The organism is Streptococcus sp. SC1, assembly GCF_030272855.1.
In the GTDB taxonomy this organism is placed as follows: Bacteria; Bacillota; Bacilli; order Lactobacillales; family Streptococcaceae; genus Streptococcus.
The window spans coordinates 1-57,671 of record NZ_JAQCMU010000005.1; the positions used below are offsets into that span (position 1 = coordinate 1).

General features: G+C 45.7%; 48 protein-coding genes, 1 tRNA gene and 1 rRNA gene (1 of these 50 running past the window's edge). 46 read left to right on the top strand and 4 right to left on the bottom strand.

Going from position 1 to position 57,671, the window contains the following annotated elements; genetic code table 11:
• Positions 1–11 precede the first annotated feature (11 nt).
• The 11 genes from rrf (at position 12) to PAN94_RS07725 (ending at position 8,868) form a co-directional block, all read left to right on the top strand.
• Positions 12–127 (top strand): 5S ribosomal RNA (gene rrf / locus PAN94_RS07675).
• A gap of 5 nt (positions 128–132) precedes the next feature.
• Positions 133–206, top strand: a tRNA-Asn gene (locus PAN94_RS07680).
• A 168-nt stretch (positions 207–374) separates the two neighbouring features.
• A complete protein-coding gene (locus tag PAN94_RS07685) occupies positions 375–818 on the top strand; it encodes a zinc-dependent MarR family transcriptional regulator (protein ID WP_285875364.1) in 444 nt (147 codons plus the stop codon).
• Positions 815–1,525: a metal ABC transporter ATP-binding protein gene (locus PAN94_RS07690; RefSeq protein ID WP_285875366.1), complete on the top strand. Its 711-nt coding sequence runs from the start codon at positions 815–817 to the stop codon at positions 1,523–1,525. The genes PAN94_RS07685 and PAN94_RS07690 overlap by 4 nt, the downstream gene beginning before the upstream one ends.
• On the top strand, positions 1,518–2,324 hold the full coding sequence (locus PAN94_RS07695; RefSeq protein WP_061423435.1) for a metal ABC transporter permease: 807 nt from the start codon (positions 1,518–1,520) through the stop codon (positions 2,322–2,324). Before PAN94_RS07690 ends, PAN94_RS07695 begins: the two co-directional genes overlap by 8 nt.
• A gap of 9 nt (positions 2,325–2,333) precedes the next feature.
• Positions 2,334–3,836 (top strand): zinc ABC transporter substrate-binding protein AdcA, encoded by a 1,503-nt coding sequence (locus PAN94_RS07700; RefSeq protein ID WP_285875368.1) that lies wholly within the window; start codon positions 2,334–2,336, stop codon positions 3,834–3,836.
• A 146-nt stretch (positions 3,837–3,982) separates the two neighbouring features.
• On the top strand, positions 3,983–4,426 hold the full coding sequence (locus PAN94_RS07705; RefSeq protein WP_125371281.1) for a CopY/TcrY family copper transport repressor: 444 nt from the start codon (positions 3,983–3,985) through the stop codon (positions 4,424–4,426).
• Positions 4,426–6,687, top strand: coding sequence for a heavy metal translocating P-type ATPase (locus PAN94_RS07710; protein ID WP_285875370.1), 2,262 nt, complete (start codon positions 4,426–4,428; stop codon positions 6,685–6,687). The genes PAN94_RS07705 and PAN94_RS07710 overlap by 1 nt, the downstream gene beginning before the upstream one ends.
• A gap of 4 nt (positions 6,688–6,691) precedes the next feature.
• Positions 6,692–6,907 (top strand): heavy-metal-associated domain-containing protein, encoded by a 216-nt coding sequence (locus tag PAN94_RS07715; RefSeq protein WP_048791676.1) that lies wholly within the window; start codon positions 6,692–6,694, stop codon positions 6,905–6,907.
• A gap of 68 nt (positions 6,908–6,975) precedes the next feature.
• Positions 6,976–7,539 (top strand): DUF6287 domain-containing protein, encoded by a 564-nt coding sequence (locus PAN94_RS07720; protein ID WP_193389927.1) that lies wholly within the window; start codon positions 6,976–6,978, stop codon positions 7,537–7,539.
• 198 nt (positions 7,540–7,737) lie between these two features.
• On the top strand, positions 7,738–8,868 hold the full coding sequence (locus PAN94_RS07725; protein ID WP_125380183.1) for an ABC transporter ATP-binding protein: 1,131 nt from the start codon (positions 7,738–7,740) through the stop codon (positions 8,866–8,868).
• Positions 8,869–8,937: 69 nt separating this feature from the next.
• Here the strand turns inward: PAN94_RS07725 and PAN94_RS07730 are convergent, their stop codons facing one another.
• Positions 8,938–9,786 carry a methyltransferase domain-containing protein gene (locus PAN94_RS07730; RefSeq protein ID WP_005591276.1) on the bottom strand — a complete coding sequence of 283 codons (849 nt, stop codon included), beginning with the start codon at positions 9,784–9,786 and terminating at the stop codon, positions 8,938–8,940.
• A 151-nt stretch (positions 9,787–9,937) separates the two neighbouring features.
• On the opposite strand from PAN94_RS07730, the gene PAN94_RS07735 reads away from it, so the two are divergent.
• Complete coding sequence (locus tag PAN94_RS07735) at positions 9,938–10,216, top strand: DUF6110 family protein (RefSeq protein ID WP_285875374.1); 279 nt, start codon at positions 9,938–9,940, stop codon at positions 10,214–10,216.
• A 1-nt stretch (position 10,217) separates the two neighbouring features.
• On the top strand, positions 10,218–12,281 hold the full coding sequence (locus PAN94_RS07740; protein ID WP_285875375.1) for a heavy metal translocating P-type ATPase: 2,064 nt from the start codon (positions 10,218–10,220) through the stop codon (positions 12,279–12,281).
• Between the two features lie 89 nt (positions 12,282–12,370).
• On the opposite strand, the gene tyrS is transcribed toward PAN94_RS07740, so the two are convergent.
• Positions 12,371–13,627 carry a tyrosine--tRNA ligase gene (gene tyrS / locus PAN94_RS07745; protein WP_285875376.1) on the bottom strand — a complete coding sequence of 419 codons (1,257 nt, stop codon included), beginning with the start codon at positions 13,625–13,627 and terminating at the stop codon, positions 12,371–12,373.
• Between the two features lie 196 nt (positions 13,628–13,823).
• Here tyrS and pbp1b point away from each other — a divergent pair, with 196 nt between their 5' ends.
• The 17 genes from pbp1b to PAN94_RS07830 all read left to right on the top strand — a co-directional run bounded on the left by pbp1b (position 13,824) and on the right by PAN94_RS07830 (position 34,676).
• Positions 13,824–16,244: a penicillin-binding protein PBP1B gene (pbp1b, locus tag PAN94_RS07750; RefSeq protein WP_414290394.1), complete on the top strand. Its 2,421-nt coding sequence runs from the start codon at positions 13,824–13,826 to the stop codon at positions 16,242–16,244.
• 414 nt (positions 16,245–16,658) lie between these two features.
• Entirely contained in the window at positions 16,659–20,231 is a 3,573-nt protein-coding gene (gene rpoB, locus PAN94_RS07755; protein ID WP_285875377.1) for a DNA-directed RNA polymerase subunit beta, read from the top strand.
• A 38-nt stretch (positions 20,232–20,269) separates the two neighbouring features.
• Positions 20,270–23,914, top strand: coding sequence for a DNA-directed RNA polymerase subunit beta' (rpoC, locus tag PAN94_RS07760; protein WP_015604273.1), 3,645 nt, complete (start codon positions 20,270–20,272; stop codon positions 23,912–23,914).
• A 255-nt stretch (positions 23,915–24,169) separates the two neighbouring features.
• On the top strand, positions 24,170–24,841 hold the full coding sequence (locus PAN94_RS07765) for a CPBP family intramembrane glutamic endopeptidase (protein WP_285875379.1): 672 nt from the start codon (positions 24,170–24,172) through the stop codon (positions 24,839–24,841).
• A 146-nt stretch (positions 24,842–24,987) separates the two neighbouring features.
• Positions 24,988–25,617, top strand: a complete 630-nt coding sequence (locus PAN94_RS07770) for a hypothetical protein (RefSeq protein ID WP_285875380.1) — start codon at positions 24,988–24,990, stop codon at positions 25,615–25,617.
• Positions 25,618–25,805: 188 nt separating this feature from the next.
• Entirely contained in the window at positions 25,806–26,762 is a 957-nt protein-coding gene (gene folP, locus PAN94_RS07775) for a dihydropteroate synthase (protein WP_285875381.1), read from the top strand.
• Positions 26,763–26,764: 2 nt separating this feature from the next.
• Positions 26,765–28,108 (top strand): bifunctional folylpolyglutamate synthase/dihydrofolate synthase, encoded by a 1,344-nt coding sequence (locus PAN94_RS07780; RefSeq protein WP_285875382.1) that lies wholly within the window; start codon positions 26,765–26,767, stop codon positions 28,106–28,108.
• Positions 28,089–28,643 carry a GTP cyclohydrolase I FolE gene (gene folE / locus PAN94_RS07785; protein ID WP_125383531.1) on the top strand — a complete coding sequence of 185 codons (555 nt, stop codon included), beginning with the start codon at positions 28,089–28,091 and terminating at the stop codon, positions 28,641–28,643. Before PAN94_RS07780 ends, folE begins: the two co-directional genes overlap by 20 nt.
• Positions 28,644–28,729: 86 nt before the next feature.
• Positions 28,730–29,542, top strand: a complete 813-nt coding sequence (gene folK, locus PAN94_RS07790) for a 2-amino-4-hydroxy-6-hydroxymethyldihydropteridine diphosphokinase (RefSeq protein WP_285875383.1) — start codon at positions 28,730–28,732, stop codon at positions 29,540–29,542.
• Positions 29,543–29,636: 94 nt separating this feature from the next.
• The gene (locus PAN94_RS07795; RefSeq protein WP_285875384.1) at positions 29,637–30,344 is read left to right on the top strand and encodes an ABC transporter ATP-binding protein; all 708 of its coding nucleotides are present in this window, start codon (positions 29,637–29,639) and stop codon (positions 30,342–30,344) included.
• A gap of 1 nt (position 30,345) precedes the next feature.
• Complete coding sequence (locus tag PAN94_RS07800; protein ID WP_285875385.1) at positions 30,346–31,134, top strand: lantibiotic ABC transporter permease; 789 nt, start codon at positions 30,346–30,348, stop codon at positions 31,132–31,134.
• On the top strand, positions 31,134–31,856 hold the full coding sequence (locus PAN94_RS07805) for a lantibiotic ABC transporter permease (RefSeq protein ID WP_285875386.1): 723 nt from the start codon (positions 31,134–31,136) through the stop codon (positions 31,854–31,856). Before PAN94_RS07800 ends, PAN94_RS07805 begins: the two co-directional genes overlap by 1 nt.
• A gap of 12 nt (positions 31,857–31,868) precedes the next feature.
• Positions 31,869–32,567 carry a response regulator transcription factor gene (locus PAN94_RS07810; RefSeq protein ID WP_285875387.1) on the top strand — a complete coding sequence of 233 codons (699 nt, stop codon included), beginning with the start codon at positions 31,869–31,871 and terminating at the stop codon, positions 32,565–32,567.
• Positions 32,534–33,571, top strand: coding sequence for a sensor histidine kinase (locus PAN94_RS07815; protein WP_285875388.1), 1,038 nt, complete (start codon positions 32,534–32,536; stop codon positions 33,569–33,571). Before PAN94_RS07810 ends, PAN94_RS07815 begins: the two co-directional genes overlap by 34 nt.
• A 296-nt stretch (positions 33,572–33,867) precedes the next feature.
• Positions 33,868–34,071 (top strand): helix-turn-helix transcriptional regulator, encoded by a 204-nt coding sequence (locus PAN94_RS07820; RefSeq protein WP_002896748.1) that lies wholly within the window; start codon positions 33,868–33,870, stop codon positions 34,069–34,071.
• The gene (locus tag PAN94_RS07825) at positions 34,068–34,232 is read left to right on the top strand and encodes a hypothetical protein (protein WP_285875389.1); all 165 of its coding nucleotides are present in this window, start codon (positions 34,068–34,070) and stop codon (positions 34,230–34,232) included. The genes PAN94_RS07820 and PAN94_RS07825 overlap by 4 nt, the downstream gene beginning before the upstream one ends.
• A gap of 9 nt (positions 34,233–34,241) precedes the next feature.
• Positions 34,242–34,676, top strand: a complete 435-nt coding sequence (locus PAN94_RS07830; RefSeq protein ID WP_285875390.1) for a DUF2178 domain-containing protein — start codon at positions 34,242–34,244, stop codon at positions 34,674–34,676.
• Positions 34,677–34,730: 54 nt separating this feature from the next.
• Here PAN94_RS07830 and PAN94_RS07835 read toward each other — a convergent pair whose 3' ends face one another.
• Together PAN94_RS07835 and pepA are read right to left on the bottom strand one after the other, a co-directional pair.
• Positions 34,731–36,215, bottom strand: coding sequence for a DUF1846 domain-containing protein (locus PAN94_RS07835; RefSeq protein WP_005591255.1), 1,485 nt, complete (start codon positions 36,213–36,215; stop codon positions 34,731–34,733).
• A 119-nt stretch (positions 36,216–36,334) separates the two neighbouring features.
• Positions 36,335–37,399 carry a glutamyl aminopeptidase gene (gene pepA / locus PAN94_RS07840; RefSeq protein ID WP_285875391.1) on the bottom strand — a complete coding sequence of 355 codons (1,065 nt, stop codon included), beginning with the start codon at positions 37,397–37,399 and terminating at the stop codon, positions 36,335–36,337.
• Between the two features lie 126 nt (positions 37,400–37,525).
• Between pepA and PAN94_RS07845 the strand changes: the two genes are divergently transcribed.
• The 16 genes from PAN94_RS07845 to PAN94_RS07920 all read left to right on the top strand — a co-directional run.
• Positions 37,526–37,810, top strand: coding sequence for a DUF4651 domain-containing protein (locus PAN94_RS07845; RefSeq protein WP_125406369.1), 285 nt, complete (start codon positions 37,526–37,528; stop codon positions 37,808–37,810).
• The gene (locus tag PAN94_RS07850; protein ID WP_285875392.1) at positions 37,810–38,124 is read left to right on the top strand and encodes a thioredoxin family protein; all 315 of its coding nucleotides are present in this window, start codon (positions 37,810–37,812) and stop codon (positions 38,122–38,124) included. Before PAN94_RS07845 ends, PAN94_RS07850 begins: the two co-directional genes overlap by 1 nt.
• Positions 38,125–38,154: 30 nt before the next feature.
• A complete protein-coding gene (ytpR, locus tag PAN94_RS07855; protein WP_285875393.1) occupies positions 38,155–38,781 on the top strand; it encodes a YtpR family tRNA-binding protein in 627 nt (208 codons plus the stop codon).
• 41 nt (positions 38,782–38,822) lie between these two features.
• Positions 38,823–39,584, top strand: coding sequence for an SDR family NAD(P)-dependent oxidoreductase (locus tag PAN94_RS07860; protein ID WP_285875394.1), 762 nt, complete (start codon positions 38,823–38,825; stop codon positions 39,582–39,584).
• A 78-nt stretch (positions 39,585–39,662) separates the two neighbouring features.
• A complete protein-coding gene (locus PAN94_RS07865; RefSeq protein ID WP_015604291.1) occupies positions 39,663–40,058 on the top strand; it encodes a single-stranded DNA-binding protein in 396 nt (131 codons plus the stop codon).
• A gap of 296 nt (positions 40,059–40,354) precedes the next feature.
• A complete protein-coding gene (locus tag PAN94_RS07870) occupies positions 40,355–40,495 on the top strand; it encodes a hypothetical protein (protein WP_167320505.1) in 141 nt (46 codons plus the stop codon).
• A gap of 274 nt (positions 40,496–40,769) precedes the next feature.
• Complete coding sequence (locus PAN94_RS07875) at positions 40,770–42,989, top strand: RelA/SpoT family protein (RefSeq protein WP_005592469.1); 2,220 nt, start codon at positions 40,770–40,772, stop codon at positions 42,987–42,989.
• A 47-nt stretch (positions 42,990–43,036) separates the two neighbouring features.
• Entirely contained in the window at positions 43,037–43,480 is a 444-nt protein-coding gene (gene dtd, locus PAN94_RS07880; protein ID WP_285875396.1) for a D-aminoacyl-tRNA deacylase, read from the top strand.
• A gap of 357 nt (positions 43,481–43,837) precedes the next feature.
• Entirely contained in the window at positions 43,838–44,428 is a 591-nt protein-coding gene (locus PAN94_RS07885; protein ID WP_148887319.1) for a CDP-archaeol synthase, read from the top strand.
• 14 nt (positions 44,429–44,442) lie between these two features.
• On the top strand, positions 44,443–46,938 hold the full coding sequence (locus PAN94_RS07890) for a PEP/pyruvate-binding domain-containing protein (protein WP_285875398.1): 2,496 nt from the start codon (positions 44,443–44,445) through the stop codon (positions 46,936–46,938).
• A complete protein-coding gene (locus PAN94_RS07895; RefSeq protein WP_285875399.1) occupies positions 46,925–47,557 on the top strand; it encodes a CDP-alcohol phosphatidyltransferase family protein in 633 nt (210 codons plus the stop codon). Before PAN94_RS07890 ends, PAN94_RS07895 begins: the two co-directional genes overlap by 14 nt.
• Positions 47,550–48,422 (top strand): phosphatidylserine decarboxylase, encoded by an 873-nt coding sequence (locus tag PAN94_RS07900; protein ID WP_125446380.1) that lies wholly within the window; start codon positions 47,550–47,552, stop codon positions 48,420–48,422. The genes PAN94_RS07895 and PAN94_RS07900 overlap by 8 nt, the downstream gene beginning before the upstream one ends.
• Positions 48,407–49,306 (top strand): UbiA family prenyltransferase, encoded by a 900-nt coding sequence (locus PAN94_RS07905; RefSeq protein ID WP_285875400.1) that lies wholly within the window; start codon positions 48,407–48,409, stop codon positions 49,304–49,306. The genes PAN94_RS07900 and PAN94_RS07905 overlap by 16 nt, the downstream gene beginning before the upstream one ends.
• The gene (locus PAN94_RS07910) at positions 49,306–51,789 is read left to right on the top strand and encodes a phosphoenolpyruvate synthase (protein WP_285875401.1); all 2,484 of its coding nucleotides are present in this window, start codon (positions 49,306–49,308) and stop codon (positions 51,787–51,789) included. The genes PAN94_RS07905 and PAN94_RS07910 overlap by 1 nt, the downstream gene beginning before the upstream one ends.
• The gene (locus PAN94_RS07915) at positions 51,776–52,852 is read left to right on the top strand and encodes a hypothetical protein (RefSeq protein ID WP_285875402.1); all 1,077 of its coding nucleotides are present in this window, start codon (positions 51,776–51,778) and stop codon (positions 52,850–52,852) included. Before PAN94_RS07910 ends, PAN94_RS07915 begins: the two co-directional genes overlap by 14 nt.
• Positions 52,853–53,031: 179 nt before the next feature.
• Positions 53,032–57,671 carry the 5' portion of an SIALI-17 repeat-containing surface protein gene (locus PAN94_RS07920; protein WP_285875403.1) on the top strand. 4,075 nt of this gene lie beyond the right edge of the window, so only the first 4,640 of its 8,715 coding nucleotides appear in the window; it begins with the start codon at positions 53,032–53,034; its stop codon lies off the right edge, out of view.

Genomic DNA, 57,671 nt, shown 5'->3' on the forward strand with positions numbered 1-57,671 from the left:
AATTCAGCAAGTTAAGTGACGATAGCCTAGGAGATACACCTGTACCCATGCCGAACACAGAAGTTAAGCCCTAGAACGCCGGAAGTAGTTGGGGGTTGCCCCCTGTGAGATATGGTAGTCGCTTAGCTATTATCCGCCATAGCTCAGTTGGTAGTAGCGCATGACTGTTAATCATGATGTCGTAGGTTCGAGTCCTACTGGCGGAGTAAATGAGCATATGAAAAAAGAGCTCTCAGCTCTTTTTTCTTTCTCTCTATCGATGCTTTTGCATTGTTTTAGAATCAGAGTGTTACTATAGTTGGAGCTTGATTCTTTTCTTTTTTGTGGTATAATTAACCGGTAAAGTTTCAACCGGTTAAGAAAGGAAGCGAAGAATGGGGCATTTAGCAGAAAAAATTAATCATTTTTTGAATGAGGTTATATTGACAGCTGAGAATCAACATGAAATCTTGGTAGGCTCTTGTACGAGCGATGTGCGGCTAACGAACACGCAGGAACATATTTTAATGCTCTTGTCTCTGGAGTCTTTGACGAATTCTGACTTGGCAAAGAGGCTGAATGTTAGCCAGGCTGCTGTAACTAAAGCTGTTAAGGCTTTGGTGGAGCAAAAGATGTTGGAAACATTCAAGGATAAGAAGGATGCTCGTGTGACTTTTTATCGATTGACTGATTTGGCACGACCGATTGCGGAAGAGCATCAACATCATCATGTTCATACTTTGGAGACTTACCAGAGATTGGCAGAGCAATTTTCTTCTGAAGAGCAAGAAGTGATTGTGAAGTTTTTGGATGGTTTGATTGGAGAAATTGGGAAATGAGATATATCACAGTGGAAAATCTGTCCTTTTACTATGACAAGGAACCTGTGTTGGAGTATATTCATTACTTTTTGGATAGTGGCGAGTTTGTAACCTTGACAGGGGAGAATGGGGCTGCTAAGACGACACTTGTCAAGGCTAGTCTGGGGATTCTGCAGCCTAAGCATGGCGAGGTCCAGATTTCCAAGACCAATGAGAGAGGCAAGAAATTGAGAATTGCTTATCTTCCGCAGCAGATTGCTAGTTTTAATGCAGGTTTTCCTAGCACGGTTTACGAGTTTGTTAAGTCTGGCCGCTATCCGCGCAAGGGTTGGTTTCGACGTTTAAATGAACATGATGAGGAACATATCAAGGCCAGTTTGGAGTCGGTTGGAATGTGGGAACATCGGGACAAGCGAATCGGTTCTCTCTCTGGTGGTCAAAAGCAGCGGGCTGTGATTGCTCGTATGTTTGCTTCGGATCCGGATATTTTTGTCCTAGATGAGCCGACAACAGGGATGGATGCAGGCAGCAAGGATGAATTTTACAAGCTCATGCATCATAGTGCTCACAAGCATGGGAAAGCTGTCTTGATGATTACACACGATCCGGAGGAAGTTCGCAAATATGCTGACCGCAACATTCATCTAGTTCGGAATCAGGACTCACCTTGGCGCTGCTTCAATGTGCATGAAAGTGACAGCGGACAGGAGGTGAATCATGCTTAATCTATTTTCCTATGATTTTATGCAGCGAGCCTTTCTGGCAGTTATTGCCATGAGCCTCTTCTCACCGATTCTGGGGACTTTCTTAATTTTGCGTCGGCAGAGCCTCATGAGTGACACGCTTAGTCACGTTTCTCTAGCAGGCGTGGCTTTCGGATTGGTTCTAGGTCTGTCACCGACTTTTACTACTGTAGTAGTGGTTATCATTGCAGCGGTCTTTTTGGAATACTTGCGGACAATCTATAAAAATTTCATGGAAATCGGGACGGCTATTCTTATGTCAACGGGATTAGCAGTTTCCTTGATTGTTATGAGTAAGGGCAAGAGTTCTAGCTCGATGAGTCTGGACCAGTATCTATTTGGCTCCATTGTGACTATCAGCAGGGAGCAGGTGATTTCTCTCTTTGTCATTGCTGCTGTGGTGCTTGTCTTGACCTTCCTCTTCATTCGCCCCATGTACATCTTGACCTTTGATGAGGATACGGCCTTTGTGGATGGGTTGCCGGTGCGGACTATGTCCATTCTCTTTAATATCGTGACGGGTGTTGCGATTGCTCTCATGATTCCAGCTGCGGGAGCCTTGCTGGTTTCGACCATTATGGTCTTGCCGGCCAGTATTGCCCTGCGGATTGGGAAAAATTTCAAGTCGGTTATTCTACTGGCAAACGTCATCGGCTTCTTTGGTATGATTGCCGGACTTTATATTTCTTACTATGCAGAAACGCCAGCAAGCGCCAGCATTACGATTATCTTCGTCAGCTTGTTCTTGCTGGTCAATCTGGTCAAAAAATTTATGAAATAGGAGCATAAAATGAAAAAAATTGGTTTACTATTAGCAGGTTTACTGAGTATTTTCTTGGTAGCTTGTTCCAATCAAAAAAATGCAGATGGCAAGCTCAGTATTGTCACGACTTTTTATCCGGTTTACGAGTTTACTAAGCAGGTTGCTGGAGATGAGGCCAATGTTGAACTTCTAATCGGGGCAGGTACAGAGCCGCATGATTATGAGCCTTCAGCTAAGGCAGTTGCGACGATTCAGGATGCAGATGCCTTTGTCTATGAAAATGAAAACATGGAGACTTGGGTTCCAGATTTGCTAAAAAACTTGAAAAATAAGGAAGAAAAGGTTATCAAGGCGACTGGAAATATGCTCTTGCTGCCTGGTGGTGAAGAGGAAGAAGACCATGACCATGGTGAAGAGGGACATCATCATGCCTATGATCCCCATGTCTGGCTGTCACCGAAGCGGGCTATTAAAATGGTGGAGAACATCCGTGATAGCTTGAGCAAGTCTTATCCTGACAAGAAAGCGGCTTTTGAGAAAAATGCAGCGGCTTATATCAAGAAGCTGGAAGCCTTGGACAAGGAATATGAAGATGGTTTGGCCAATGCCAAGCAAAAGAGCTTTGTTACTCAGCACGCAGCCTTTAACTATCTGGCATTGGACTATGGTTTGAAGCAGGTGCCAATTTCTGGCCTTTCACCAGACAGTGAGCCATCCGCTTCACGCTTGGCTGAATTGACTGAGTATATCAAGAAAAATAAAATCAAGTATATTTACTTTGAAGAGAATGCTTCCCAGGCTTTGGCTTCTACATTAGCTAAGGAAACAGGAGTAGAACTTGATGTCTTGAATCCGCTGGAAAGCTTGACCGAAGAGCAGACCGAGGACGGAGCAGGCTATATTTCGATCATGCAGGCTAATCTAAAGGCTCTCAAGAAAACGACTGACCAAGAGGGAACAGAGATTACGGCTGAGAAAGAAGAGGATACTAAGACAGTTCAAAATGGCTACTTTGAAGACAGTGCCGTCAAGGATCGAACCTTGTCTGACTATGCTGGTGAGTGGCAGTCTGTTTACCCTTATCTGAAAGACGGCACCTTGGATCAAGTCTTTGACTACAAGGCTAAGCTGACCGGAAAAATGACGGCAGCTGAATACAAGGACTACTATGACAAGGGCTACAAGACGGATGTTTCCAATATCAATATCACAGACAAGACCATGGAATTTGTGGTAGATGGAAAATCCAAGAAATATACGTATAAATACGTTGGTAAGCATACTCTGACTTACTCTAAGGGAAATCGTGGAGTACGCTTTATGTTTGAAGCGACAGATGCGGATGCTGGCCAGTACAAGTATGTTCAGTTTAGCGACCACAACATTGCACCGACCAAGGCAGCTCACTTCCATATCTTCTATGGCGGCGAAAGCCAGGAAGCACTCTTTGATGAGCTAGAAAACTGGCCAACCTACTATCCAAGTAAGTTGACAGGTCAAGAAATCGCCCAAGAGATGTTGGCACACTAATAGAATAAAGCAAGAAGACGGGATTTTCCCGCCTTCTTTTTTGTATATCAGGAAATGACGATAAAAACACTTGACAAATTACGATTACAATTGTAAACTAATAAAGAATTGAATTACAAATGTAAATGTTAAGGGAGTGTTAAACAATGGAACAGCAAAATATGAGCCAAGCAGAATGGCAAGTGATGCGTGTGCTATGGGCGTATCCACACAGTCGCAGTACAGAGATTATAGCGCGGTTGGAAGCCGATTTTTCCTGGAAACCGGCAACAATCAAGACTCTTTTGAATCGTCTGAAGACCAAAGAATTTATTGCCATGGAAAAAATAGAAGGTAAATTTTACTACAATGCTCGGATTTTAGAAGCGGACCATCTGGAAAGTACTTGGCAGGCTCTTTTTGACAATATCTGTAATACTAAACACGGAGATCTTTTGATTTCGATGATTGAGAGAAGTCAGTTTAGTCAAAGGGACTTGGAGCGGCTCAGCCAAGTCATTGATAAGAAAAGAGCTTCAGCTCCGCTAGAAATCAAATGCCACTGCCCTCAAGGTCAGTGTCGTTGCGGGCACGGAAAGGAGACACATTGATGAGCGAGAAGAAAGAATACAAGCTCTCAGGCATGACCTGTGCTGCCTGTGCTATGACGGTGGAGATGGCGGTCAAGGACTTAGAAACGGTCGAGGATGTCAGTGTCAATCTGGCGACAGAACGTCTCAGTTTGCTTCCTAAGGCGGGATTTGATAGCCAGCAAGTGCTGGATGCTGTAGCCGAGGCTGGTTATCAGGCAGAAGAAAAAAGAAACGCTAGGCTGTCTGATGTGAGCGAAGAGGCCGCAATGAAAACGCAGGAATTGCGAAGGAAGAAGCAAGAATTATTAATTCTTTTGGTTACGGCTCTGCCCTTGCTTTATATCTCTATGGGCAGTATGGTCGGTCTTCCTCTGCCTAACTTCTTGGACCATATGGCGCATCCCTTGGTCTTCGTTCTGTCACAACTTCTTTTGACTCTGCCTGCTGTGTGGATCGGGCGCGGCTTCTATCAGAGAGGTTTTCGCAATCTTATCAAGCGACATCCCAATATGGATAGTTTGATTGCGGTGGGAACCAGCGCAGCGTTTCTCTACAGCATCTACTCGGTCAGTCAGGTTTTTCTTGGTCATCATGCCTTTGTTCATCAGCTTTATTTTGAGTCTGTTGCAGTGATTATTGCCTTGGTTCTTCTGGGTAAATATCTGGAAAGTTCAGCTAAGGGGAGAACGTCTCAGGCGATTCAGTCTCTGCTTGAGCTAGTGCCTAGTCAGGCGACAGTGATTCGCTATGGCGAGGCTGTGACCATTGATACAGAGGATATCCGAGTTGGAGACATTATCCGTATCAAGCCAGGGGAACGTATGCCAGTAGATGGCCTTGTGACGGAGGGACAGACCTTTGTGGATGAGTCCATGATGACTGGAGAAAGTGTCCCGATTGAAAAAAAAGTCGGCGATACCATTACCAGTGCAACAATCAATCAAAATGGTAGTATTGACTATCAAGCAACTAGGGTTGGTTCGGATACGACCTTAGCTCAGATTGTTAGATTAGTGGAGGAAGCGCAAGGGTCTAAGGCTCCGATAGCGGCTTTGGCCGATAAGATTTCGCTCTATTTTGTCCCAATCGTGCTGAGCTTGGCTACTTTGTCCGCGCTTGGCTGGTATTTTCTGGCTGGTGAGAGTCTTAGCTTTTCTCTGTCAATCTTTATCGCAGTTCTGGTCATTGCCTGCCCTTGTGCGCTGGGGTTAGCTACTCCGACAGCCATCATGGTCGGGACTGGTAAAGGGGCTGAAAATGGAATTCTGATTAAGTCTGGACAAGCTTTGGAAGCAGCTTATCAGCTGGACACCATAGTTCTTGATAAGACTGGGACGATTACGGTTGGTAAGCCCAGTCTGACAGATCTGCTGCCCTTGAGTGATTTTAATCTCTCTGACTTGTTGCAGCTAATAGCCAGTGCTGAGCAGCATTCTGAGCATCCTTTGGCTCAGGCTATCTTAGAAGCTGCTGAAGAGGAGGGGCTTGACCTACTGCCTGTCAGTCATTTTAAGGCCGTAATTGGACGAGGCTTATCAGCTCAGGTTGAGGGCAGACAGCTTCTGGTGGGAAATGAAAGCTTGATGAAAGAAAAGAGCATTGACAGCAGTGCCTTTCAAGAACAGTTGTTGGAGCTTTCCCAAGATGGGAAGACAGCCATGTTTGTCGCAGTAGATGGACAGCTGGCTGGTATTTTAGCGGTAGCAGATGAGATGAAGTCCAGCAGTCTGTTGGCTGTGCAGGAGCTCCAGTCTATGGGGCTGGAAGTTATCATGCTGACAGGAGATCGTGAAGAAACCGCGACAGCTATTGCCCAGAAGGCTGGCATCCAAAAAGTCATCGCAGGTGTATTGCCAGATGGTAAGGCTTCTGCTATCAAGAGCTTACAGGAAGCTGGGAAAAAACTGGCTATGGTCGGAGATGGTATCAATGACGCACCGGCTCTGGTTCAGGCAGATGTGGGAATTGCCATCGGCTCTGGCGCCGATGTGGCTATTGAGTCAGCAGATGTAGTGCTCATGCATAGTGATTTGCAGGATGTAGTCAAGGCTATCAAGCTCAGCCAAGCGACCATCCGCAACATCAAGGAAAATCTTTTCTGGGCCTTTGCCTACAATACACTAGGCATCCCTATTGCTATGGGGCTATTGCATCTTTTCGGCGGTCCCTTGCTCAATCCTATGCTGGCTGGTCTAGCCATGAGCTTGAGCTCAGTGTCGGTTGTCGTCAATGCTCTGCGTCTAGGACGCTTTAAAATGAAGAAATATACGGAGGAATGAATCTATGAAACAAACAATTCAGTTAGAAAATTTATCTTGTCAAAATTGTGTCAAACACGTCACCCAGCACTTCCTATCTATGGAGGGAGTGTCAGATGTGACAGTAGATCTGGACAAGCAGACAGCAGTAGTTATTGCGGATAGATCCTTGAGTGCAGAGGATTACCAGGCGGCTTTGAGCAAAACTATCTATAAGGTCTTAGCGGTGCAGGATAACTGAGCTAACTTGTAAAGTAGACCGAAAAAGTCTATAATATTAGTAATCATTTAATGGATAAGGAGAAAGCCATGAAGCAGAAAATAGTCTATCCTTTGTTATGTTGCTTAGCTCTATCGACTTTGGCAGCCTGCTCTAGTAAGGCAGTTAATTCTACTCAGACAAGTTCGAGTACTACTCAGGAATCTTCTCAAGTAGCTTCTAGCCAGAGTGTTGCAGAATCGTCTTCTTCTGCCACAAGCAGTCAAAGCTCAGCAGAAGTTAGTCCAGAAAAGACGCAAGAGGAGAAAAAAGCAATGGATATTTCGGCCTTGGCCAATGGAGACTACTCTAGTGTAAAAGGAACCTGGCAGAATGCTGCTGGTCACCAGCTGGTGTTCAATGATAAAGGGTTAGTTTCTGATAGCTATGAGCTGTACGGAGCATCGTTAACGGATTATGGAACGGCTTCTGGCGGTGTGTACGGTGGTGAGACCGGCGGTTTCTTGTTAGAGTTCATTCCAAAAGGAGTCAAGCTTGCGAATAAAGAAAATTTCCAAGATAGCTCAGATGCCAGCCAAGATCGTCTGTGGACGGGAGTTGGGATGAATAGCTTCGATGAACAAGGTCAATTTTATTATCGTGTTACTAACTAGTCGTGTAGGATAGAAATTTTCTATCCTATTTTTTGTTTTAAAAGAGTAGTTAGTTGAAATATGATAAAAAATTGTGCAAACGTTTGAATAAATGCTTGAAATAATGATTAAAAAAGGATATAATATTTTTATGAAAGCGCTTTGAAATTTTTAGGGGTTTCAAAGGTAATTATTTTCACATAAAGTAAAGGGGAACTTATGGTTGAGTTAAATCTGAAAAATATTTATAAGAAGTATCCAAATAGTGAGCACTATTCTGTTGAAGACTTTAATTTGGACATTAAGGACAAGGAATTTATCGTTTTCGTTGGTCCGTCAGGATGCGGGAAATCCACAACTCTTCGTATGATTGCGGGTCTGGAGGATATCACAGAAGGAACAGCGTCAATTGATGGCAAAGTAGTTAATGACGTGGCACCGAAAGACCGTGATATCGCTATGGTCTTCCAGAACTATGCCCTCTACCCACACATGACAGTCTATGACAACATGGCTTTCGGGCTCAAACTTCGCAAGTACAGCAAGGAAGATATCGACAAACGGGTGCAAGAAGCAGCTGCCATCCTTGGTTTGAAAGAATTCTTGGATCGCAAGCCAGCGGACTTGTCAGGTGGTCAACGTCAGCGTGTTGCCATGGGTCGTGCCATCGTGCGTGATGCAAAGGTTTTCCTAATGGACGAGCCTTTGTCAAACTTGGATGCGAAGTTGCGTGTGTCCATGCGTGCTGAGATTGCCAAAATCCACCGCCGTATCGGAGCAACAACCATCTACGTTACCCATGACCAGACAGAAGCGATGACGCTGGCTGACCGCATTGTTATCATGTCAGCAACCAAGAACCCTGCTGGAACTGGAACGATTGGTCGAGTAGAGCAGATCGGTAGTCCACAGGAAGTCTACAGAAATCCAGTCAACAAGTTTGTGGCGGGATTCATTGGCAGCCCGGCCATGAACTTTATCACTGTGACACTTGAGGGGAATGAAATCGTTGCCGATGGCTTGCGTTTGACAGTGCCAGAAGGAACGCTGAAAGTTCTGCGTGAGAAGGGTTATGACGGCAAGAAATTGATCTTCGGTATTCGTCCAGAAGACATCAATACAGAACCTGCCTTCTTAGAGACCTTCCCAGATTCTGTGGTTCATGCGACCATCTCTGTCTCTGAGCTTTTGGGTTCTGAGTCTCACCTTTACTGCCAAGTTGGTGATAGCGAGTTTATCGCACGGGTAGATGCTCGTGACTACTCAGAAACAGGTGCAGGTATTGACCTTGGTTTTGACCTGAACAAGGCGCATTTCTTTGATTTCGAAACAGAGAAAACAGTTTATTAAAATATGAGTTATAAAAAAGATAGTCAGCAAGCCAAACGGAATGCATTTGGTCTGCGGACTATCTTTTCTTTATTTTGCTTTTCCGATAAGAATGGTAGCGGCAATAGTTACTTGGGTGAGGTCAGTCCAGTCGATCTGGTCTTGCTCAACGTGAAAGAGGAGTGGTGTCATCGCTAAAAGAGCGGCTCTACTTTCGGCAGTCAAGGAGTGGCTAGACTCAACATTGATTTCAGAGATTATATCGAAGTGCTCTCGGAAATGCTGGATGACTTCTTGGTTAGAGTAATCCTTGTTGCTGAGCTGTCTAGCGGCTTTTTGGCGAATTTCTTGAAGATGGCGCTCGGTGGGGATGACCTTGATGAGGAGGGCATTGTCAGACATGACTCGCCGAAATTCCTGATAATTGGCTGGAGAAAAGATGTCTAAAATGATGTCCATGCTGGCATCTTGTAGCGGTAGCTTGGCCAAATCACCGACGAACCAATTGACTGCGAAACTGCTGTCGCTCTTGGCCGCCAACTGAATGGAATCTTTTGAAATATCGAAAGCATAGAAGGTTTTTTGGGGATGGGTTTCTTGGAGTTTACGAGAGTAGAAGCCCTCACCGCATCCAATATCTAAGACTGTTTTAGCAGATTCTGAGCTTGCAAGCAAGTTTGAGACAGCCTCTAAGATAGCTTGGTAGAATCCTGCTTCTAAGATCAACTGCCGATTTTGAAAACTGGCCTTATCGTAGTCTTTGGGCTGCTTGATTTGAGGTGCTAGATTTACATAGCCAAACTTAGCCAAGTCATAAGAATGCCGATGTTGGCATTTAAGGCTGCTATCCATCAGCTGCAGCTCTTCCTTGCAGATGGGACAGGCAAAAGCGGTCGCTGTGGCAAAACGCTGGAGTTTGGGTTTGAGGTTTGTATTCATAGTTTAAGTGTATCAAAAGAGACAAGTGAAAGCAACTTTAGGAGTAAGTAGATGGGAGATTCAGTAGAAATAAAACTAATTCTCCAATTTATAAAATGAAATTGCTTTTATATCTAAATTTCTATATAATAATGATAAGGAGGAAATAAGTATGTTAAAAGAAGTATTAACCGTTGCAAAAGTTGCGAAAAAATCTTCACTATTTTTGGGTGGTGTCGCATTTGGTACCCTTGGCTTGAAAATCTTAGCAAGTAAGGAAGCTAAAAAAGGTTATTCTAAAGCTTTGGCTAAGGCTTACAAGTTGAAAGACGGGCTAGATGCATCTGTTTCTTTTGTGAAACAACATGGAGACGATGTCTTGCAAGATGCCAAATATTTGTACGAGCAAGAGAAAAAAGAAGAGCAATTAGATAGCCTTATAGGGGAATAATATGTCTTTTAAAGTGCTACATAGAGGATACCAACATATCCGACTATCATCTTCTTTTTCACTCACCTTGGATATTCAAGACTATCTTCGTTCCTTGGCGAGAGATGAAAAGGGGATTGAGTCCATCCAGTTTTACATGGATCAACAGCACTTTACTCTACGTATAAAAGAAGGCTTCTCTGTATTAGACAATGCAGAAGCCTTTTTAAAAAGAATTGATAAAGGGAAAGTTTCTGAGTTGATGACTCTTCCCATTCGTAGAGAAGAGAGTGCTTATTCTATTGTTTCAGGTGCAGCGATTAAGCGTATACTTTTTCGTAGTTTTGTGCCGTATCCTATTCGCTATATATGGACTTGTTATCAGGCTTTTGGCTATATTAGAGAAGCTTATCAAACACTAGCGCGCAAGGAACTAACGATGGAGGTCCTGGACTGTTCGGCGATTTTATTGTCCTTGTTTATGAACCAATCTAAGACGGCTAGCAATATCATGTTTATGCTTGATTTGGGGAATCATTTAGATCAGTGGTCCTTGAAAAAAACTGCAACAGATTTAGAACAAAGCCTTCTTGCAAAAGAGAGCGATGTATTTCTAGTACAGGGGGATACGGTTGTTAGTATCAAGAGTTCCGATGTTCAAATAGGAGATGTCTTGGTCCTATCTCAAGGAAATGAAATTCTGTTTGATGGACAAGTAGTTTCAGGTTTAGGTATGGTCAACGAAAGCTCCTTGACAGGAGAGAGTTTTCCAGTTGAAAAAAGAGAGTCTGATTTGGTTTGTGCAAATACAGTATTAGAAACTGGAGAGTTACGCATTCGTGTAACCGATAATCAGATGAACAGCCGTATTTTACAGCTAATTGAGTTGATGAAGAAATCTGAAGAAAACAAGAAAACGAAACAACGCTATTTCATCAAGATGGCGGATAAGGTCGTCAAATATAATTTCTTGGGTGCTGGTCTGACTTACCTATTAACAGGTTCTTTTTCTAAGGCTATTTCTTTCTTATTGGTCGATTTCTCCTGCGCTTTGAAAATCTCTACTCCTGTAGCTTATTTAACGGCTATCAAGGAGGGTTTGAATCGTGAAATGGTGATTAAGGATGGGGATGTTCTGGAGAAATATCTGGAAGTCGATACCTTCTTATTTGATAAGACGGGGACAATCACAACTAGCTATCCTATAGTTGAAAAGGTGTTACCTTTTGGAGACTATAGTGAGGAAGATATTCTCAGAATCAGTGCCTGTCTTGAGGAGCACATCTATCATCCTATCGCTAATGCCATTGTCAAGCAAGCTGAGATAGAGGGAATTGAACATGAGGAAATGCATGGGAAACTCCAATATATTGCAAGCAAGGGAATTAAGTCCCATATTGATGGTGAATCGGTTGTCATCGGAAATTTTGTCCTGATGCAAGACGAGCAAATCAATATTAGTCCTGAACAAAATGCCCTGATCGAAGAATATAAGAATCACTACAATCTACTGTTCTTGGGCTATCGCAATGATCTTATTGGGATGTTCTGTATCCATACTCCTTTGAGAAAAGAAGCAAAAGTTGCCTTAGAAAAGCTCAAAGCTCAAGGAAAGAAACTGATTTTAGCAACAGGTGATACCTTGGTTAGAACGGAAGAACTTGTAAAAGATTTGCCGTTTGATCAAGTTTATACAGATTTGAAACCTGATGGGAAATTTGAATTGGTGCAGGAGTTACAGCAATCTGGTCATACTGTCTTAATGGTCGGAGATGGCCTGAATGACTCGGCAGCTCTAACCCTTGCGGATATTGGTGTTGTGATGAATGAAAGTGCAGATATTTCTAAGCAAATGAGCGATATATTATTATTAGATAATCGCTTGGATTTTTTTGAAGAATTAGACTCTCTGTCATCGTCTTTGCAAAAACTGATTCAGAAGAATATCCAAGAAACCGTCGTCGTAAATAGTAGTTTGATTGGCTTTGGTTTATTTAACTGGCTTAGTCCTTCCAATCTTTCTATCTTACATAACCTCACAACTTTGCGAATTGTACTTCGTAGTCTTTCTGTTAAGAATAGATAAGTAAGAAGATTTTAATCTACTATGAGCAAAAAGGAGTTATCTCAGAGAAGAGTAACTCCTTTTGTTTGTGTGGATAAATTTTGAATGTTTTAGTATGTAAGGACGAAGTATTTCTTCTTACCACGGCGGATAACGGTGAGTTCGTTTTCGAGCTTGTCTGCGTCACCCAAAACATAGTCCAGGTCTTGGATGCGGTCGCCGTTGACATAGATAGCTCCGTTTTGAACATCTTCGCGAGCTTGGCGTTTTGAGTTGACCACGCCAGCTGATACAAGGGTTTCGACGATGTTGAGGTTTTCGTCTGCTTGTACTTGGTAGTTTGGCACACCGCGAAGTCCTTGTTTGAGTTCTTTAACAGAAAGGTTTTTGATGTTTCCTGCAAAGAGTTGCTCGGTGATGTTAAGAGCTTCCTTGTAAGCTTCTTCTCCGTGAACAAGAGTCACGACTTCACGAGCGAGGATTTTTTGAGCCAAGCGTTCGTGTGGAGCTGCTTCGAATTGTTTGCGGATGTCTTCAATCTCATCCAGTGACAAGAAGGTAAAGATCTTCAAGAAGCGAACAGCGTCAGCGTCCATGACATTCATCCAGAATTGGTACATTTCGTATGGAGAAGTCTTGTCAGCATTGAGCCAAACTGCGTTTCCTTCTGACTTACCAAATTTCTTACCAGTCGCATCCGTGATAAGGGGAACAGTAATAACGTGCCCAGTCTTGTCAGCCTTACGACGAAGCAATTCAGTACCAGCAGTCATATTGCCCCACTGGTCAGAACCACCGATTTGCAGGGTAACATTATAGTCTTGGTTAAGGACAAAGAAGTCGTAACCTTGCATGATCTGGTAGGCAAACTCAGTGTAAGAAATCCCTGTTTCAATCCGTTTTTTCACAGATTCCTTGCTCATCATGTAGTTGACAGTGAAGTATTTGCCGACATCGCGCAAGAAATCAATAAAGCTAATGGAGCCAAACCAGTCGTAGTTGTTGACCATGACAGCCTTGTTTTCGCCATTTTCAAAGTCAAGAAAGCGGGACAGTTGGCCTTGGATAGACTGAACCCAGCCATCAACGGTTTCCTTGGTTTGCAGGCTACGCTCTGCATCTTTAAAGGATGGGTCGCCAATCAAACCTGTTGCACCACCGACGAGGGCATAAGGCTTGTTCCCAGCCAACTGTAAGCGGCGGCTGGTCAAAATAGCCACCAAGTGACCTAAGTGCAGACTGTCTGCTGTTGGATCGTATCCAGTATAATAAGAGACCTGCCCTTCTTCTAAGGCTTTACGCAAAGCTTCTTCATCAGTCGTTTGAAAAATCAAACCACGCTCTTGCAGCTCATCAAAAATGTGCATAGTTGTCTCTCCTTTTCTAAGATAGCAAAGGATTGTGCCCTTGCTCAAGTATTTTTTTGTTTTATCCCTCTATTGTATCACAAACGCGACAAATAGCAATGAGTAGCCAGAAAATAATTCCTGTAAAAGCGCTAGAATTAGCTCTTTCTTGATATAATCTGCTGATGTTTGCTATAATAGTCGATAAGGAGAATCTATGTTGAAACCATTTATAAAAAAGTTAAAACAGTTTGGTAAGGGGGAGCCCTCACCTGTTAAGACGTCTAAGCCAAAAGGAGAGACATGGTCGGTACTTGATATTGTTTCCGTTATTTTTCGGACAGTAAAATTACTCTTAAATGTCGCTTTTGTATTTATCTTTTTTGGAATAGTATTGGGGGCTGGACTCGGATTGGGCTATGCCGCCAGCCTTTTTAGTGATGTCTCCGTGCCGAAGCAGGAGGAGCTGGTAAGTCAGGTCAATAAGATTTCTGGGATTTCGAAGCTGACCTATGCTAACGGAGAGTTGATTTCTGAAATCGATAATGATTTGTTGCGGATCCCAGTTGCCAGCGATGCGATTTCGGATAATGTCAAAAATGCTATCATTGCTACGGAAGATGAGAATTTTGAAACTCACAATGGTGTTGTGCCCAAGGCGGTTCTGCGGGCAACCTTGGGTTCTGTAGTTGGAGTTGGCTCATCCAGCGGGGGCTCGACCTTAACTCAGCAGTTGATTAAGCAGCAGGTCGTGGGAGATGCTCCGACTTTCAAGCGGAAGGCAGTAGAGATTGTTGATGCCTTGGCTTTGGAACGCTATATGTCTAAGGATGACATTCTGACTACTTATTTGAATGTGGCACCTTTTGGCCGGAATAATAAGGGGCAAAATATTGCTGGAGTGGAAGAAGCAGCTCAAGGGATTTTTGGTGTATCAGCCAAGGATTTGAGTATCCCGCAGGCTGCGTTTATTGCTGGATTGCCTCAGAGTCCGATTGTCTATTCGCCTTATGCCTCTGATGGTAGTATGAAGAGTCCAGATGATATGGCTTTAGGTCTAGAGCGGGCTCGGAATGTTTTATATAATATGTACCGTACAGGTCGACTGAGTGAAGCAGACTATCAGCAGTACAAGGACTATGATCTGACGCAGGATTTCAAGCCGACTGAGAGCCTTCAAAAAAGCTCGCATAGTTACCTCTACCATACAGCTTTTTCAGAAGCGCAGACGGCCATGTACCAGTATTTGATTCAGCGGGACAATGTATCCCAGCAAGAATTAAAAAATAATGCAACGGTTGAAGCCTATCAAGAGTTAGCTCAAAAAGAGCTGAGCGAGGGCGGCTATACGGTCACGACCACTATCAATCATTCGATTCATCAGGCGATGCAGAATGCTGTTGCCAACTACGGTGGTCTCTTGGATGATGGGACAGGAATGGTCGAGGTTGGAAATGTTCTTCAGGACAATAAAACAGGAGCCATTATTGGTTTTGTCGGTGGTAGAGACTATAGTTCTAATCAAAACAACCATGCTTTTGATACGGAAAGATCTCCTGGTTCGACTATCAAGCCGATTTTAGCTTATGGGATTGCCATTGACCAAGGGCTGATGGGAAGTGCAAGTGTCCTTTCCAATTATCCGACGAACTTCTCTAGCGGTGAGCCGATTATGCACGTGGATAGTCGCGGGACAGGCATGATGGACCTGCAGGAAGCCCTCAATACTTCTTGGAATATTCCAGCTTATTGGACCTATCGTGCACTTCGCGAGAAGGGTGTGAATGTCCGAGGCTATATGGAAAAAATGGGCTACCATATTGACAACTACGATATTGAAAGTCTACCAATGGGTGGGGGAATCGAGGTTTCGGTTGCCCAGCACACCAACGGTTTCCAGACCTTGGCTAATAACGGTTCTTATCAAGAAAAGTATATGATTGAAAAGATCACAGCTCCTGACGGCAAGGTGGTTTATGAGCATAAGGCAAAACCAGTTCAGGTGTATTCGCCTGCTACTGCAACGATTATGCAAAGTTTGATGCGAGGTGTGCTCAACTCTGGTGCAACTACGACCTTTAAATCAAGGATTAGTCAAGTTAATGGTACCTTGGCAGGCGCAGATTGGATTGGTAAGACAGGTACAACTAACAGCAATGGTGATATGTGGCTCATGCTCTCCACTCCTCGGATGACCCTTGGAGGCTGGATTGGTCATGATGACAATACTTCTATGGCTGCTCTGACAGGCTACAATAATAATGCGGCCTATATGGCCTATCTAGCCAATGCCATTTATGAGGCGGATCCAAGTGCCTGGGGAATCGGAGAGAAGTTCAATCTTGATTCGAGCGTTATCAAGTCTGATGTTCTCAAGTCTACTGGAGAAAGACCAGGAACCGTCACAATCAATGGCCGTTCCATCAATCTAAGCGGTCCGACTGTTCCTAGCTACTGGGCTAAGAATGGCGCTCCAACGACGAGCTATCGCTTTGGTATCGGCGCATCAGATGCGGATTATCAGAGAGCTTGGGGAGCAATTTTGGGTGGTTATACCTTTAATTCTGGTTCTAACTTTAGCTCTAATCCGAATTCCAATAATGGGACGAATTCCAGCAGTAACCGACAGGGAAACTAGGACATCAAGAACGGCTTTTCAACTTTTCAGAAAGCAGAGGAAAGCCTTGCAATTTCTAGATAAATACGGTATAATAGTATCAATAATTTGTCGTGTGCTTTAATTGAAATATTGTCCGATTAAAGCTTGCAGCAGTTAAATCAAACTTTTTATAAGTCAGATTTAGCTGCTCTTTTTGTGTCTATTTTTCAGAATTATAGGATTTGTAACGCAAATTTAAAGATTCTAAAAACTTAGCAAAAGGGACTGATTGTAGCTGTTTTGACGAGAGTCAATGGCGTAGAAGGGGTCTTCCCTTGGTAAGAGTGAAGAAGAGTGTGATATGAGAGGCAGATGGTTATGATTCCAATAATCGGTAAATCTCAATTCTCTCCGATTCCTCCCTCTGTACTTTATAAAAAAGGAGTTAGAAACTTGGCAGGACATGACGTTCAATACGGGAAACATCGGACCCGTCGTAGTTTTTCAAGAATTAAAGAAGTTCTTGATTTACCAAACTTGATTGAAATTCAAACAGACTCGTTTAAAGATTTCTTGGACCATGGTTTGAAAGAAGTCTTCGAGGATGTGCTTCCTATTTCAAACTTTACCGACACCATGGAATTGGAATTTGTCGGCTATGAAATCCGTGAGCCTAAATATACGCTGGAAGAAGCTCGTATCCACGATGCTAGCTACTCAGCGCCAATCTTTGTGACTTTCCGTTTGATTAACAAGGAAACTGGTGAAATCAAGACACAGGAAGTCTTCTTTGGTGACTTCCCAATCATGACTGAAATGGGAACCTTCATCATCAACGGTGGTGAGCGGATTATCGTATCCCAGTTGGTGCGTTCGCCAGGTGTTTACTTCAACGATAAAGTTGATAAAAACGGTAAAGTTGGCTACGGTTCAACGATTATCCCTAACCGCGGAGCTTGGTTGGAGTTAGAAACAGACTCAAAAGATATCGCCTATACTCGTATTGACCGGACGCGTAAAATTCCATTTACTACTTTGGTGCGTGCGCTTGGTTTCTCAGGTGATGATGAGATCTTGGACATCTTTGGTGACAGCGACTTGGTGCGCAACACCATTGAAAAAGATATTCACAAGAACCCAATGGACTCTCGTACGGATGAAGCTCTGAAAGAAATCTATGAGCGCCTTCGTCCAGGCGAGCCTAAGACGGCTGAAAGTTCTCGTTCTCTGCTTGTAGCTCGTTTCTTTGATCCACATCGCTATGACTTGGCAGCCGTTGGTCGTTACAAGATTAACAAGAAGCTCAACATCAAGAATCGTCTGCTCAATCAAACATTGGCAGAACATCTGGTAGATGCTGAAACAGGTGAAATTCTTGTTGAAGCTGGCACGGTTATGACTCGCAGTGTGATTGACAGCATTGCAGAGCAGTTGGACAATGGTTTGAACAAGATCATTTATATTCCAAACGACTCAGCTGTCTTGACAGAGCCTGTAGAATTGCAGAAGTTCAAGGTCGTCGCACCAAGCGATCCAGATCGTGTTGTGACGATCATTGGCAATGCGAACCCATCTGACAAGGTTCGGACTGTAACACCAGCTGATATCTTGGCTGAAATGAGCTATTTCCTTAACTTGGCAGAAGGTATCGGTCGTGTGGATGATATTGACCACTTGGGGAACCGTCGTATTCGTGCAGTTGGTGAGCTTTTGGCTAACCAAGTTCGTCTCGGACTTTCTCGGATGGAGCGTAATGTTCGTGAACGGATGTCTGTTCAGGATAATGAAGTACTGACTCCGCAGCAAATCATCAACATCCGTCCAGTGACTGCAGCCATTAAAGAATTCTTTGGTTCTTCTCAGTTGTCACAGTTCATGGACCAACACAATCCGCTATCCGAGCTTTCTCACAAGCGTCGTCTTTCTGCCTTGGGACCTGGTGGTTTGACACGTGACCGCGCTGGTTATGAAGTGCGGGACGTGCACTATACTCACTATGGTCGTATGTGTCCGATTGAAACGCCTGAAGGACCAAACATCGGTTTGATCAATAACTTGTCTTCTTACGGGCACCTTAACAAATATGGCTTTATTCAAACACCTTACCGTAAGGTAGACCGTGAAGCTGGTGTGGTAACTAACGAAATCGTTTGGCTGACAGCTGATGAGGAAGATGAATTTATCGTAGCGCAGGCAAACTCTAAGCTTAATGAAAAAGGTGGCTTTGCTGAGCCTATCGTTATGGGACGCCACCAAGGTAACAACCAAGAATTTCCTTCAGACCAAGTAGACTACATGGATGTATCACCTAAGCAGGTAGTTGCCGTGGCGACAGCATGTATTCCTTTCTTGGAAAACGACGACTCCAACCGTGCCCTCATGGGTGCCAACATGCAACGTCAGGCTGTGCCATTGATCGATCCAAAAGCGCCTTATGTTGGTACTGGTATGGAATACCAAGCTGCCCACGATTCTGGTGCAGCGGTTATTGCCCAGTATGATGGTAAGGTGACCTATGCGGATGCGGATAAGGTAGAAGTTCGTCGTGAAGATGGTTCGCTAGATGTTTACCATATCCAAAAATTCCGTCGTTCAAACTCAGGAACTGCTTACAATCAACGTACCCTTGTAAAAGTTGGCGATGTCGTTGAAAAAGGTGACTTTATCGCTGACGGACCTTCTATGGAAAATGGAGAAATGGCGCTGGGACAAAACCCAATCGTTGCCTACATGACATGGGAAGGTTACAACTTCGAGGATGCCGTGATCATGAGTGAGCGTCTGGTGAAAGACGATGTCTACACCTCTGTTCACCTCGAAGAATACGAATCAGAAACTCGCGATACAAAGCTTGGGCCTGAAGAAATCACTCGTGAAATTCCGAATGTTGGTGAAGATGCCCTTAAAGACCTTGACGAAATGGGTATTATCCGTATCGGTGCGGAAGTTAAGGAAGGCGACATCCTTGTAGGTAAAGTAACACCTAAGGGTGAGAAAGACCTTTCAGCTGAAGAACGTCTCTTGCACGCTATCTTTGGTGATAAGTCTCGTGAAGTACGTGACACTTCTCTTCGTGTACCACACGGTGCCGATGGTGTTGTTCGTGATGTCAAGATCTTTACCCGTGCTAACGGTGATGAGCTACAATCAGGTGTTAACATGTTGGTGCGTGTCTACATCGCTCAAAAACGTAAGATCAAGGTCGGAGATAAGATGGCCGGACGTCACGGAAACAAAGGGGTTGTATCCCGTATCGTTCCTGTGGAAGACATGCCATACTTGCCAGACGGAACCCCAGTTGATATCATGTTGAACCCACTTGGGGTGCCATCCCGTATGAATATCGGTCAGGTTATGGAACTCCACCTTGGTATGGCAGCTCGTAACTTGGGCATCCACATTGCGACACCGGTCTTTGACGGAGCAAGCTCAGAAGATCTCTGGTCTACAGTTCGTGAAGCTGGTATGGATAGCGATGCTAAGACAATTCTTTATGATGGACGTACTGGTGAGCCATTTGATAACCGCGTTTCTGTCGGTGTCATGTACATGATCAAGCTCCACCACATGGTTGACGATAAGCTCCATGCCCGCTCAGTTGGTCCATACTCAACTGTTACCCAACAGCCACTCGGAGGTAAAGCTCAGTTTGGTGGACAACGTTTCGGGGAAATGGAAGTTTGGGCCCTAGAGGCTTACGGTGCGTCAAATGTACTTCAAGAAATCTTGACTTACAAGTCTGACGATATCAACGGACGTTTGAAAGCTTATGAAGCGATTACTAAAGGGAAACCAATTCCAAAACCAGGTGTGCCAGAATCCTTCCGAGTTCTTGTGAAAGAATTGCAATCTCTTGGTCTTGACATGCGTGTCCTTGACGAAGATGACCAAGAAGTGGAACTTCGTGACTTGGATGAAGACATGGATGAAGATGTGATCCATGTGGACGATCTGGAAAAAGCACGTCAAAAACAGGCTCAAGAAGCTAAAGCAGCTTTTGATGCTGAAGGAAATGAAGAAAAATAATTCGTCGCTGATTAGATAAATAAGAAAGGTAAGAAATAGTGGTTGATGTAAATCGATTTAAAAGTATGCAAATCACCCTAGCTTCTCCAAGTAAGGTCCGTTCATGGTCTTACGGAGAAGTGAAGAAGCCTGAGACAATCAATTACCGGACCTTGAAGCCAGAACGTGAAGGCCTCTTTGACGAGGTGATCTTCGGGCCAACCAAGGATTGGGAGTGTGCCTGCGGTAAATACAAACGGATTCGTTACAAAGGGATTATTTGTGACCGCTGTGGTGTTGAAGTAACACGGACTAAGGTTCGTCGTGAGCGTATGGGGCACATCGAGCTTAAAGCACCGGTTTCTCACATTTGGTATTTCAAGGGAATCCCAAGCCGTATGGGCTTGACTCTGGATATGAGTCCGCGCGCCCTAGAAGAAGTCATTTATTTTGCGGCTTATGTGGTGATTGATCCTAAGGAAACACCACTGGAGCACAAGTCTATCATGACTGAGCGCGAGTATCGTGAGCGCCTCCGTGAATATGGTGCAGGTTCATTCGTTGCCAAGATGGGAGCAGAAGCGATCCAAGACTTGCTGAAACAAGTAGATTTGGAAACAGAAATTGCGGCTCTTAAAGAAGAATTGAAAACAGCTTCTGGTCAAAAACGAATCAAGGCTATTCGTCGTTTGGACGTTTTGGATGCCTTCTACCGCTCTGGCAATAAGCCAGAATGGATGATTCTCAACATCCTGCCGGTCATTCCGCCAGATCTACGTCCAATGCTTCAATTGGATGGTGGCCGCTTTGCCTCATCTGACTTGAACGACCTCTACCGCCGCGTTATCAACCGGAACAACCGTTTAGCTCGTTTGCTTGAGTTGAATGCACCAGGTATCATCGTTCAAAATGAGAAACGGATGTTGCAAGAAGCGGTGGATGCTTTGATTGACAATGGTCGTCGTGGTCGTCCGATCACAGGTCCAGGTAGCCGTCCACTTAAGTCTTTGAGTCACATGCTCAAAGGTAAACAAGGTCGTTTCCGTCAAAACTTGCTGGGTAAACGGGTTGACTTCTCAGGACGTTCCGTTATCGCTGTTGGTCCGACATTGAAGATGTATCAATGTGGTGTGCCACGTGAAATGGCGATCGAGCTCTTCAAACCGTTTGTTATGCGGGAAATTGTTGCCCGTGACTATGCACAGAATGTGAAAGCTGCTAAGCGCATGGTAGAGCGTGGCGATGAGCGCATCTGGGATGTCTTGGAAGATGTTATCAAAGAACACCCAGTGCTCCTTAACCGCGCACCGACCCTTCACCGTTTGGGGATCCAAGCCTTTGAGCCAGTTCTAATCGATGGTAAGGCTCTTCGCTTGCATCCGCTGGTCTGTGAAGCCTACAATGCCGACTTTGACGGTGACCAAATGGCCATCCACGTTCCATTGTCTGAAGAAGCACAGGCTGAAGCTCGTATCCTCATGCTGGCTGCTGAGCACATCTTGAATCCGAAAGACGGAAAACCAGTTGTAACACCGTCTCAGGATATGGTCTTGGGTAACTACTACCTGACTATGGAAGAAGCAGGTCGTGAAGGCGAAGGTATGGTCTTTAAAGACCGTGATGAAGCTGTGATGGCCTTGCGTAATGGCTATGTCCACTTGCACACTCGTGTGGGTATCGCGACAGATAGCCTCAACAAACCTTGGACAGAAGATCAAAAACACAAGATCCTCATGACCACAGTAGGTAAGATTCTCTTCAACGATATCATGCCAGAAGAGCTGCCTTACCTGCAAGAGCCAACGAATGCTAACTTGACAGAAGGTGTTCCAGCTAAATACTTCTTGGAGCCAGGTAAAGATATCAAGTCTGCCATTGAAGCCCTAGAGTTGAATATTCCGTTCAAGAAGAAAAATCTAGGAAATATCATCGCTGAAATCTTCAAACGCTTCCGTACGACAGAAACATCTGCCCTGCTGGACCGCTTGAAAGACTTAGGTTACCACCATTCTACTCTAGCTGGTTTGACAGTGGGTATTGCTGACATTCCAGTCGTAGAAGACAAGGCAGAGATCATTGAAGAATCTCACAAGCGTGTAGAACAAATCACCAAGCAATTCCGTCGTGGTATGATTACTGACGACGAACGCTACAATGCTGTTACAGCTGAATGGCGTGCTGCCCGTGAAAAACTGGAAAAACGCTTGGTTGCTAACCAAGATCCGAAGAACCCAATCGTTATGATGATGGACTCTGGAGCCCGTGGTAACATCTCGAACTTCTCACAGCTTGCCGGTATGCGTGGTCTGATGGCTGCTCCGAACGGACGTATCATGGAATTGCCAATTCTTTCAAACTTCCGCGAAGGTTTGTCTGTATTGGAAATGTTCTTCTCTACTCACGGTGCCCGTAAAGGTATGACCGATACGGCCCTCAAGACAGCCGATTCAGGTTACTTGACTCGTCGTCTAGTTGACGTGGCCCAAGACGTGATTATCCGTGAGGATGACTGTGGTACAGACCGCGGCTTGCTCATCACTTCTATTACAGAAGGCAAGGAAATGATCGAGTCTCTGGAAGAGCGTCTCAATGGTCGTTACACTAAGAAGACGGTTAAACATCCAGAAACTGGCGCAGTTATCATCGGTCCAAATGAATTGATCACCGAAGACAAGGCGCGTGAGATTGTCAATGCTGGTGTGGAAGAAGTGACAATCCGCTCCGTATTTACATGTAACACTCGTCACGGTGTCTGCCGTCACTGTTACGGTATCAACTTGGCGACTGGTGATGCGGTTGAAGTCGGTGAAGCAGTTGGTACAATCGCTGCCCAATCTATCGGGGAACCTGGTACACAGCTTACAATGCGTACCTTCCACACGGGTGGTGTTGCCTCTAATACCGATATCACTCAGGGTCTTCCTCGTGTCCAAGAAATCTTTGAAGCCCGTAATCCGAAAGGGGAAGCGGTCATCACTGAAGTCAAGGGTGAAGTTACTGCTATCGAAGAAGATGCATCTACTCGTACTAAGAAAGTCTTTGTCAAAGGTGCAACTGGCGAAGGCGAATACGTGGTGCCATTCACAGCTCGCATGAAGGTAGAAGTGGGCGACCAAGTTTCTCGTGGTGCTGCCTTGACTGAAGGTTCTATTCAGCCTAAGCACTTGCTGGCTGTCCGCGATGTCTTGTCTGTTGAAACTTACCTGCTTGCTGAGGTACAAAAAGTTTACCGTAGCCAAGGGGTAGAAATCGGCGATAAACACATTGAGGTAATGGTTCGTCAAATGATTCGTAAGGTGCGCGTCATGGACCCAGGTGATACAGATCTCCTCATGGGAACTCTCATGGATATCACTGACTTTACAGATGCTAACCGTGATGTGGTTATCTCAGGCGGAGTGCCTGCGACAGCTCGTCCAGTCCTCATGGGAATCACCAAAGCTTCCCTTGAAACTAACAGCTTCCTGTCTGCAGCTTCCTTCCAGGAAACAACTCGTGTCCTGACCGACGCTGCTATCCGTGGTAAGAAAGACCATCTGCTCGGACTCAAAGAAAATGTTATCATCGGTAAGATTATTCCAGCCGGTACTGGTATGGCTCGATACCGTAACTTGGAACCACAAGCAATCAATGAAGTTGAAATCATTGATGAAGTTGTGGAAACAGCAGAGACTGAAGAAGTTGAAACGAGCGTAGAATCATAAAAACTTGCTTGAGTTTACAATATAAAAGTCTATCAGGAAGAGAATCTTGTATTCTCTTCCTTTTTTGCTAGGTGCACTGCATTGGTGAAGGTATAATAAAAATTGAAATTTTAGCGCTCTATTTTGCTGCCAGATTGAATCAAAAGCTTAGGGAGGGAGCTTCCTAGTGAGCAGATGGCACATTTTTTGATTTTATATGGCTCTTAGCTGTACAGGAAGGGAAAAATTCGATATACTAAGTAAAAGGAGGAAGAAATGAAAATTTTTTTGCAAAAAGTAGAATATAGTTTACTGGCTTTGTTTTTAGCCGTACAGACTCAAGTTCCTTTTGTACTGATCCAGTTTTACAAAGGTCGAGATCAAAGTTTTTCAATGGGATACACCTTGCTTATCCTGATGATTTATTTTGTGATCATTTTTTATGCCCTGCGAATGGCTAAAAAAGAAGGCTTACTGACCCTTGATTTTAGTTTTTTTAATTTAAAATCAGTGATCTGGCTAGTATTATCCTATCTGATAACTTTCGGAGTTAGTATTTTTGCTGCGATTATTATGGTTCTAGAGGGCCAACTTTCAGGAACGACAGCCAATCAAACTGCTTTGCAAAACTTGTTTCAGAGTACGCCCGTTGTTTTGCTTATTGTGGGAGCTGTTTTTTCAGCGCCAATTTTGGAAGAGATTATTTTCCGTGGTTTGATTCCCCAAAAGCTGTTTCCAAAGCATGAGTTGATTGGTCTGATAGTTGGTTCTATCCTTTTTGGTTTTTTCCACGGTCCGACCAACATCGGTAGTTTTGTCCTTTATGCTGGTATGGGGGGTGTTCTAGCTTTGGTGGTTCACCAGACTAAGCGTTTGGAAATGGGAATTTTAGCCCATATGTTACGGAATGCCATTGCTATTTTGGTGATGATCATTTCACAAAGTTAACTAGATATCATTCATGGATGAAGAGGTCAGATTGACCTCTTTTTTGACATTTCAGGGATAAAAAGTGACTTTTGAGGACATGGAGCTAGCAAAGCGAATCTTTTGTTCTATAATGAGAATTGTATCTTAGCTTTAAGGAGTAAAAAATGAGGCTCACATTTCAAAAATCTATCCAAATCTTATTAGTAGCTATGCTAATGCAATCGGTCTTGCTGCTTTTGGTTCATCCGATGACCAATCATTTCGTGTTATCGAGGCCTAACTTGCTTTTTATCTCTCTGTTTTTGTTCATTCTTTTAGGGTATGCCTCTTATTTTTCTCGTGAGTGGCGGGATTTTAAGATAGAGCTACGGGCTTCCAAGCGGTTTCAGCACTTACGTTGCCTTTATTTTTTAATGATTGCAAGCAACGCAGCGAGTCTTGTTCTCCTTTGTGGGCAGTCGGGTTCGGATCTAACATCTTTGCAGCAGCTTATCTCAAACAGTTTTTCCGCCTCCTCCTTGCTATTGCTTGGCATGGATTTATTTGGAATGTCATCACAGGCTAAGCAAAACAGGCAGATGAAATACAGAAAGAGTTGGTGTATTGCCTTGGGAATTGCTCTCTTTGCTTTCCTGAGAAATCCCGGAGAATCATCTTGTTTTCTAATTTATCTAAGTTTAGGCATGGCTTTTGTCCAGCTCTTAAAAGCCTGGGTTAGCTCTCTAGAATTATCCTTACTGGCTCATCTTCTTCGGAATTTACTTCTGATCCTCCTTTTGCCCTTCTGTATGTAAAAAGTGTTGTCTTAAATAGTGGAATTGTGGTAAAATGGTAAATGAAACAAGGGGCAGATGAGGTCTTCTTGTGAAGTCGAGTGCAGTTCATAGGACTGGATGCTGCATCTGCTGTTGGCTTTGCGGTACACTAGATGGGTGTGCCTTTTTTGTTGAAAGGCAGTAGTAGCAAGGGGAAAGGAAATACGATGAATCTAAGACAACTTGCTCCAGAGGACAAGACGGCCCTTTGTGGGATCCTTAATGTTACCCCAGATTCCTTTTCGGATGGGGGCAAATATAATACGGTGGAAAAGGCTCTGGAGCAGGCACACAAGATGATAGCTCAGGGAGCTCATTTGGTAGACATCGGTGGCGAGTCGACTCGTCCAGGCAGCCATTTTGTGGATATTGATATTGAGGCAGAGATAGGTCGTGTGGTGCCAGTCATTGAGGCTCTTCGTCGGGAGACTGATATCCTCATTTCTGTAGATACTTGGAAGGCACCAGTTGCAGAAGCAGCTTTGGCCGCTGGAGCCAATATCCTCAATGACATCACGGGACTCTTGGGTGATGAGAGAATGGCAGTTGTGGCTGCCAAGGCTGGAGCGCCAGTTATCGCCATGTTCAATCCAGTCATGGCTCGGCCCCAACATGCTAGCTCGAAAATCTTTCCGACTTTTGGCTTTGAGGCCGCTTTTACGGAGTCAGAATTAGCGGATTTCGAACAGCTGGGTATTCAGGCACTCATGTGGGCATTTTTTGAAAAGACACTGGCAAGAGCTGAGGAAGCTGGGATGGAGCGGGAGCAAATCATGCTAGATCCAGGGATTGGTTTTGGCTTGACCAAACGGGAAAATCTCTTGCTCTTACAGGAGTTGGATAGCATTCATCAGGCTGGCTTTCCTATTTTTCTGGGTGTCTCTCGTAAGCGCTTTTTGGTCAATATCTTGGAGGAAAATGGTTTTGAGACTGACCCAGAGACGGCAACTGGTTTTCAAAACAGAGACCTGGCTTCAGCTCATTTGACCAGCATTGCAGCTAGTCAAGGTGTTGAGGCTGTCCGAGTGCATGATGTGGGAGTTCACCGGATGGCAGCAGAGATTGGCGATGCTATTCGACTGGCTCAGAAAATGGAAGATCTAAATTTACGGCAGTATAAGTGACTATGATAAAAGAAGAATTGCCAGATTTAAGCTGGCTGGAAGCCTATCGGACGGATAGTCCTAATTTTGGCTTGGAGCGGATGGAGCGGATGCTGGCGCTGCGGGGAAATCCTCATTTGCAGCTGTCAGTGATTCATATAGGGGGGACCAACGGGAAGGGCTCAACCATTGCCCACCTGCGTCAACTCTTGGAAATGCAAGGCCTGCGTGTAGGGACCTTTACTTCCCCCTATCTGATCAGTTACAATGAACAAATCGCCATCAATGGTCGGTCTATTCCCAATCAAGATTTGTCGCGCCTGCTAGAGACTTATCGAGCTCTCTTTGAAGAGCAAGAGAATGATGAGGTTTTGCAGGGAGTGACTGAGTTTGAAATCATGACGGCTTTGGCCTATGATTATTTGGCTCAGGAGCGGGTCGATGTGGCCATTATGGAGGTTGGCATGGGCGGCCTCTTAGACAGTACCAATGTCTGCCGACCTGATCTGACAGCCATTACGACTATTGGCTTAGATCATGTGGCTCTGCTGGGGCATTCCCTGGCAGCGATTGCCGAGCAGAAGGCTGGGATTGTCAAGCCAAATGTGCCCTTGGTGACTGGATGGATTGAGCCAGAAGCTCTAGCGGTCATCGAGGACAAGGCTCATCAAAAGCAAGCGCCTCACTATGTTTATGGGCAGTCTTATCAAGTTCAGAGCTTGGGCGGGACTGACTCAGGAGAACATTTTAGCTTTTCCAATGCCTATCGGGAGGCGGAGCCTTACCTGACGCTTCTGTTGGGGCAGCATCAGGTAGATAATGCTGGTTTAGCGATTCAGCTCTGTGACCTCTATTGTCAGAGCAAACAGCTACCGCTGTTAACAAAAGAGCAAGTTGGCGCAGCTTTATTGGCGACAAGCTGGCCTGGGCGGATGGAGCAGATTTCGCACCAGCCTCGTATTTTGCTTGATGGCGCCCACAATCCACATGCCATGGAGAGGTTGACGAGGACCTTGAGCCAGCATTATCCAAACTTGGATAAGAAAATCCTTTTCAGCTGTATCCAGACCAAGTCTCTGGAGGAAATGGTGGGTCAGCTTAAGCAGGTGCCTAAGAGTCAGCTAATTTTGACCAGTTTTGCGGATCTACGGAGCTTTTCCAAAGAAAAAATGGAGTCGCTGGCCTGTGAGCAAGGCTTGGACTATGCTGATTGGCAGGGATTTTTAGAGGCTTATTTGAGAGCTGAGCATAGGGATGATGAGCTCTTGCTGATTACGGGCTCCCTTTATTTCCTGGCTCAGGTCAGGGCCTATATCATTGACAAAGAAAAAGAATCTAGGAGTGAATATGGACACGAAGAAAATTGAAGCAGCTGTTGCCCAGATTATTGAGGCGGTTGGAGAAGACGGAAACCGCGAAGGTTTGCAGGAGACGCCGCAGCGCATTGCTAAAATGTACCAGGAAATCTTTGCTGGGCTAGGTGAGACGGCTGAGGAGCATCTGGCCAAGTCTTTTGAAATCATTGACAATAATATGGTAGTGGAGAAGGATATTTTCTTTCATTCCATGTGTGAGCACCACTTTCTGCCATTTTACGGGAAGGTTCACATCGCCTATGTGCCTAATGGTCGGGTAGCAGGCCTGTCCAAGCTGGCCCGAACAGTAGAGGTCTATGCCAAGAAACCGCAGATTCAAGAGCGATTGACCGTAGAGATTGCTGAGGCCTTGATGGACTATCTGGGTGCTCAAGGTGCCCTGGTCTGGGTGGAAGCTGAGCATATGTGTATGAATATGCGCGGAGTCAGAAAGCCTGGCACTGCAACGGTTACTACAGCGGCGCGCGGCGTTTTAGCGACGGACAAGGACCTGAAAAATGAAGCTTACAAACTGATGGGGCATTGATTTTATCAGTGGTGGAGCAAGTCAGGAAGGGCTAGATAGTTTTATCAAGGATGAATGCAGAAACTTGAATCAGAAAGGATAAGAAAATGGATCAGCTGCGCATTAAGGATTTGGAAGTGTATGCCTATCACGGTCTGTTTGGAGCAGAGAAGGAATTGGGCCAGCGTTTTGTGCTGGATCTGATTTTGGACTATGATATGACTCGGGCTGCTAAAACAGGCGACCTGACAGCTTCTATCCACTATGGAGAATTAGCTCAGGATTTGACCCACTGGTGTCAGGAAAGCAAGGAAGACTTGATTGAGACGCTGGCTTACAAGCTGATTGATCGGATTTTTCTGACTCACCCTTTAGTACAGAAGGTCAGCTTGGAGGTCAAAAAGCCTTGGGCACCGGTTCCGCTGCCTTTAGAGACCTGCTCAGTCAAGCTAGTGCGCCAAAAGCGGAAAGCCTTTATCGCTCTGGGCAGCAATCAAGGCAGCCCAGCTGCCAATCTGGATGCAGCTCTGGAAAAAATGGCAGAGCAAAATATAAGAATTTTGCAGGCATCAAGCCGCATTGAGACAGAGCCTTGGGGTGGCGTTGAGCAGGATCCGTTTCTCAATCAAGTTGTTGAAGTTGAAACCTGGCTCAATCCTGAGGAATTAATGCAGACGCTCTTAGCTATCGAAGCGGATTTAGGGCGCGTGCGGGAGATCAAATGGGGACCTCGTGTGATTGATCTGGATATCCTTTACATAGGACAAGAAGAGTTATATAGTCCAGATTTGATTGTTCCTCATCCTTATGTGGCTGAGCGAGCTTTTGTCCTGCAATCTCTGGTGGAAATCGCGCCACACTTTGTCGATCCCGTGCAGAAAAAAAGCATCCGCCAGCTCTGGGATGAGGTTGAAAAATGAGAAAAGAAACTTGTCGCAAGGCAAGTTTTTTTATTGTCTGAACTTTCTCTGAACTTGCCCCTGTATACTAAAGAAAAAACAAAAGGAGTTCAGTATGGAACATATAGTGAAAATAGAAGGAGTCTGCAAGAAGCATGGCAGCAAGCAGATTTTAGAAGATATTTCTTTTACAGCTAGAAGCAGTCGGATTACAGCTTTTCTGGGCCCAAATGGTGCAGGGAAAAGTTCGACCTTGAGGATTCTCTTGGGGTTAGATCGGGCGACAGCAGGAACTGCGACTTTTGATGGGCAAACCTATCAGTCAATGACCTACCCGCTCAGAACAGTAGGTGCAGCCTTTGACGGCATTGGCGGTCTGCCAAATCGAAAGGTCTATGACCACCTGCGGATTATTGCGGCGAGCAATGCTATTCCCAAGTCTCGGATCGATGAGGTTTTAGAGATGACTGGAATCGTTCATAAGAGGAAGGACCTCTTATCAAGCCTGTCTCTGGGGGAAGGTCAGCGGCTGGGTTTGGCAGCAGCTTTGCTGGGTGATCCTCAGTTTCTTATATTAGACGAGCCGACCAATGGACTAGATCCAAGCGGGATTAAGTGGTTTAGAAAGTTCATCCGTCAGCAGGCTGATTTAGGGAAAACGGTACTTCTATCTTCTCATATCCTATCAGAGGTGCAAATGGTGACAGATGATGTCGTCTTGATTCATCATGGGCGAATTATTGAGCAGGGACGATTGGAAGAGGTGCTGCAAGATTCAGACAGTCTAGAAGATCTCTTCTTTGATTTGACAGAGGAGGTTTAAGATGAAAGAAACGATGTCCTTATTGCATTCAGAATGGTTGAAAATCAGTTCAACCAAGGCTTTCAAAGTGAGTATGGCCTTTATGCTGCTCTTGGTGCCTGCCGTATCTTGGCTGGAGGGGCGACAGTATTTATCTATTGGCTTGGATGCCACACCTGAGACGGTTCCCGGCCTGGCAGAAGCCATTGACCCGTTGGAATATCTAGGCCTCAATGGGGCTTCTATGGCGGGTATGGTTTTGGTCATTTTAGCTGGAATTTTGGGAGCTATGGAATTTCAGTCTCATAGCTTGAGAACCAGCCTCTTGTCCTGTAATAACCGCCTGAAGTTGCTTGTGGAGAAACTCATGACCTTTGCTTGCTTTTCTCTTGCCAGTAGCTTTTTATCAATTTACTTTAGTTATATGGTCATGCATCTTGCTTTAGGAAAGGAAGGGCTTGATCCGATTCTGCTCAATCAGGCAGCTTGGAGTCTGATTTTGTGGAAAACCTTATCTCTAACCCTATTGGGAATCCTTTCATTTTTGTTAGGTTTATTGGCTCGGACCATGCTAGTTCCTCTGCTTTTTCTCGTGCCACAGATCTATAATCTGGGAAACTATCTGGCAGTTCACACGAGTTGGGGAGCTTATCTACCACAGCCAGCAGGAGAGTTGTTTACTGCAACGCCAACTTCCCAATATGCCAACAATCCCTTGCAAGGACTATTGATACTTGGTGCATGGTTACTAGTCATCGGCGGCATGACCTCTCTGCGCTTTTTGAAGACGGATTTAGGAGGGCGATACTGATGATAAAAGCTCTACTTAGAAGCGAATGGATTAAGTTCCGTTCTTACTATCTCGCTCTTGGTGCAGCCTTGGTGGCTCTGGTAATCGTTCCATTTTTTCTGATGAATCTTGACTACAGTCAAACAGCAGTTGGCCAGACAAAGGCTCTGAGTGAGGCTTTGCATGCCCTCTATCTGGCACAGCCTGTCATCGTTATCTTTACTTCCCTCTATTTTGCCCAGGAGTTTGTCAAGTCTGGGATGCGAACGAATTTTCTAACTGTATCAAATAGAAAGGCTTGGTTGGCTGGGAAAATCCTTTTTCTGTTCTTGCTGCTCTTGGTTCTCTATAGTGTCATTATAAGTAGCTGTTTCTTTGTTATGCTGGCTCGATTTGACCTAGACTTTAGCTGGTCCTTGCTGGGGAAATTCCTCTATTACAGCTCTTTTGGTCTTCTCAGTAATCTTTTTCTGGCTTTTTTAGCAGCTGGACTCGCTTTGCTCTTTCAATCTTGGGTTGTACCGGTATCGATACTCTTTCCTCTCTTGATTGGTCTCAGTCGTTTATTGGCAACTTTCATCAAGGAAGCAAAATACCTGCCCGATCTGGCTACCTTAAATCTTTTTGAGTATGAAGGGCTTCAGCATTCACTAGACCTATCAGGGCTGGGGATACAGCTGTTATGGTTAGCTTTGGTTTGGAGCTCTGCTATATTCTTAACCTTGAAACGAGATGTTCGCTAGAGGTATGCTATAATGGAAATCATGAGACAGTATCGTATTTTGGTAGTTGATGACGACCGGAGCATTTTGAAGCTGGTGAAAAACGTCCTAGAGCTCGATGCTTATGATGTGACGACGCTTGATCGGATAGAGGAGCTAGAGCTGACGCATTTTGTCGGATATGACTTGATTCTGCTGGATGTGATGATGGAGCCTGTTAATGGTTTTGAGCTGTGTTCCTACATTCGTCCTCATCTTTCGTGTCCCATCATCTTTTTGACGGCTAAGGAGTTAGAGGTGGACAAGGTGGAAGGGCTCTTTCGCGGAGCAGATGACTATATTGTCAAGCCTTTTGGGACCAAAGAATTGCTGGCGCGTGTTAGAGCTCATCTTCGGCGGGAGGAAAGGCGTGAGGAGCGCTATTCTGAAATTGCTTCTTGTCAATTTTATCCAGAGCGCTATGAAGTTGCCTGTTTTGGTAAAGTCTTGAAATTTTCAGAGCGAGAGTTTAAGTTGCTGCATTTACTAGCTAGCAATCCCAAGCAGACCTTCTCAGCTGAACGCCTGCATACCTTACTCTACCCAGAAAGCTCAGAAACACAGCTTCGCTCCATCTCAGAATACGTATATCAGATTCGTCAAAAATGCAAACAAGAAGGGCTGCAAGCAATCGCAACAGTGAGAGGAGTAGGCTATAGATGGCAATTAGAACCCGAAATTTCAAAAGCCTAGTCTGGACAACCAGTTTAAAAATCGTCTTTTTTCATGTTTTGATTTTTGTGCTTATAGGCTATGAATTTACACAAGGCAGCGATTATGCCCTTTTCACCTTGTTCTTTTGGGCAGGGAGCTTGCTGCTGATTACTTTTTATCATATTTTGAAATTGCTCCGAAAAATCGACAGGGAAATAAAAATGCTAACGAGCGAGAAGCTTTTAGAAGAAAATCAAAGCCAGCTTTTTCGGATTGAGGAAATGCTAGAAGTCTATAGCGATTTACGGAGCAGCCACCAAGAAAATGCTCGTCTTCTAGAAAGAGAGCAGCAGCATAATCAGGAGTTGATTTTACAGTTATCAGCGACATCGCACGATTTGAAGACGCCCCTAACTGTGATTAAGGGGAATGCTGAGCTCTTGGAGTTGGCGCAGTTGGACCAGCCACAGGCAGACTATGCTGCTGAGATTTTGCAGGCTAGTCACAAGATGGAAGAGTATTGTGGATCTTTGATTGATTATGCTAAGACTTTTCAGATTGATGCTAATCAGTTCAGTCAGCTTTCCTTAGGTGACTTTTTGGCTGATCTCCAGGACGACTGGGCACTGTTCAGCAAACAGGAAAGCTATCGTTTTTATCTCCAAGAAGATTGTGAGCTTAATCTGATTTTGTCGATTCATTTGGACTATCTCAAGCGAGCTTTGCTCAATATTTTACTAAATGCGCTTGAACATGCTGACCAAGACCAAAAAGAAGTCAAGCTGACGGTATCAGTGCAGCAGGACCAGTTGGTTTTTGTTATCTGGAACAATGGCCCTGCATTTTCAGAGGAGATGCTGCTGGGAGCGGAACAGCTCTTTTACCAGAGTGACCAAAGCCGCAATTCAGCTAATCCCCATCATGGTATTGGCTTAGCCTTTTCTAAGCAGGTCGCTCTCTTGCATGGTGGTCGTCTGACCCTGCTCAATCCAGACCAAGGAGGAGCTTGTGTCGAGTTGACTGTGGCTTTAAAAAGCAAATAACAAAGGAAATCAAGCAAGATGATAAAAGAGAGTGGGACAGAAATCGGTAATTCGTTAGAATTCGATTTCGTCGTCCCACCTCCGCACAGTTGAGTAGGGCTGTAAAAGCTGATGAAATCAGCGTAGTAGAGCCCGCTCAACCACTGCGTCTTGCTCGACGATCCAAAGATAATTGAGAGGCTAGGACTTTTGTCCCAGCCTCTTTTTTGCCGCTTTCTTCTTGACAAAATATGTAAAGGAGACTATACTATATTTGAAAAGTAAAGCTTGTTTTACCTTATGGAAAGGAGGCAGCCTTGGAAAATCGAATTCAAGAATTACGAAAAAGAAAAAAGCTCAGCCAGGAGGAGCTGGCTGAGAAGCTAGAAGTTACGAGACAAACGATTATTTCTTTGGAAAAAGGCCGCTATAATGCCTCGTTGCTTTTGGCTCATAAAATTGCATCCTTTTTCAATTTAAGGATTGAAGAAGTGTTTCTCTTTGAGGAGGATGAATCATGAAATGGACTTATTTGTCTAAATGGATATTGGCTATTTTGGTGGTTGTTGGCTTATCTTATCTCCATTTGCAAGCCAATTTTATACCTAAGGAAATCCTGCCTTTTGTGGGAATGTTCCTGATTGTGGTGATGTTGAAAACTTTTCAAGCGTATGAAAAATAGGGGGCTGACATGGAAATAGTAACTAAACAAGAATTTCGGAAAAAACTTCAAAGGAAGGTTATCATAGGCCGCATCCTAATCCTAGTCCTCTGGCTGGGGTTGGGATGGAGCTACATTCATTCTCTGGATGATTTACAGGAAGGCATTATGGTTGGTCTGCTTCTGGGGCTTTCCTTGATGGTTCTACGTTATAACCTTGCCTTGAAACGGGAGGAAGCTTTTAATAGGCTCTACATTCAGGTGACGGATGAGCGTAATCGGATGATTGACGAAAAGACTCGCACTCTGCTCTTTGATATCCTTTTGCTGTTGGCAGCAGGACTGAGCCTTCTGTCTATGGTTTTTCCAATCATCTTAAGTCTCAATCAGTTTCTGACCTTGACCATTATTCTGGTCTTGGGACTTTACTATCTCTTGCGTTTTCTCCTGTCCAAGCGCTATTAACAAAAAAAGCTGGCAGAGCCAGCTTTCTCAACAAGCTTTTAACAGAGCTTGTTTTTATTTTCTATAAAGTCGATCATACTGATGAACAGGATCCATGGTTACATGGATGCCGAGTTTGCGCAGGACATTTTTGTCTTCATCTGTCAGCATTACGGTTGAATGAGCTTCGCTGCCCTTGAGATTTCCAAGCTCTTGCATGGCCTGTGCAGCGTCTTGATTTTCCATGGCTGTGATTGCCAGAGCCATTAGGATTTCATTTGAGTGGAGGCGCGGATTGCGGCTGCCCAAATGATTGATTTTCAGACCTTGGATTGGTTTGACATACTCAGGCTCGATCAGCTTGGTCTCTTTGGCAATATTGGCTAATTTTTTAATGGCATTAATCAAGACAGCAGCCGTAGGACCAAAGAGCTCAGAGGTCTTACCGGTTACTATTTCGCCATTTGGCAATTCCAAAGCAAGAGCTGGCTCACCAGTGCTTTCAGCCTTGGCACGCGCAGCAACGGTTACTTTACGATCCAGCGGTGTGATGCCCAAGTCATTCATCAAGAGTTCGATTTTCTTGATAGCAGATTCAGAAACGCGCTCCGCCTTGAAGTCTAGAATTGTCTGGTAGTAGCGGCGGATGATTTCCTGTTGGGAAGCCTCGATAGCCGCATCATTATCTACAATGGCAAATCCGACCATGTTGACGCCCATGTCTGTTGGAGAAGCATAAGGTGATTTTCCAAGGATGCGCTCCAGCATACGCTTGAGGACTGGGAAAATTTCGATATCACGGTTGTAGTTGACAGTGGTTTCGCCGTAGGTTTGCAGGTGGAAAGGGTCAATCATGTTGACATCGTCCAGGTCTGCCGTCGCTGCCTCGTAAGCTAGATTGACCGGATGGTGCAGGGGCAGATTCCAAACTGGGAAGGTCTCAAACTTGGCATAGCCTGATTTGATGCCATTGATTTGGTCGTGGTACATATTGGACAAGCAAGTAGCTAATTTACCAGAACCAGGACCAGGCGCAGTCACTACGACCAGATTTCGACTGGTCTTAATATAGTCGTTTTTCCCCATTCCCTCAGGTGAGATAATATGATCCATGTCGGTCGGATAGCCCTTGATTGGATAGTGGATATAGGAGTCAATTCCATTCTTTTCTAGCTGAGCGCGGAAGAGATCAGCTGCTGGCTGGCCGGAATACTGAGTGATGACCACTGAGCCCACATAAATATCCAGCTCATTAAAGGTATCGATTAGGCGCAGCACTTCTTGGTCATAGGAAATACCCAAGTCCCCACGTGCTTTAGAGTGTTCGATGTTATTGGCATTGATAGCAATGACAATTTCCACTTGGTCCTTGAGCTCTTTGAGCAGTCTAATTTTATTGTCCGGCTCATAACCTGGTAGGACGCGGGCAGCATGGAAGTCTTCCAGCATTTTACCGCCGAATTCCATGTACAATTTGCCCTCAAATTGATTAATGCGCTCCAAGATATGGTCGCGCTGCAGGTTTAAGTATTTTTCTGAATCAAAAGCAATTTTTTTCATGTATAGTTTCACCTCTGCTAAGCATTATAACAAAATTTTCTTCAAATTGGAAAATTAAAAGAGATTATATTAGATAAAATAGATAGCAGCCCGAATGAAGAACGGGCTGCTTCTCGAAATTAGTAGTTGGTAATCGTGTCCACGGTTGAGCGATCCAGTTTTTTGACCAGCGCTTGCAGGAAGGCTTGGGCTTGTAGGAAGTCGTCCATGGCATAGAGAGTTTGATGGGAATGAATGTAGCGGGCACAGACACCAATGGTGGTAGATGGTACGCCGCCGCTTTGGAGGTGGGCGGCACCAGCATCCGTTCCGCCCTTGCCGCAGTAATATTGATACTTGATGCCAGCTTCTTCTGCGGTTGTCAGGAGGAAGTCCTTCATAGCTGGCAGCATGAGATGACCGGGATCAAAGAAACGAATAAGCGTTCCGTCGCCGATGGCTCCTTGACCGCCATAGATGTCACCTGCTGGGGAGCAGTCCACAGCTAGAAAGACCTCAGGAGCAAATTTTGTCGTTGAAGCATGGGCACCACGCAGGCCAACTTCTTCTTGAACATTGGCGCCGACATAGAGTTGGCTGCCTAGTTTTTGACCAGACAAGGCTTGAGCCAATTCGCTGACCATAAGGACGCCGTAGCGGTTGTCCCAGGCTTTAGAGATGACATTTTTACCGTTAGCTGTGAGAATGGCAGAGCTGTCTGGCACGATCGTGTCTCCTGGACGGATGCCGTAGCTTTCAGCTTCTGCCTTATCTGCAAAGCCCCCGTCAAAGACAATGTCCGCAACCTGTGGCATAACTGGTCCGCCAGAACCGCGTGTCAGATGAGGAGGGACAGAGCCTGAGATGACAGGGATTTCTCGCCCTTCGCGGGTAAAGAGTTTGAAGCGTTGGCTGCTCACGACTAGCGGATTCCAGCCACCGATTTCTACTACACGGAAAGTCCCGTCGGGCTTGATCTCGCTGACCATGAAGCCAACCTCGTCCATGTGAGCCGCAACCAGAACGCGGGGAGCATTTTCAGCTTGGGAATGCCGAACCCCGAAGATGCCGCCTAGACCGTCGGTAACGACTTCATCGACGTGAGGAGTGATTTTTTCTCGCAGATAGCTGCGGACGGGTGCCTCGTGACCGGAGATTGCTGAGAGCTCGGTCACTTCCTTGATTTTTGAAAATAAATCAGACATAAGTTTACCTTCTTTCTGATTCTATTTTATCACTTTTTTAGAGGGAAGAACAGGATGAACTAAAAGAAGCTGAGAAATCTGTAATATTGTTTGTCGCCTCTGCGCTTTTGTGTTAAAATATTCTACATGAAAGCTAAAAAAATCATTTTAACGACAACCGCTCTTTTGGGAGTGGGAGCCGTGGCCTTTGGAGCTGCCAAAGTCGTACAGGAACAGAAAAGACTGCGCAGTAGAGAAGAGATTGTTCGGGTCGTGCGGGAATTTTTTGCCAGCCGAGGACCGATTGCAACAGTCTATGTGGAACTTTATGAATCAAGCGACAGCCGCACTGTTGGAGGAGTTGTCCTAGAAGATGACCGTCATTTCACCTTCGTATATGAGAATGGTCAGCTGACCTATGAGGAAGAGTGATGATTCGGCCGCAAAGTATGGAGGAGCTAGCTTCTTATGTGGATCATAAGGGGAAGACTGTCTTCTTTTTCACAGCAGATTGGTGCGGAGATTGTCGTTTCATCAAGCCTTTTCTGCCAGAGATAGAAGCGGAGAATCCTGACTTCACCTTTGTCGAGGTGGATCGGGATCGGTATATGGCTGTGGCCCAAAAATGGGACTTTTACGGGATTCCTAGTCTGATTGTCGTGGAAGATGGCCGAGAGATTGGTCGCTATGTCAATCGCGACCGCAAGACCAAGAGTCAAATCAATGATTTTTTAGCGAGTTTATAAGAAGTTTTAAAAGTATTTTTGGAGGAAGAAATGATTTTCACATATAACAAAGAGCATGTCGGAGATGTTCTGATGGTCATCGCTGCTGATAATCAGGGAGCTAAGTTGGCTGCTGAGCGCAAGGGAAATGTTGCGCGTGTTTACCGCGAAGATAATGGACTGACAGTGGCATGGAACATTTTTGAACTGTCAGACCTTTTTGAAATTGCAGAGCGCGGACAAGTTCAGCTGACGGATGAGCAGGTTGCGACTCTCAATCAAGAATTGACCAAAGAAGGCTTCCAAGCGGAGCTGGTTAACGACCGTGATCCTAAGTTTGTTGTGGGGGAAATCCTTGAGATGGTGGCCCATCCTGACAGTGACCACCTCAATATTTGTCAAGTGCAGGTGGCAGCTGATCGGACGGTTCAAATCGTGGCTGGAGCTCCGAATGCTCGTGTTGGTCTCAAGACGATCGTGGCTTTGCCTGGTGCTATGATGCCGAAGGGCAATCTCATCTTTCCAGGAGAACTCCGTGGCGAAAAGAGTTTTGGTATGATGTGCAGCCCACGGGAACTCCAGTTGCCAAATGCGCCGCAGAAACGTGGTATCATTGAATTGGCGGATAGTGAAACGGTCGGAACGGCCTTTGATCCAGCTAAACACTGGACTGCCTAGGAAATTGTCAGTATTTGATAGACCAGATAGAGGGGGATAAGATGGCAAAAAATGTAGTGATTACAGGAGCGACATCTGGAATCGGTGAAGCCATTGCGCGAGCTTATCTGGAGCAGGGGGAGAATGTCGTTCTAACAGGGCGACGGACAGACAGACTGGAAGCCCTCAAATCAGAGTTTGCAGTAACCTATCCAAATCAAACAGTTTGGACTTTTCCACTGGATGTCACGGATATGGCTATGGTCAAGACTGTCTGCTCCGATATTTTGGAAACGATAAGGCAGATTGATATTTTGGTCAATAACGCTGGACTAGCTCTTGGCTTGGCTCCCTATCAAGACTATGAAGAATTGGATATGCTGACCATGTTGGATACCAATGTCAAAGGTTTGATGGCAGTCACTCGCTGTTTCTTGCCTTCTATGGTAGCAGCCAATCAAGGTCATATTATCAACATGGGATCAACCGCAGGAATCTATGCCTATGCAGGTGCAGCTGTCTATTCAGCCACCAAGGCAGCAGTTAAGACTTTTTCAGATGGACTGCGAATTGATACCATCGCAACGGACATCAAGGTGACAACTATTCAGCCTGGAATTGTCGAAACAGATTTTTCTAGAGTACGTTTCCACGGTGATAAAGAGATGGCGGCGACGGTCTATCAGGGAATTGAGGCCTTGCAAGCTCAGGATATCGCAGACACGGTTGTTTATGTGACCAGTCAGCCCCGTCGTGTTCAGATTACAGATATGACCATTATGGCCAATCAACAGGCGACAGGTTTCATGGTTCATAAAAAGTAAAAAATTTCTGAGAAAAGTTACAAATTTTTGTAACTTTTTTTTGATTCCCTGCGAATAGATAAGTAGGAGGAAGAAAATATGTATAATAAAGTCATCATCATTGGCCGGTTGACGGCTACACCAGAGCTACACAAGACAGCAAATGACAAGTCGGTCGCGCGTGCGACAGTGGCGGTGAATCGCCGGTATAAGAGCCAAAATGGAGAGCGTGAAGCGGATTTTATTAACCTTGTTGTCTGGGGGCGCTTGGCTGAAACCTTGGCAAGTTACGCTAGCAAGGGGAGTTTGATTTCTCTGGATGGAGAATTGCGGAGTCGCCGCTATGAAAAGGATGGAACCACTCATTATGTGACAGAAGTTCTTTGCAGTGGTTTTCAGCTTTTAGAAAGCCGAGCTCAGAGAGCACTCCGTGAAAATAATACTGGAGCAGACCTAGCAGATTTGGTGCTGGAAGAGGAGGAACTCCCTTTTTAAAAGTGATTTTTCTGGTCTCGAGTGTTCATGATAAAAGAGAAGAAAGTTAGGAAAGTGTTCCTAACTTTTTTGGTTAAAGGGTAGGTGGAGAAATGAGCAACGGAAGTAGCATCAAGCTTTACAAAATTGTCAGGAAAAAGTGCTTTTATAAAGGAATTTTTATTGTTTTCCTATCTTAAATTTGGTATAATAAAGGCGAATCCGGAGGCAGGCTAGAAAGGAAAAAATCGGAAACGAAACAGCCGCTGATGGTCGCTTTGCACATTGCAGTTTGAAATAAGGAGAGGAGGTTTATCATGTCTTTGTCTACCTTATTTGAAGTATCAATAGCTATTTTGGGTGTGGCCTCTGCTGGTTACCTCATCTATGCCTATTATGAGTTTCTAAAAGATATAGCTCATATGGAGAAAGTACATCATTTTCATCACGGAGGTTGAGACAAAAGTGTCTCGGCCTCGCTTTTTATTAGAAAGAGATCCTTGAGGTTGCAGCTGCTTGCTCAATAGCCATCAATTGTTGTGCAGTTTTGCAGGGCTGGGACTGTTTATCGCTCTAGGAAAGTTTTTTAAGTCTTGGCTCAGAAACGAGGGAGCCAAGCTGGATGTTTGAAACTTTGGTGCTATCCTAGAGCCTTCCTGATATTCTAGTCCTCTTGGTTTTCATATTGATTTAAAAATGTTAAAATAGTAGGCAAGAAAGCGGAGAGAATGCATGCCAAAAGAAGAAAATTTAACGGGGAATCAGGTTGTAGCCCTAACAAAAAAATATTTAGCTGCAGAGGATGTGGCTTTTGTTCAAAAAGCGTTGATCTATGCGATGGAATGCCATAGCGGGCAAACTCGTAAGTCGGGAGAGCCCTATATTGTCCATCCGATTCAGGTGGCGGGAATTTTAGCTAAGCTCAAGCTGGATGCTGTTTCAGTAGCCTGTGGTTTTTTGCATGATGTCGTAGAGGATACGGCGGCGACCTTGGACGATCTGGAGCGGGAATTCGGCCATGATGTGCGCGTGATTGTGGATGGTGTGACCAAGCTTGGGAAAGTCAAATACAAGTCTCACGAAGAACAGTTGGCGGAAAATCATCGCAAGATGCTCATGGCCATGTCAGAAGACCTTCGAGTGATCTTGGTCAAGCTGGCTGACCGTCTGCATAATATGCGTACTCTGAATCATTTACGGCCAGACAAGCAGGAGCGAATCTCGCAGGAAACGATGGAAATCTATGCTCCTCTGGCCCACCGTTTGGGGATTTCCAGTGTCAAATGGGAATTGGAAGACTTATCTTTCCGTTATCTCAATCCGACGGAATTTTATAAAATTTCCCACATGATGAAGGAGAAGCGCCGAGAGCGGGAAGCTTTGGTAGAGGAAGTTGTCCACAAGATTGAAACCTACGCGGGAGAACGCAATCTACATGGGAAGATTTATGGCCGTCCCAAGCATATTTACTCCATCTACCGCAAAATGCAGGACAAGAAGAAGCGGTTTGATGAGATCTATGATCTGATTGCCATTCGCTGCATTTTGAGCACCCACAGCGATGTCTATGCTATGCTGGGCTACATCCATGAGCTTTGGAAACCTATGCCGGGGCGTTTCAAGGATTATATTGCCAACCGCAAGGCCAACGGCTACCAGTCTATCCATACGACCGTTTATGGTCCTAAAGGTCCGATTGAGTTCCAGATTCGAACCAAGGAAATGCATGAAGTCGCAGAATACGGGGTCGCTGCTCACTGGGCCTATAAAAAAGGAATTAAGGGTCAGGTTGACGGCAAAGAATCTGCCATCGGGATGAATTGGATCAAGGAATTGATGGAATTGCAGAATCAGTCTGGTGATGCTAAGGAATTTGTTGATTCGGTTAAGGAAAGCTACCTGGCTGAGGAAATCTATGTCTTCACACCGGATGGAGCAGTACGTTCTTTGCCTAAGGACTCAGGACCCATTGATTTTGCCTATGAGATCCATACTAAGGTTGGGGAGAAGGCGACAGGAGCTAAGGTCAATGGCCGCATGGTGCCGCTCAATACCAAGCTGAAGACTGGGGATCAGGTGGAAATTATCACCAATGCCAATTCCTTTGGACCTAGTCGTGACTGGCTTAATCTTGTCAAGACCAGCAAGGCCAGAAATAAAATCCGTCAGTTCTTTAAAAATCAAGACAAGGAGCTGTCTATTTCTAAAGGGCGAGAGCTCTTGCAGGCTCAATTTCAGGAGAATGGTTATGTAGCCAATAAGTACATGGACAAGAAGCACATGGAAGATGTGCTCCAAAAGACCAGCTATAAGACCGAAGAAGCGCTTTTTGCGGCAATTGGTTTCGGTGAGATCGGTGCCATTAGTATTTTCAATCGTTTGACAGAAAAAGAGCGCCGTGAGGAAGAGCGGGCCAAGGCCAAAGCAGAGGCAGAGGAATTGGTCAAGGGCGGTGAAGTTAAGGTCGAAAATAAAAAAGACACCCTTAAGGTCAAGCACGAAGGCGGTGTGGTTATTCAGGGGGCGTCTGGTCTCCTCATTCGGATTGCAAAGTGCTGTAATCCTGTTCCTGGTGACGATATTGTTGGTTACATTACCAAAGGACGCGGCGTAGCTATTCACCGGCAAGATTGTATGAATCTCAAGGCTCAGGAAAATTACGAACAGCGCTTGCTTGATGTGGAATGGGAAGAAAATAATTCGACTAAAGAGTACACAGCTCACATTGACATTTATGGTCTCAATCGGTCTGGCCTCCTTAACGATGTGTTGCAGGTGCTGTCTAATACCACCAAAAACATCTCAACGGTTAATGCCCAGCCAACTAAGGATATGAAATTTGCTAATATCCATGTTTCTTTTGGCATTGCTAATCTGTCCATGCTGACGACGGTGGTGGATAAGATCAAGAGCGTGCCAGAGGTGTATTCGGTCAAACGGACCAATGGCTAAGTGCGAGCCTGTCAGAGTAGATAGTAGTCAGAAATAAAGGAAAAGATATGAAAATTGTCATTCAGCGTGTCAAACGTGCTCAGGTCAGTATTGCCCAGCAGCTGCATAGCAGCATTGAACAAGGTCTCCTGCTCTTGGTAGGTGCCGGGCCTGATGATAGTCAGGAAGATATGGACTACGCGGTTAGGAAGATTGTCAATATGCGGATTTTTTCCGATGCGGAAGATAAGATGAATCTTTCTGTTCAAGATATTGGAGGGGAGATTCTTTCCATTTCCCAATTTACGCTCCATGCAGATACCAAGAAGGGAAATCGGCCAGCCTTCACAGGTGCAGCCAAGCCGGATATGGCTAGTCCCTTTTATGACAAGTTTAACCAGCTGTTAGCTGAGCAAGTGCCAGTCAAGACGGGCGTGTTCGGAGCAGATATGCAAGTGGAATTGGTAAATGATGGACCGGTGACTATTCTGCTAGACACTAAAAATCGATGAAGGAATTGCGCGCCTTTTGAAGGTTAGTGGTTTAAGATCAAGCAAAAATAGTTTGTTTCTTTTCTAGAGAAAACTCATATTTATAGGCTTCATAAGTAACTTTTAATAGACCAGATGCTGGTTTCCTTAGAAGTTCTTATGAGGCTTTTTGTGTGGTTTAAAGGCGATATTATTCTAGCAGGCGGCTTTGGAGTTGATAGAGCGGAAGGGCAGTCAAGCGTTGCTCCTTGTCAGATGCGACAGATGTCTAGGGCTTATTGGAAAAGGGCTTTACGACTTATGGTATAATGATATATAAGTTTGAGGAGTCTCTTGATTTTTTCAGACTGATTTTCATAAAAAGAATAGGAAATAAGTATGCTCTCGATTCTTGCTTTATATATCACCCTGATGCCGGTCATTCTGGCTGGGATTCTGAATATGATCTTTTGCAAGTCTTCACTGCTAGGGGCGGCATACCGACCCATGGATGCCGGGCTGATTTTAAAGGATGGGAAGAGACTTTTTGGGGCTAACAAGACCTGGAAAGGTTTCTTTGGCATGATTGTCTGGGGAGCTTTGGCTCAGATACTTTGGGGCTTGCTCTTGAAGAGTATTCCTAGTCTAGAGAAGCTGCACTTGGTCTATGCCTTCTACGAAAATACCGTGCTATTTAATCTGCTGCTTGGAGCTCTTTTGGGGCTAGCCTATGTTTTGTTTGAACTGCCCAATAGCTTTATCAAGCGCCGTTTAGAAATCAGAGAGGGCAAGACGGCGGAGAATGGCTGGAAATGGACCTTTATCTGGATAGACCAGATTGATTCCTTGATTGGCTGTATTATTTTCTTGCTTTTCTATATCCCTCTGTCCTGGCAGCAGATGCTGGGCATTCTAATCCTAGGGGCGGGTACACATATAGGAGTCAATCGTCTGCTCTACTGGGCTAAGCTTAGAAAAAATCGTATGTGAGATGGGAGTTTTTGATGAAAGAACTATGGCTGGAAAAAGAGCCTTCAGCTGTCTATGGCGGTAAAATCAATCAGTTAATCAACCTCTGTCAGCTGGGGCTTTCGGTTCCTAAGGGGTTGATTTTGCCGGCAAACCAAGTCATGGCTTGGCTAAGAGCGGCTTTGCCAGAATACTCAAAACAGGGACTTAAAGAATTAATCGAACTGGGCAAAGAGAAAATTGCGGAGCGTTTGCAGCAATATCCTTTGGAGTCAGCTTGGCTACAGGAGTTAGCAGCCTTTTGTCAGGAAAATCAAGCTTATATCGTTCGCAGCAGTGCCCTCTTAGAAGACGGACAGGCCATGTCATTTGCCGGTCAATATGACTCGATTGGCAACTGCCGGACACTGTCAGAAATTGAGCAGGGCATTCGTTCTTGTCTGCTTTCTCTCTTTAATCCAGAAGCATTGGCCTACTGGCAGCGTCAGGGGCTGGCTGAGAAGGATTTTGCTATGGCAGTGCTGATTCAGGAGCAGATAGAGCCTGACTTCAGCGGCGTCTGCTTTTCCCTAGACGTGGCGACTAATCAGGATCAGTCTATGTTGCTTGAGTATGTAAAAGGCTCGGCTGAGAGCTTGGTTAGTGGCCAAGTTAATCCTGAGCAACTAACTCTTCTTTGGTACAAGCCGGACTGGAGCCAGTTTGAGAAAGTTGAAATCCCTCTGGCAGTCTTGCAGAAGCTGCATGACCAGGTTTTGGAGATTGTAGCACATTTTGGTCGGCCCATGGATATTGAGTGGTGCGCTGTCCAAGAGCAAGTCTATCTACTGCAGGCTCGGCCCATCACAACTGTGCCAACTAAAATCGACAGTGGTCGCTGGACAACGGCGAATTTTCGGGACGGAGGCGTGGCAGCCCAGCCCTGTCCCAACCTTATGTGGAGCCTTTACCGCCATTCTTGGCAAGAGGCACTCTCCAGCTTTTTGCTGGCAATTGGCCTAGAGCCTGAAGGTGTGATGCCGCCGCTGATGTGTCTCCATTATGCGCGGCCTTTCTGGAATTTAGGCGTAGTCAAGCAAGGCATGGAGCAGATTCCAGGCTATATTGAGCGAGACTTTGATGATGAGCTGGGAGTCAATAAAGACTACCAAGGTCAAGGTTTTACCAGTAAATTAAGTCCAGCCTTGCTCTTGAATTTCCTGCGGGTTGCTTTGAAAACGCAAAAAGTAACCAAGAATTTTCTGCGCCAAGCGCCAGACAAGCTGCAAGAGCTGCGCCAGCAATTTATCCGCCTTAATAAACAAATACGAGAACTAGACGATCAAACCCCGCTGCAGCAGGTCGAGAGTCTTTGGAAGTTAGTGCTAAATCAGGCTTATTTGGACAGTGAGGGAACTTATTTCTGGCAGGCCTACATCAATACGGTCCAGCTGTCTATGAAAAAGACCAGTCTACTCAAATGGCTGACGGTTGATGAATTTTTCCAGCTGATTGCAAAGTTAGGAAATGTTTCTCATACCAAGCCTTTAACTCGAATGCTGGAAGCTGCGGATCTTATTTTGACAGATAAAAATCTGACAGACAACTGGCTGAAGCTATCGGTGGAAGAGTTGCATCAGCTGGCTGCACAATATCCTGAGCGAACGGATTTCATCAAGGTTCAGGATTTTCAAAAGGATTTTGGCTATCACTCGGCACGGGAGCTGGACTTGCGAGTAGCTAGTTACGAAGAAGATGCTCATCAGGTGTTGACAGCGGTCCAGCAGTTAGTTGCTGATTCAGCGTATTACCAAGCGGCCAAAGCTTCGCTTAGTCCTGTCTCAGAGTCTTGGCTGGATTTGGCTCATCTATCTCGAGCCAAGCAGAAAAAGATAGAAAAAATCAGTCAAGACCTACGGGACTTGCTCTGGTGGCGGGAGGAGTTCAAGGATATTTCCACGCGCTATTACCACCTCATTCGTCAGATTAGCCTCAAACTCGGCCGATCCTATAAAAAGCGAGGTTTTCTGAAAAATGAACAAGATATTTTTTACATTAAGAAAGAAAGTCTGATTTCCTTTATGGAGGGGGAAAAGACTGCTGACCAGTTGCAAGAAGAAGCAGCAGATAATCAGCATTATTGCCAAGCCTATCGGAATTTTGAGCCAGTGGGTGATTTGACAGACAAAGAGATGAGTCTGGAAGAGGTAGCTCATGATAGTCAGGCTTTGCTGACGGGAATGCCAGCCAGCAGCGGACAGGTAACCGGTCGGGTTCGAGTTCTCTTGGATTTGGCGGATATTGAGACGATTGAACCGGGAGAAATCCTTGTCACCCGCTATACAGATACTGGCTGGAGTTATGTTTTCGGTATTCTAGGTGGTCTTGTGACAGAGTATGGCGGAGTTCTCTGCCATGCCTCCATTGTCGCTCGGGAATGCGGGATTCCAGCTCTGGTCTGCGCTAAGAATGCAACTCAGCTGCTAGAAACTGGCATGCTTGTAACTGTAGATGGAAGAAGAGGAGAAATAAGAATTTATGAAGAAGAATGAACCTTTGTTTATCGGTGAATACGATAAATCTGTTATCCTGACCTATATGGGCGCTGCTTTTGCACTGTTGGCAGTCTATACCATCATTCAGTCCCAGCTGCGGCTGGCCATGATGGCCTTTATCCTTAGCGGTATCTGTGATCTCTTTGATGGTGTGGTTGCGCGACGGATGAAGCGGACTGAAAGTCAGAAGCGTTTCGGCATTGAGATTGATTCGCTCTGCGACATGATTAGCTTTGCGGCTCTCCCTGCTGTGCTCCTCATGACTCAGCTGCCCTTGGGAGCGGCCAATATCATCTTGGCTGTCCTCTATGTCTTGGCCGCAGTCACGCGCTTGGCGCATTTTAATCGCTTGGCCAAGCATGATGAAGGATCTGGCTCGTATTTTATCGGCTTGCCTGTGACTTACAGCGCCCTCTTTTTCCCTCTGACCTATCTGGTATGTCAATGGCTGGCGCCTGGCTTCTTTGCTTGGGTGTGGCTGGGCTTGTCTCTTTTGTTAACCTTCCTATTTGTCTACAACTGCCGTATTCCCAAGCCGAATAAGCTGGCCTATCTAATCTTTGCGATTCTAGCTGTTGCAAGTCTGATTGGTCTGGGGGTTCTGCCCCATGGTTAAGGTCTATCAGAGAAGGACTGGCCAAGTAGTGGAACCGACAGAATACAAGTCGAGTCTGTTAGACAAGCTTTATGGTACTGCTTGGGGCCGCTTCTTATTGCCTATCTTGACCCGACCTAGCCTGTCTTATCTTCTGACTTTGAAAGACTACACTCCTTTTTCTCGCAAGAAAATAGCAACTTTTGTGAAAAATTATCAGCTGAATCTGGCTGACTATGAAGATGGCCCCTATCCTAGCTTTGCCGCTTTTTTCCAGCGAAAAATCAAGCCAGAACTGCGTCCAATCTGTCCTGACAGTCAGGTGCTGGCCGTTGCGGATGCTAAGTTAGAGGTTTTTACCATCAGTCAGGACTTACAGCTGACGATAAAGGGTCAGACATACAGGCTAGCTGACTTGCTGTTGGATGAAGAATTAGCTCAACTGTTTAGTGGCGGAACAGCGCTAGTATATCGCTTGGGAGTGGAAGACCTGCACCGCTATCTGGCAGCTGAATCCGGCAGAATTACCCAAAGTCGAAAAATCAAAGGCCGCCTGCATACGGTCAGACAGGTAGCCCAGAAGCGACGCTTGATTTACAAGGAAAATAAAAGAGAATACTGTCTTTTAGATACCGACCTAGGACCTGTCCTGCAGATGGAAGTAGGGGCTCTCTTGGTCGGAAAAATATACAATCACAGTCAGAACCGTTTGGTCAGGGGACAGGAGAAGGGTTGCTTTGGTCTGGGTGGCTCAACCATTCTTGTCCTCTATCCAGCAGGCACGATTCGCTTGGATCAGGATATCCTGACTTACTCAGACCTCGGAATAGAAACCCAAATTCAAATGGGTGAAAAGATTGGAGAAAAGCTATGTTTAAACGATTAGCTGTTTATTATAAGGAAATGTTCCCTTTGCTGCCGCGCTTTTTTGTGGCTGCCATCATGTTTTTTGAGATTTACTTTGTGCTATTGCTCAATGACGGAGTGACTACCTTTCACTTTGATCATCAGGAGTTAATTGGAATTTTTACGATTTTTGTCTTTCTGATGATTCTGCGAATTGCAGATGATTTCAAGGACTACGAAACCGACAGACGGCTCTTTCCTCATCGGGCTCTGCCATCAGGACGAGTAAAAAAGAAGGACTTGGCTGTTGCCCTCAGCTTTATCGTAGCTGTGTCTGTACTCCTCAATGTCCTCTTTATGAACAATATCGGCTGGTTCCTCTTTCTCTATATCTACGGAACCCTCATGTCTTTCTGGTTCTTTAAGCGTGACAAGATTCAAAATTCTCTGCCACTGGCTCTAGTGACCCATAATCCGGTCATGATGATTTTGAATCTCTATACTATCTCCTTTGTCTGCTACAAGTACAATCTGCCTCTCTTGTCCCTGCCGACTGTCTTGCTGGCCTTTACCATGTATTTCCCAAGTCTGATCTGGGAAGTCTGCCGCAAGATTCGGACGCCAAAAGACGAGACCGAGTATGTGACTTATTCGATGCTTTTTGGTTACAAAAAAGCCACTCGCTTTATCGAAGTGGTGACTCTGCTGGATATCTTGACCAATTTTGTTCTCCTCTGGAATATTTCCCATGTCGGAGTGGTAGTCTTGGTGCTGAATGTGATCTGGATGACTGTCCAGTTTGAGCAGTTTATCAAGGATCCGACTCGCTTTAATATCCGGGAGCGGGTGGAGCGCTATACCTATATCACGGAGACGACCATGGTTCTGTCCGTTGCTGTTTATCTCTTGATGGGGGTACTTTGATGAAAAGAATCAAGCAGACAGGGCTTGACCAGGTTGGAGGCAAGGCCTATCATTTGCTGAAAATGCAGGCTGCTGGTTTGCCGGTTCCTGACTTTGCTGTGTTTGCTTTTGACTTTTTTCAAACATCTGCAAGCTCTGTTGACTTGGAGCGGATGGAAGCAGCCTATCGGTCTGGAGAGTTGGACTTGTCCCAGCTCAGCCAGCAGCTGCAGGACTGGGCCAGAGAGCAGTTTAGTCAAGAAGATCTGACGGCAGCAGAAAACTGGATTCATCAAGAGTTTTCTCAGACAGACTGTTGCTTTGCAGTCCGCTCATCAGCTACCATTGAGGATGGGAAGGCTTCATCCTTTGCCGGTCAGTTTGAGAGTCAGCTCAATGTGAAGCCAGAGGGACTTAAAGAAGCCATCCAAGCGACCTTACTTTCTCTTTATCAGGAGTCAGCTCTTAGTTATCTGTTTGAGCAGGGGCTATCGTTGAAGCATGCACAGATGATTTGCCTTGTTCAGGATATGCAGGAGGGAGACTTGTCTGGGATTTACTTCACAGCTAATCCCAAGGGCATTCTGAACGAGCACATCATTGTCATCGGTCGGGGCTTGGGCAATAAGGTTGTTGAGGATAAAATTCCTACAACCATGGTGACTCTTCATCCCAAGGACCAGCTCTTTTATACAGAGCAGACGGAGGATTCACCAGACTTATCACAGGAACAACTCGAGGACTTACAATCCTTGGCTAGTCAGGTGAGTCAGCTTTTCGGACCTTATATGGATATGGAGTTTACCTTCGCCAATGGCCAACTCTATCTCTTGCAGGCACGTCCTATTACCACCTTGCCAGAGGGACCGCAGATTATTCTGGATAACAGTAACATTGTCGAGAGCTATCCGGGCGTTTCCAGTCTTCTGACTATTAGCTTTATTCAAGAGGCCTATGCCAGTATTTTTCGAAGTTTGGCCCAGCGCTTGGTTGGCAAGGATGCCCCTGAGTTGGCTGCCTATGAAGCCACTTTTCAAAATATGCTGCAGCCGGTCAATAGCCGAGTCTATTACCAGATTCAGAGCTGGTATCAGCTCTTGCAGCTTCTGCCTTTTTCAAAGAAAATCATTCCTATCTGGCAGGATATGCTGGGAGTGAGAGAGACAGAGGTACCTCAGATGCCGGTGCACCTATCTGCTTTCAAACGCCTGCAAATCATGCTCCGCATTATTCGAGAGTTTTGGACGGCACCTAAGCAAATGCGGCAATTGGAAGAGCAGTTTGCTCAGATTCAGCGCGAATACGAAGCGAGCTTTTCTCCCGAAGCAGATGCAGAGACCTTGATTGCCTTGGTCAGCAAGCTAAAAGAGGATATTTTGACTCACTGGGACATTACGCTGGTCAATGACCTCTATGCTTTTATTTATACTGGACTCCTGAAGAAGTCGCGTCGCGGCGGAGCTGTTCAGGCTGAGATTGCAGGAATTGAGCAGATTGAAAGTATGCGGCCAGCCTTGGCTCTGCAGGCTTTAACAGCTCAGCTGAAAGCAGAAGCAAATGAAGAGATTAGACAAGCCATGGCAAGTGAAAGTCCAGCGGTCTTTCTAAGTCGCCAACATCCTTTGGTTCAAGAAATAGTCCATTTTATCCATGAATTTGGTGACCGGGCTCCAGAAGAGTTGAAGTTAGAAACACCAACCTTCCGAACGCACCCAGAGCGTCTGCTCAAGCTCCTGCTGCAAATGTGCCAGCAAGAGGGGAAGAAGTTGGCTCCTCAGAAACTTGAAGAAGAGGTGCAAAAATCAGGCTGGTGGACGAATTTTCTTCGCAAGCGAGCGATGACGGGTGTTAAATATCGGGAAAGTTCTCGCTTAAACCGAACACGAATCTATGGCATGATGCGACAGATTTTCCGAACGCTTGGGCAGCGATTAGCCGAGCAAGGACTGCTGGCTAACCCTGACGAAGTTTTTTACCTGACAAAGGAAGAGTTGTTTGAGCTGACCAGAAAGCCCAGAGATGTTAGCGGCTTGATAGCCGAGCGTCGGGAGAAGTTGGAGGCTGATAAGGAACTACCAACCTTTAGTCGCTATGTTTTTGCTGGACAGGTCTTTGAGAAATACCTGAAACCGCAAAACCACACCAGCAGTCACAATACGGGCAATCAAGCCTTACAAGGAATTGGCTGCTCACCTGGCTGCGTCAAGGCTCAGGTTTTGGTCGTGGAAGATGTGCAGGAGATTGAGTCTGCTCAGGACCGGATTATCGTGACCAAGATGACCGATCCGGGCTGGGTCTATCTTCTGACCCAAGCCAAGGGTGTCATTGCCGAGCAGGGGTCTTTGCTCTCGCACACGGCCATTATTTCCCGCGAGTTGGGTATTCCCTCTATTGTCAATGTCAGAGGCGCCTGCAGTCACTTGCAAAACGGTGATTGGATTGAGATGGATGGCCTTACTGGCAAGATTCGACTAATCAAGGAGGAAGACCATGCTGAAAATTAAACCAGTCAAACCCAATACTGTAGAGCTGGATGATTTTCTAGCTCTTCCCAAGCGGATTTACCAGCCAGACCACCTCATGCAGTCGGAGGAGGAAGAGCTGGCCTTGATTGAGGGCAGTCACCCGCTGAGTTCTGACTTAGAAACCTATGCCTTTGTTGGTTATAAGGAGAGTAAGCCTTGTATTCGAGGCCTCCTGACCTTCTATCCAGACGATGAGGCTGCTTACTTGGGATTTTTCGAGTCGATCAATGACCAGCAGATTTCATCTGCTTTTATCGAGCATTTAGCAGGATTTGCCTGCAGTCTCGGAGCTAGCAGGATTATAGGTCCCGTACAGGCGAGTTTTTGGCTGGGCTATCGAATGCAGCTGACTGGAACAGAGGAGCTCCCTTTTACAGGGGAGCCTCATAATCCAGCTTATTATCTCCAGCTGTGGCAGGTTGCTGGTTTTGAACTCAAGGAGCGCTATCTGTCCAATTTTTATCCCAAGGTCAGCAATCAAACTCATCAGGATAAGCTGGCTCATCGCTTTGAGTCTTTTGAAAAAGCGGGTTTCACCATTTGCTCTCCCCAAAAGAAGGACTGGGAACAAGCTTCGCTGCAGGTTTTTGAGCTCCTCAATCGCCTTTATCAAGATTTTCCGATTTATCGTTCGATTTCCAGTCAGCAGTTCAGTCAGATTTTTCAGAAATACCGGTATATTCTTGATTTTTCTATGGTTAAGCTGGCCTATAAGGAGGGCAAGTTAGCTGGTTTTCTGATTGCCATGCCAGACTATGGCTCTCTGGTCTATCAAAGGCTGACTCCTTTTAACCTAGTCAAGCTTTTTTGGACCAAGCGTTTTCCCAAACGTTATACGATTATGTATCTAGGAGTAGATGAAGAATTCTTGGGGTTGGGCTCTGCCTTGGCCTATCCGATTTTTAAAGAAGCGCAGAAGCGACAAGCATCGGCTATCGGTGCCCTGATTCACCAAAATACCGTCACGCGCCACTATGCAGCAGAATTGCAAGGAGACAAGCATGAGTATGGCCTCTTTGAGTTGGAATTGGGGCTTGGATGATCTGTAAACAGTAGGTTCTCTCCCAGAGAATCTGCTTTTTACTTTTCGCTGAAAATGAAAGAGGTTTTCTCCCTGTCGACAGCTGAAAGAAAAGTATTTTATCAGGCTAAGGGATTGCAATTTTGAGTAAAATTCAGTAAAATTTTTATTAGTTTATTATATGAAGAAAAGGGAATTTTATGAAAAAAAGAGTCACTGGTGACATATACCAGCGCTATTCTTTTAGAAAGCTGTCTGTAGGTCTAGTTTCCGCTACTATCGGAAGCTTCTTTTTGTGTACGACAATGGGAGGAGTTGTCAGCTCTGTTGAGGCAGCGGAAGTGTCTGCTAATCAGTCTACCCTCGTTCAGTATCACTATGTGGTGGAGAGCGATCTGACTGAGGCTGAAAAAGCTGCTATTGTGAAGGAACTACCCAAATTTGCGGAGGATAATTCTGACGCTTATTATTTGGTTTACCGTCCGACAAGTCAGGAAAGTTTGTTAGGAAAGCTCCCTAAGACAGGCGAGTCAGGTCTCTTGGGAGCGACTTTTGCAGCTACAGGTCTGGCCTTGGTTGTTTTAGTGCTGGCGCGAGGGAAAAATGGCAAGAGATACCTGTCTTCTATTTTACTTGTGACAGGATTGGGTTCTGTGCTTCTGCCAGCTTCTGTTTTGGCAATCAGCAGTACGGATTTGGCTGCCTATAATCAAAGTCTGACTTTGGCCGTTGGCGATCAGTTGCCAGAACCTTTGAAAATTACTGGCTACCAGTATATTGGTTACTTAAAAAAAGAAGCGCAGCATCAACTGGCTCAAAGAGGAAACTCTCAGCTGCCAGCCCTTCAAAAGGAAGCCTCAGCTAGTCAGCCTGATCAGGAGTTGAAAGAGTTAGCAAGTCGCCCTAAGAATACTGAAGCTCCGAAAGAGGCGCAGCCTGCTGGCGGAGACTATCTCTCCGAGAAGGAAAGGGAGGAAATTGCTGCTAAAGAAGGGGGATTTGCTCGTCAAACACCTGTTCATGAGCGACCAGAGCTGCAATTTACAAGTCAAGCAAGGACCCAGACCAAAGAAATTCCCTATAAAACGGAGTATCAGTATTCAGATGACTTAGCCGAAGGACAATCTCGAGTGATCCGCGCGGGCATTCCAGGAATTCGCAAGATCGTAACACGTCACTATAGTATTGAGGGAAAAGTCGTAGAGAGCAAGCAGATTTCTGATCAAGTAACCACTGAGCCTATTTCAGAAGTTGTTTTAGTCGGGACTGCAGCAAATAAGGCTGTACCTAAAGAAGCTCCAATACATAAAGTTCCAGAGCTCACTAGTTATGGCACGGTCCCTGATAATGCCCCGGTACAAGAGGTTCTAGAGTTGTCTGACTATGGTACAGTTCCGGATAGCGCCCCCGTGCACGAGGTCCCCGAGTTGTCTGGCTATGGCACAGTTCCAGATACCGCTCCTGTGCACGAGGTTCCAGAGTTGTCTGGATATGGTACAGTCCCTGATACTGCTCCCGTGCACGAAGTTCCCGAGCTTACTAGTTATGACACCGTTCCCGATACTGCTCCCGTGCACGAGGTCCCCGAGCTCACTAATTATGGCACCGTTCCAGATAGCGCTCCCGTGCACGAAGTTCCCGAGCTTACTAGTTATGGCACCGTTCCTGCTAGTGCTCCTGTGCACGAGGTCCCCGAGCTAACTGATTATGGCACAGTTCCAGATACAGCCCCCGTGCACGAGGTCCCCGAGCTCACTAATTATGGCACCGTTCCCGATACTGCTCCAGTCCATGAGAAACCCGAGTTAACTGGCTATGGCACCGTTCCCGCTAGTGCTCCAGCCCATGAGAAACCAGAGCTCACTAATTATGGCACGGTTCCCGATACAGCTCCCGTGCATGAAGTCCCTGAGTTAACTGGCTATGGCACGGTTCCCGCTAGTGCTCCAGTCCATGAGAAACCCGAGTTAACTGGCTATGGCACAGTTCCTGCTAGTGCTCCAATCCATAAAGTTCCAGAGCTCACTAATTATGGCGCCGTTCCTGATAATGCTCCAGTTCATGAGGTCCCTGAGTTAACTGATTATGGTACAGTTCCCACTAGTGCTCCCGTGCACGAGAAACCAGAATTAACTGATTATGGTACAGTTCCCGCTAGTGCCCCCGTGCACGAGAAGCCTGAGTTAGCTGATTATGGCACGATTCCAGATACTGCTCCCGTGCATGAGAAGCCTGAGTTAACTGATTATGGCACGGTTCCCGATTCTGCTCCCGTGCACGAAGTCCCTGAGTTAACTGGCTATGGCACGGTTCCAGATACCGCTCCCGTTCATGAAGTTCCCGAGCTTACTAGTTATGGCACAGTCCCTGCTAGCGCCCCCGTGCATGAGAAGCCTGAGTTAACTGATTATGGCACGGTTCCCGATTCTGCTCCCGTGCACGAAGTCCCTGAGTTAACTGGTTATGGCACGGTTCCCGCTAGTGCTCCCGTGCATGAAGTCCCTGAGTTAACTGGCTATGGCACGGTCCCCGATACCGCTCCTGTGCACGAGAAACCTGAGTTAACTGATTATGGCACGGTTCCAGATAGCGCTCCTGTGCACGAGAAACCTGAGTTAACTGATTATGGCACCGTTCCAGATACCGCCCCCGTGCACGAGGTCCCCGAGCTCACTAATTATGGCGCCGTTCCAGATAGTGCTCCTGTGCACGAGAAGCCTGAGCTCACTAATTATGGCGCCGTTCCTGATAATGCTCCTGTACACGAAGTTCCCGAGTTCACTGGCTATGGCACCGTTCCCGACACTGCTCCCGTGCACGAGGTTCCTGAATTAACTGATTATGGTACAGTTCCAGCTAGCGCTCCAGTTCATGAGGTCCCCGATCTCACTAGTTATGGTACGGTCCCTGCTAGCGCTCCAGTCCATGGACTTCCTGAGTTAGAGTTGGTTGCAAAGGATGAAACTCATGTGGAGAAGATTGCTTTTAACATTGAGGAACAGTATACTGATGAGTTACCTCAGGACGCCCGCCACATCGTCACTCCAGGAGTGCCAGGCGAACGTACGATCAAGACTCGTATCTATAGTTCCAACGGTCAGGAAATTGATCGTCAAGAATTGTTCAATGAGGAGACGCTAGCCCCAGTTACGCAAGTTGTCAAAGTTGGCACCGCCAAGCCACATATGGTACCGAGCACTGCTCCGCAAGCATCTGCCCTCCCAGAGTATCCGCTGACCTACAGGGATGAAACGCGAGTAGAGAAAATTGACTTTACCACACGTGAAGAAGAGACGGATGAGCTTGTCCGAGGCGCTCGCCGCATCGTCACTCCAGGAGTGCCAGGCGAACGTACGATCAAGACTCGAGTTTATACTTCCAATGGTCAAGAATTAGCCCGTCAAGAGCTGTCCAACGAGGAAACTCTAGCTCCAGTCACACAAGTTGTCAAAATTGGCACCGCCAAGCCACATATGGTACCTAGTACTGCGCCGCAAGCATCTGCCCTACCAGAGTACCCGCTGACTTATAAGGATGAAACGCGAGTAGAGAAAATCGACTTCACCACGCGAGAGGAAGAAACGGATGAACTTGTCCAAGGTGCTCGTCAAATCGTCACTCCAGGTGTTCAGGGTGAACGTACGATCAAGACTCGTATCTATAGTTCCAACGGTCAAGAACTTGCCCGTCAGGAGTTGTCCAACGAGGAAACTTTAGCTCCAGTCATGCAGGTTGTCAAAGTCGGCACGGCCAAGCCACATATGGTACCGAGCACTGCGCCGCAAGCATCTGCCCTCCCAGAGTATCCGCTGACCTATAAGGATGAAACGCGAGTAGAGAAAATCGCCTTCACCATACGTGAAGAAGAGACGGATGATCTTGTGCAGGGTGCTCGTCAAATCGTCACTCCAGGAGTGCAGGGCGAACGGATCATCAAGACTAGAGTTTATACTTCTAACGGCCAAGAACTTGCCCGTCAAGAGCTGTCCAATGAGGAAACTTTAGCCCCAGTCACACAAGTTGTCAAAATTGGCACCGCCAAGCCACATATGGTACCGAGCACTGCGCCGCAAGAGCCCGCTTTACCAGAATATCCGCTGACTTATAAGGATGAAACGCGAGTAGAGAAAATCGATTTTACCACTCGAGAGGAAGAAACGGATGAGCTTGTACAAGGTGCCCGCCAAATCGTCACTCCAGGAGTGCAGGGCGAACGGACCATCAAGACTAGAGTTTATACTTCTAACGGCCAAGAACTTGCCCGTCAAGAGCTGTCCAATGAGGAAACGCGGGCAGCAGTTGCTCAGCTTGTCAAAGTCGGCACAATAAAACCGCACATGGTACCAAGTGATGCCCCGCAAGTGGAAGCCTTGAAAGAGTTCGATTTGATTTCGCTTCATGATCTACTGACAGAAGCGAAGCAAATCAAGGCTCAGGCTCGTTATTTCAACGATAGTCAAAGTCGCCAAGCAGCCTATGATACTGCTTTAGTGGCAGGTCATGCGCTTCTCAATCAGTCACAAGCCAGCCAAGCGGAAGTCGACCAGTTGGTGAACCAAATCAATCAAGCCAAGGCTCAGTTACAGGGTCTTGAAGTAGACAAAACACGCTTGCGGAATGAACATGATTTGGGCAGAATTGTGCAGGCGACTGTCCAATATAAGAATGCTGATGCAGATAAGAAGGTAGCTTATACGAACGAATTGACCAAGGCAGAAGAAGTTCTGAATAATCAAACCGCCACACAAGTGCAGGTCAATCAAGCTTTTGCCAGCCTGACAGCAAGCAAGACGGCTCTAAATGGTGTGGCCAAAGTCAAGCCGACAGTTTCGATCTTAAG

Bases quoted from the DNA above. Each gene is read 5' to 3' on its own strand.
- tyrS (WP_285875376.1), bottom strand. From the start codon at position 13,627: ATGCACATTTTTGATGAGCTGCAAGAGCGTGGTTTGATTTTTCAAACG.
- PAN94_RS07845 (WP_125406369.1), top strand. From the start codon at position 37,526: ATGAAAGCTAAAAAAATCATTTTAACGACAACCGCTCTTTTGGGAGTG.
- PAN94_RS07810 (WP_285875387.1), top strand. From the start codon at position 31,869: ATGGAAATCATGAGACAGTATCGTATTTTGGTAGTTGATGACGACCGG.
- PAN94_RS07915 (WP_285875402.1), top strand. From the start codon at position 51,776: ATGCTGAAAATTAAACCAGTCAAACCCAATACTGTAGAGCTGGATGAT.
- PAN94_RS07910 (WP_285875401.1), top strand. From the start codon at position 49,306: ATGAAAAGAATCAAGCAGACAGGGCTTGACCAGGTTGGAGGCAAGGCC.
- PAN94_RS07870 (WP_167320505.1), top strand. From the start codon at position 40,355: ATGTCTTTGTCTACCTTATTTGAAGTATCAATAGCTATTTTGGGTGTG.
- folE (WP_125383531.1), top strand. From the start codon at position 28,089: ATGGACACGAAGAAAATTGAAGCAGCTGTTGCCCAGATTATTGAGGCG.
- PAN94_RS07685 (WP_285875364.1), top strand. From the start codon at position 375: ATGGGGCATTTAGCAGAAAAAATTAATCATTTTTTGAATGAGGTTATA.
- PAN94_RS07715 (WP_048791676.1), top strand. From the start codon at position 6,692: ATGAAACAAACAATTCAGTTAGAAAATTTATCTTGTCAAAATTGTGTC.
- PAN94_RS07800 (WP_285875385.1), top strand. From the start codon at position 30,346: ATGAAAGAAACGATGTCCTTATTGCATTCAGAATGGTTGAAAATCAGT.
- ytpR (WP_285875393.1), top strand. From the start codon at position 38,155: ATGATTTTCACATATAACAAAGAGCATGTCGGAGATGTTCTGATGGTC.
- PAN94_RS07830 (WP_285875390.1), top strand. From the start codon at position 34,242: ATGGAAATAGTAACTAAACAAGAATTTCGGAAAAAACTTCAAAGGAAG.
- PAN94_RS07705 (WP_125371281.1), top strand. From the start codon at position 3,983: ATGGAACAGCAAAATATGAGCCAAGCAGAATGGCAAGTGATGCGTGTG.
- PAN94_RS07825 (WP_285875389.1), top strand. From the start codon at position 34,068: ATGAAATGGACTTATTTGTCTAAATGGATATTGGCTATTTTGGTGGTT.
- PAN94_RS07805 (WP_285875386.1), top strand. From the start codon at position 31,134: ATGATAAAAGCTCTACTTAGAAGCGAATGGATTAAGTTCCGTTCTTAC.
- PAN94_RS07770 (WP_285875380.1), top strand. From the start codon at position 24,988: ATGAGGCTCACATTTCAAAAATCTATCCAAATCTTATTAGTAGCTATG.
- PAN94_RS07900 (WP_125446380.1), top strand. From the start codon at position 47,550: ATGGTTAAGGTCTATCAGAGAAGGACTGGCCAAGTAGTGGAACCGACA.
- PAN94_RS07815 (WP_285875388.1), top strand. From the start codon at position 32,534: ATGGCAATTAGAACCCGAAATTTCAAAAGCCTAGTCTGGACAACCAGT.
- PAN94_RS07860 (WP_285875394.1), top strand. From the start codon at position 38,823: ATGGCAAAAAATGTAGTGATTACAGGAGCGACATCTGGAATCGGTGAA.
- PAN94_RS07725 (WP_125380183.1), top strand. From the start codon at position 7,738: ATGGTTGAGTTAAATCTGAAAAATATTTATAAGAAGTATCCAAATAGT.
- pbp1b (WP_414290394.1), top strand. From the start codon at position 13,824: ATGTTGAAACCATTTATAAAAAAGTTAAAACAGTTTGGTAAGGGGGAG.
- PAN94_RS07795 (WP_285875384.1), top strand. From the start codon at position 29,637: ATGGAACATATAGTGAAAATAGAAGGAGTCTGCAAGAAGCATGGCAGC.
- PAN94_RS07895 (WP_285875399.1), top strand. From the start codon at position 46,925: ATGAAGAAGAATGAACCTTTGTTTATCGGTGAATACGATAAATCTGTT.
- dtd (WP_285875396.1), top strand. From the start codon at position 43,037: ATGAAAATTGTCATTCAGCGTGTCAAACGTGCTCAGGTCAGTATTGCC.
- PAN94_RS07850 (WP_285875392.1), top strand. From the start codon at position 37,810: ATGATTCGGCCGCAAAGTATGGAGGAGCTAGCTTCTTATGTGGATCAT.
- PAN94_RS07690 (WP_285875366.1), top strand. From the start codon at position 815: ATGAGATATATCACAGTGGAAAATCTGTCCTTTTACTATGACAAGGAA.
- pepA (WP_285875391.1), bottom strand. From the start codon at position 37,399: ATGTCTGATTTATTTTCAAAAATCAAGGAAGTGACCGAGCTCTCAGCA.
- PAN94_RS07735 (WP_285875374.1), top strand. From the start codon at position 9,938: ATGTTAAAAGAAGTATTAACCGTTGCAAAAGTTGCGAAAAAATCTTCA.
- PAN94_RS07695 (WP_061423435.1), top strand. From the start codon at position 1,518: ATGCTTAATCTATTTTCCTATGATTTTATGCAGCGAGCCTTTCTGGCA.
- PAN94_RS07720 (WP_193389927.1), top strand. From the start codon at position 6,976: ATGAAGCAGAAAATAGTCTATCCTTTGTTATGTTGCTTAGCTCTATCG.
- PAN94_RS07700 (WP_285875368.1), top strand. From the start codon at position 2,334: ATGAAAAAAATTGGTTTACTATTAGCAGGTTTACTGAGTATTTTCTTG.
- PAN94_RS07835 (WP_005591255.1), bottom strand. From the start codon at position 36,215: ATGAAAAAAATTGCTTTTGATTCAGAAAAATACTTAAACCTGCAGCGC.
- PAN94_RS07885 (WP_148887319.1), top strand. From the start codon at position 43,838: ATGCTCTCGATTCTTGCTTTATATATCACCCTGATGCCGGTCATTCTG.
- PAN94_RS07875 (WP_005592469.1), top strand. From the start codon at position 40,770: ATGCCAAAAGAAGAAAATTTAACGGGGAATCAGGTTGTAGCCCTAACA.
- PAN94_RS07890 (WP_285875398.1), top strand. From the start codon at position 44,443: ATGAAAGAACTATGGCTGGAAAAAGAGCCTTCAGCTGTCTATGGCGGT.
- PAN94_RS07730 (WP_005591276.1), bottom strand. From the start codon at position 9,786: ATGAATACAAACCTCAAACCCAAACTCCAGCGTTTTGCCACAGCGACC.
- PAN94_RS07865 (WP_015604291.1), top strand. From the start codon at position 39,663: ATGTATAATAAAGTCATCATCATTGGCCGGTTGACGGCTACACCAGAG.
- PAN94_RS07710 (WP_285875370.1), top strand. From the start codon at position 4,426: ATGAGCGAGAAGAAAGAATACAAGCTCTCAGGCATGACCTGTGCTGCC.
- PAN94_RS07905 (WP_285875400.1), top strand. From the start codon at position 48,407: ATGTTTAAACGATTAGCTGTTTATTATAAGGAAATGTTCCCTTTGCTG.
- folK (WP_285875383.1), top strand. From the start codon at position 28,730: ATGGATCAGCTGCGCATTAAGGATTTGGAAGTGTATGCCTATCACGGT.
- PAN94_RS07765 (WP_285875379.1), top strand. From the start codon at position 24,170: ATGAAAATTTTTTTGCAAAAAGTAGAATATAGTTTACTGGCTTTGTTT.
- folP (WP_285875381.1), top strand. From the start codon at position 25,806: ATGAATCTAAGACAACTTGCTCCAGAGGACAAGACGGCCCTTTGTGGG.
- PAN94_RS07780 (WP_285875382.1), top strand. From the start codon at position 26,765: ATGATAAAAGAAGAATTGCCAGATTTAAGCTGGCTGGAAGCCTATCGG.
- PAN94_RS07740 (WP_285875375.1), top strand. From the start codon at position 10,218: ATGTCTTTTAAAGTGCTACATAGAGGATACCAACATATCCGACTATCA.